This is a genomic window from Pseudomonas sp. W2Oct36 (assembly GCF_041060465.1).
In the GTDB taxonomy this organism is placed as follows: Bacteria; Pseudomonadota; Gammaproteobacteria; order Pseudomonadales; family Pseudomonadaceae; genus Aquipseudomonas; species Aquipseudomonas graminis_B.
In genome coordinates, this window is record NZ_JAUERW010000014.1 from 57,672 (window position 1) to 115,342 (window position 57,671).

Below are 57,671 nucleotides of genomic sequence, written 5' to 3' on the forward strand. Positions count from 1 at the left end.
TCCATGCTGCTGATGGCCCTTGTGGGTCATCATCATCGCCACCAATGGCCCGGCAACCGGCCTCCTGATAGTGCTGACGCCGATTGTGTCGCGACCGCTAAGCTGCGGCGCATCACAGGCGTTTGCCGAGCCCTCCATTAATAAGTACAAAAAGGACGATCCCATGAGCATGACGTTTTCCGGCCAGATTGCGTTGGTCACCGGCGCCGCTGCAGGCATTGGCCGAGCGACCGCGCTGGCGTTCGCCGAACACGGCCTGAAAGTGCTTGTGGTGGATCTGGACAGCGCGGGCGGCGAGGGCACGGCCCAGTTGATTCGGCAGGCGGGAGGCGAAGCGCTGTTTCTGCCGTGTGACGTGACCAAGGACGCTCAGGTGCAGCAGATGATGGCCCAGGCCGTGGACGCTTACGGCCGTGTCGATTACGCCTTCAACAACGCCGGCATCGAAATCGAGAAGGGCCGCCTCGCCGAAGGCAGTGAAGCCGAGTTCGACGCGATCATGGGCGTCAACGTCAAAGGCGTCTGGCTGTGCATGAAACACCAGTTGCCGCTGATGCTGGCCCAGGGCGGCGGGGCGATCGTCAACACCGCATCGGTCGCCGGACTGGGCGCGGCGCCGAAGATGAGCATCTACAGCGCGTCCAAGCACGCGGTGATCGGCCTGACCAAATCGGCGGCCATCGAATACGCCAAGAAACACATCCGGGTCAACGCCGTGTGCCCGGCGGTGATCGACACCGACATGTTCCGCCGCGCCCACGAAGCCGACCCGCGCAAGGCCGAATTCGCCGCGACCATGCTCCCGGTCGGCCGCATCGGCAAAGTCGAAGAAATCGCCGCCGCCGTGCTCTACCTGTGCAGCGACGGCGCCGCGTTCACCACCGGTCACTCGCTGGCAGTGGACGGGGGCGTCACGGCGTTCTGATCGATCAGACCCTTTCAGCAAAAAAGCACACTGGCGCTCCCTGCGAGGTATTCAGCTAAGCTCCACGGGCTGTTCACCCTCAGGGAACGTCGATGGATCATTTGTGGTTCGCCTATCCGCTGATCAGCGCTGCTGTGCTGCTGGTCATCGACCTCACGCTCTGGCAATGGCTGCACCCGCGCTGGCTGCGGCGCAAGCTTGTGTGCCGCCTTGTGCTGTTCGTGCTGTTCAGCATGGCGCTGCTCGATGGCGGGCTCAGTCCGCTGTATGCGGTGCCCGCCGACTGGTCAGTTCCCCGGCATGTGCTGGCCACCATTCTGACCATCGCCTGGTGGCTGTTTGGCGCGCGGACCCTGACCGTGCTCGCGGTCGTGGTCATGGAGCCACGGATTGGTGGTAAGGGCCACCTGCTGCAAGACGTCATGGGGGCGATCATCTTTCTCGTCGCATCAGTGGCGGCGGCCGGCTACGTGCTCGACCTGCCGGTCAAAGGCCTGCTGGCCACCTCCGGCGCCGTGGCAATCATCTTCGGCCTCGCTGTGCAAAGCACCCTGGGTGATGTGTTCTCCGGCATCGTCCTCAACGCGACCAAGCCGTTTCGGGTGGACGACTGGATTCGCGTCGATGACATCGAAGGCAAGGTCATCGAAATCGATTGGCGCTCCACCCACCTGCTGACCGCCGAAGGCAGCATGGCCGTGATCCCCAACGCCATGGCCGCCAAGACCCGCATCGTCAACTTCAGCCGACCGGACCATTTCCACTCCGTCACCCTGTCCATCGAGCAGTCCATCCGTCTCCGCCCCAGCCTGGTGCTGGACTCCCTGGAGAAAGCGCTACTCGGCTGCCGCGAGTTACTGGCCCAGCCCGCGCCATCGGCAGTGGTGGTCAAATCCGGCCTGCGCATCGTCGAGTATGAAGTCACCGGCTACGTGAAGTCCCGGGACCGGCGTTCAGCAGTGCGCAATCAACTGTTCGACCTCATTCACCGGCAGCTCGCGTCCACCGAAACCCGCCAGGACCAGCAACGCCCCGCAACGCGACAGTCTGCCGTGCTCAACACCGTCAATGCGCTGCGCATGCTCAGCGACGCCGACCGCGCGCAACTGGAACAGCACATGCGCTTGGGCGCCTATCCGGCGAAAGACATCGTGCTTGCGGAGGGGGTGGTGCCTGATGCGCTGTTCATTATTGAGTCCGGGGTAGTGTCGGCTTCGCTGCAACGGCCGGATGGCTGGCTGGAAGTAGGGCGCATGGGGCCGGGTGAGCTGCTGGGTGAGACGGGTTTCCTGGACGCGACCCCGACGGTAGCGCGGTTCTGCGCGTACACCGACTGCATGATTTACCGGATCGACAAAGCGGATCTGGAGCCGTGGTTGGCGGAGCATCCGGAATTGATTGGGGCGTTGGCTGGGCTGGCGAAGTTTCGGGCGAAGGCGCGGGCGGCGATGTTGGAGGCTAAGCCGCTGGTGGCTGATGCCAATGGGTTTCTGGGTTGGTTGCGCAAGAATGTCAGGCGGTTTGAGGTGACGCGGGGGCAGGGGGCTGATGATAAAAAGCGCTGACAAAGACCAGCCGTATTTGGCTCTTCGTCCATCACTGCCAGCAGGAGCTGTCCTTGGAAGTCCGTTCACCGTAACTTTTCGTTTGCTTGAAATTCATTAGCATCCTGTTCTTCCTGTTTTCACAGTCGCGTGAAAAACTACGCGCTGTTTGCGCTGAATGTTTGTCATTTTTGATTGAACCACGGATGGACATCATGGATACCCAGCAAGAAAACACCCTCGAACAATCACTCAGGATGGCGGCGGATGAACCGGCCCATCGACCTGACTTTTTCACGACGCTGTTGAATTCCACCGTCTACGTGCTTGGCACTGCCGGGACCGGCAAAGGTCATGTCATGCTCGAAGCGGGTAGCGACATCAGCATCGCGAATTGGCACAAAGCTGACGGCTCCCCGGTCATCCCGTTTTTCTCTTCATTGCAAACACTCCAGGCATCCATAGAGAGCGAAGAGTCCTACGTAGAGATCCCGGCAAGATCGCTGCTTGAAATCACACTGGGCGCGCCGCTTTTCCTCAATCCAAAGTCTCCTTACGGTAAAGAGTTCTTGCCGGAGGAAGTGCGCCATTTGCTCTCCGACGGGATCGGCCAGAAGCCGGCGCAGCGCACGGTCGAAAAAAACACGAACGTACTGCTCGGACAGCCGTCGCAATACCCGTCAAGGATGGTCAATTCGCTCACGCAGTTACTCGCCAAACATCGCAACGTAAAACGTGCATTTCTGGCGTTGATGCATGACGCATCGATTGATCAAAAGCCTCATTTGATCATTGGTATTGAAGCGGACGGAGACATTGAACGGGTCATGCGCGAAGCCGGTAGTGTTGCCGGAGATACCGCTCCGGATGGCGAACCCGTTGACCTCTATCGCGTGACCGAAGGGGGGGAAGGCCTTAGCGACTACTTCCTCAAGGAAACCACGCCTTTCTACGAAAGGAAGTCGGCAGGGTGGCTGCGGTCATTGCTTGGCTTTGGTAAAGCGTGAAAGAGATCGAACCAAGACAATGTCACAGTCTTTTCTACCAGATGTGAGATCCGAATCAGTTCGCCAAATCGAATGTAGCGGCCTGTCGTTTTCGACCACACAAATTTACCAGCGCGTTCTTGCTACAAAGCGCTCAACTTGAGGTTTAACCTTGGGACTGTTCTCCAAAATATTCGGAAAGCCATCCGGACCTGTTCTCTACACTCTGTTTTCGGTTCGCCCCTCAAGCGATCTGGGCGCGTGGGCCGCCAGCTTTCCGAACCACACAGAGGTTTTGGGTTACTCAAGCCTCGGCCATTTCTTTCTTCGCAACCCTCACGACTCAGAGTACCTCGTGCTGCACCCTTTCAAGTGCGCGGCAAAGTCGTACGGAAGCCACCCGTCAGTCGAAGACTTTGAAGCGGAGGTACTGAAAGAGCCGGGGTTCGAGCTGTATGTGTTGGATTCGGACCACGTTGCCGATCTATTCCGACATCTGGGCCCCCTTGCCGAAGATCAGGTCTACATCCCGCAGCCGTATCCGTTCCTCGGCGGCAGCGAAGCCCTAGAGACGTACGAAAAGGGGGATGCCTGGGTCTTTATGAACATAGTGGCCCAAATGCACGACCTCGACGGCGGCGCCTGAACGGCCGCCCATTGACGCCGAACGACGGTGGAATCACGTACGGCAGGGCATCCCATCCTGTGTGACTGGTCGGAAGACGCCTTGTGAGCTAGATAGGTCTGCACTCCATCAAGGAAGACACATGAGCCAAGTCGACATTCAACTGGTCACCCATCTGCCCACACAGATTCGGGCGCTAGAGAAAGAGGCGGTGCGCGAGGGCTTCAGGTTCCTTACCCGCCTGATTGACGAATGGAACTCAGGAGCAAACCGCTTCGATGCCCCCGGCGAATGTCTTATGGCTGCGTATCGAAACCAGCAGCTGATAGGTATCGGAGGCCTTTCAGTTGATCCCTATACCCAAGACAACATGGCGAGGCTGAGACGGGTCTATGTCAGCGCCTCATCGAGAGGGCATCACGTTGGAAGAATGCTGGTAACGGCGCTTGTTGCAGATGCCGCTATGCGCTTTCAGAGCGTGTGCCTTTTCACGGATACCGCTGAAGGCGACGCATTTTATCTACGGTGTGGCTTCATGCGGATAGATCATGACCATGCCACCCACGTAATGTGCTTAAGCAACAGCTAACTCAGACGAGCAAAAAGGTGACGGGTTGTTTTTTCAAGCAAAATAAATCAGTCCCCTTATCTCCAGTCCCCTTATCTCGTCCTGCACTTCCGTACAGCTGGGCCCCGCAGACAGTTATCATTCTTTCTCAGGTACGAACATTTCGGCTCTAGACAAAACTTGGGGATTTTGGCATATCTCCGCAAGCGCTTTCAGCGAATCCCCGGAAACTTGAAAGTAAATATTCTCCACCTCATTCTGGTCATCAAGAAATATGGACATACCAATATTGTCGCCTACGTATCTTTTGATCCCTGAGTACATCTCAACAAAGTTGAGCCTGAATGCTGCGATCAGGTGTTCTGAAACCTCCTTGGATAGCCGCTCAGGGCTCTCAAACTCCCAACCATCCTCGCCTAAATTTCTACCTGCGCCGACAGGAATCAAAAAGGCTGCCGTATATTTTTTTATCGTCATATCTACTGAAAGCTCGCTTTCTGGTCACGCAAGGGCGCTTCTGGTTCCAAACTGCGCAGCTCCCACGACTCTGACTTAAACTGAAAAACTGTACGGTTCAAGGGGACCACGTTGGAACAGAAAAGCAAAATGCTCTACCGCGTTTGCTTTCTCTAAATGATCCAGGGCTAGGGATCCACCCGGTGTGAGCGCGCTCTGCCTCGCATAAAGATCGCATCACGATTCCTGCAACTAACGCCTGTCGAAGCCAATATCTGAATCTAACTCAGTCTTAAAACCAAAAATCAAACCGACCTCTAGAAGTTTTATTGCTGCTTTTCCAGATGATTTAAAAGGAAACACTTCAAGCATGGAAACGACGTTTTTCATATGCCAGGCCATACTCTCCCGCGTCATTAACCCACCCAGACAATTGATCGGTTTGCTCCTGATAAAATAAGGATTCGGGAGGGAAGAACGAAGCCACCTTCGGCTGAGATCCGAGCTCTGCAAGGACGAAGCTGAGGTTGTTTTCAATGAGTTGGTAATGTGTATTCATAGCATAGGTTCTTTAAGTGTCAGCCGGGCGTCCGGTCACTGCCCTTTCTATCGCCTTATCATAAGCCTCTCTTATGCCAACACCTACGTGACTCGGAGAATCTGTCATGTAGTCGCGCATATTCACGATGCATAGCGCTCATGAAGGTAATCGTCAATGTATTCTGCTAAAGGCTTACCCGTCCCTAATTCGAACAACTCACCGCTATTCCGGTCAATCAGAAATGGGCTATTTCCCGCTAACTGATCAGACGAGTCGCCAGTTCGTAAATACTCAGCTGATTGATAGCAAAAGAACCACCCCTCCGCGAACTCACCCTCATACGTAATCTGCAAAGGTATCTCTGAATCCTCAAGATACTCTTTCGCCTTATTCAGAGCATATTCATAGTCGAACATCAATTGGTCCTCAATAACTGCAACGTATCAAAATTTAGTAGATTTGCGGACTTTCCGGTCTGCCCATCCAAATACCGGACAGCACCACGCTGATTGACAACGTTAAAAACATGCCCCGGCTGCCCTGGGCCGTACGAGCCGAAAACGATCCCTCTCGCCCCATCCCCGGCTTCAACCATTTGCTGAGAAATCTTCTCAGGCGTTGTCGCCAAGCCAAACTTGCCCCCGAACTGCCTCTCCAAGACACTAATCGGCACTCCTTTGGTTGATTTGATTGGCAACGCTGATGCAGGAGCCCCCGATAAGGTTGCATCAGTAGCAATCGAACAGTTAACACAATTATGGGTTCGTCCTGGCTCTGGATAGCCTGGGTTCACCTTTTTTATTGATCCGGCCTTCTCTTCTATCTCACTCGCCGTCTTCTGAACCGGGCGCGTCTGTGGCAACTCCAACTGGTGTTGTGGTCCCATCCCGCCTTTGAGCGGCTCAGCCTTCTGCAGATCGGGCCTACTCTTCAACGCATCCTCATGCTTGAGCATCCACTGCCCAATGTTTGCGCCTTTGGGACTGGCTCCCATCTCCTGAGCTAACCTGCCTGCGTTCCCGCGAGCACGCGTCAGGTATTCAACGATGGCACCTAGCAGCAGAACGACGACCTCTACATGGCCGAGTGCGATGTTATGGGCAGCACTGCTCACAGCAAAGGGGTCATCCTGGCTGAAGGGGGTCAGTCCTTCTTCGCCTCGGGGGCCTTCCCATGCAGCTTGAATCCCGGTCAGGTAATACCCGCCAACGCGAGGTAGGCCTTCGACGAAGAATTCTGCAACGGACTGCAGGCCAAGTATTGTCAATATCCAACTGCTGACCTGCATACCCAGTGCAGCTCCAGCAGTACCCATCGGGATAGCACCCGCACCGCCGAAAAATGCGCCCACGCCTGCGCCAATGGCGCCGCCTGTCAGGGTGCTGCCCGCGACGATCATTGCCATCTGCGTGACGACATCAATCAGATCATTGAGGATGAAAGAGATGTCGAGGTCAGCAAAACGTCGTCTCAATAGATCGCCCGCCTGCCATTCAGCTTGATAAAACGCAGTCCTGACGCTTTCGACACGGCGGATATTCAGGCTAAGGGACGGGGCAGGTTCGCCCCAATGATTTCTAAACTGAGCACCACCTTGGTAGCCCATTTCCTGCCTTATCCGGTCTTCGATCTGATGCCACGAAGGCACGATATGCCAAAAGAACATTCAACGTCTCCCTGACAATTCCCAGCTTGGGACGCCGCTCGCTTTTTATCATGGTTAAGCGAGTGCAAGAAATTTGGAAACTGAGTATTTCATGACCCAAACGGCCGCCCTAGGTCCCGCCTTCCCGCGATCACGTAGGACGCTTCTGAACTTAAGCAATATCGTCCGCCCCTCAAGCCGCGCTTTGCGGCGGAGTGTGGTAGACCGATCCGGTATCTGAGGAACCCGACGTCGCAGTGTGATAGCTGGATGCGTCGTCAACCGAGCAGTCATCTGCCCGCACCGAGGGTTGAGCCTGGAGCGGGGCAGGTGCCGCCGAAGACGCCGACCCAGGCCGCGCCGCCTCGCTGGAGGTCCGGCGCTGATCGTGGGTTGCGCTTGCTCGCCCTTGAGGCTTGTTCGAACACTGCCCGCCGGAGACTTGGTAGGGCGGGCGCAGTGTTCTCGGCATTTGTGATCCGGTTGCCGGTGAGGCTGTTTCACTGAAGAGAGTTCCAGTCAGAAGGGACCGTTAGGCGTTGACCGCAGCGCCTTGACCGGCTTCCGGCGCGGCGATACCACCGGTCAGTGTGATGACATTGGCGGCGCCGGGAGGGGGTAAAGGTGGCTTTGGCGGTTCTCGATACCGCCCGGAGCGGATCGTTCGCCAAGTTGCGGCTGGCGTCGGCCAGACGTCCCGCTCCATTGGCGGGAGGCGTACCGACGGTTTTCGCGTCCCCCAATGCCCTCAACGCGTCGAGCGATTGGGTTTCCTGACTCAGGTCCTGTTTGGGGTCGGCATTTCTACGTCCCAACAGCAGCGCGGGGCCACTGGTGCCTTGCTCGGTGCGCCAATTGTGGGTGAGGTACCCAGTACCGGTACCGGCGGCGAGACCACCTGCAATCGCAAGGGCTGTGTCCACAATGGCCTCGGCCTTCGGATTGATCGCCGCCACCACCGGGCCTACCGCCGTCCTGATGCCATTCCGGATCGTGAACGTCTGCGCCTCTTTGGCGTTCTGGATGGCCAGGTTCGCGGTGGTATCGATAGTCGCCAGCGCGGCATTCAACGACTCATGCAGTTTGTCTGCGGGCGCATGCAGGAAGTACGCGTCTTCTCGAAGTTTCTTAATGGAAGCGCCGCCGACCTGATCCACCGCTGATGCCGCCGCGAGTGAAATCGTCCCCAGGACCGCCGCTTTTGCCACCGGGTTTGGTATGTTCGCCCCGATTCCCGTGATCACGGGAATGGCCGCCTGGAGCGACGACGCCACCGCAAAAGGCACGCCGCTAGCTGTACCTGACACCATTGAAGCGTTGCGGTCCATTTTCTCGACTTTTTCCATCAACGTTCCAAGATCTTGGAACGAGATGTTCTCCTCCATCAGCTTGTTGACTCGGCTCTCTATGATTTGATCGATTTCTTCCCGGTGCCCCGATTCCTCATCCAGACGATCTTTGTAGGCCTGGAGCTGACTGCTCACGTCGGTCGTGAGCAAAAGCTTCATTTCACGGGCTTGGATCTGCGCCGCTGCGCTGACCTCACCGGATTGAGGATGACCCTGCCCCACGGAAGCGTGGCCGGTGACGGATGTTGAGTTTGACCGTTGCTGAAGTTCGATGGGGGGTGAGGAAACGGGGGGTTGCTGGCCAGACACGCGCATGGTGAGGTCCTCTCTGGTTCTAGGGATGCAGCCGGATATCGCTGCTATGAAGGGTGGTTTTCCAGAGGGTGTGTGGCTGAGCGGACTATTCCGTTTCCTGTTCAACCGGCGATATTTGACGGCTGTGTTTCAGGGTGATGACGCTTCCAGGTCGACGAAAGTGCGTACGAAGGGATTCAGGTGCAGCGTCATTGATACCCGGGCGCGTTTCCGGAAGGTATTCATGACACCAGGGAGATTACAAGCGGGTCATGCACATTAAGCTGGATTCCGTGATTGATCGTCTTGCTCGCGAACGCACCAGTAAGCGTGCATAACCTTGCGGTTTGCAGTATGGCGCGCCAGAAACACCCGGCAACCCAACTGATGCGGCAACTTAATAACTCTCCCCAACAATGGCGTTTCGTGGTGACGGGTGAAAGGCGTCCTGCACCAAGACTAACTATTGAAGTGACACAGAGACAAGATCTGGATAGGATTCAGCTGAGGAGACTAAAGTTTCTGGAGCAAACACAGCTCATGGACGTATGATGCTGAATTTTTTCAAGCAGCTTAGGGAAGAAAATTTGTGGCGAAAGTTCAAGAAAAAATAATTACAAAATTTTCTGATTACATAAAACATCTTGAAACGCTTCAAGAGGGACTAGATTCCCAGTTATGGTACAGAGGGTCAAATAATAAGAGCCATAATTTAGTCCCCGGACTCTATCGCCACAAGAAGCGCACGGCAATGGAGGATCTAAGTAAGCTTGAAAAAGAGCTAATATCTCGGTTTAAGCAAAGAAGTATGCCCTTTACAGACAGAGTGTTCGATGACCAATGGGAACTTTTATTTTACATGCAGCACTATCGTATCCCTACAAGACTTTTAGACTGGACTGAAAACCCCTTTGTTGCGTTTTATTTTGCCATCGGTAATTCTGCCTACATCACAAACGAAGAAAAAGAGTTGGTCTTTCAAAATGATGCGACAGTCTGGGTTTTGAATCCCGTCGTATGGAATAGGCATGCCTTAACCCATCAATCATACGAGGGAGGGGTTCTTCTCACAATTGATGAGGAAATGAAAGGCTATCATCCGTCAGCTGCGATTTCTAAGATGAACAATCAACCGGTAGCTTTGTATGGCATCCATAACAGCCCCCGAATTGTTGCTCAGCGTGGCGTTTTTACTGTATCAGGCCAAATAACTGATGGGATGGACTTGTTGTACAATACGTCCAGATTCCCCAAAAACTCGTTAACCAAAATAGTCATACCAAAAGAAAATATCAAAGAATTACGACTGGCTCTTTTTTCCTATGGCATAACAGAGTCTGTGGTATATCCAGACCTTGATGGCCTTGCACTAGAAATCAAAAGATTCTACGAGTTTGAGGTATAGCATGTCTAATCTTGAAGATAATTTTTCCATACGCACAATGGACGCAAAGCCCCTAACTTGGTGGAGGACAAGGCGCAGTAAAATTGATATGGAGCCTTCATATCAGCGGAGGGGTAGACTTTGGTCTCAAACCGACAAGGCTTATTTGATTGACTCAATATTAAATGGCTTTGATATACCGAAACTTTACATGGCAGATTTCACCGTTGGTGAAAATTCGAAGCTCAATAAAAATAAGCTGACCTATGCCATTATTGATGGCAAGCAACGATTTGAAGCAATCTTTGATTTTTTCGACAATGCTGTCGTTCTCAATGATGATTTTATCTACAAGGCCGACCCTATGCTAAGGCTAGGTGGCCTGAGCTATAAAGATCTGGTGGCAAACCATTACGAGGTTGCAGAAATTTTCGACACCTTTAATTTAACAATCATGGGTGTCCACGCGACAACAGAAGCCCCTATTAATGAATTATTTGTTCGTTTAAATCGAAACAAGCCCTTGACTGGCGCAGAAATCAGAAATGCAATGTCAGGCCCTGCACCCCACGTAATTCGAAGTATCAGGGACCACGATTTCTTTACAAGCAACATTGCCTTTTCATTTACAAGAGGTGCAGACTTAAACGCCGCTGCGAAATTATTACGTTTTGAATTCATTGGCAGGCCCGTTGATACAAAGAAGAAGGTGCTCGACGATTTCGTCCTTAGCCTTGAAGGGCAGGACCAGAAAGATCTACTTGAGCTAGCAGCAAGGAGAGTTAATGATAATCTTGACACTATGTCTGAAATATTTCTTCCAAGGGACAAGCTATTGTCTAGTGGCGGTTTACTCCCCGTTTACTACTGGTTCTGCCGAGAACAGGATGACTCCAGTCACCACTTGATTCGGGAGTTTCTCGTACAGTTTGAAGAAGAGCGTAAGTTCAACAGAGCGTCGTTCTCTGATACAAATACAAACAAGCCAGGCACTATAAATCAAGACTACGTGGCGTTTGATAACTTCAACAGAAGCACAAACGATTTGAATAGCCACATTGGGCGATTTGAAATACTTAGGAAATTATTTGCTGAGTGGCTAGCTAAGTCGGCAAAAAAGCCAACCCGAAAAATATTCAGACGGACTTTCATCTGAGCTTAACTGCAGGTCCACGCCTAACGGGGATGACGTATGTCGCATCCCCGTTAGCTAAAGTGAGCCTGAATGCCGAAAAAATCTTGAAAGAAAGATCAGGAAATTGCTTTGCTGTGTGCGCTTTGAACGTCGCAAGTACCGCTTTCTCAAGCTTCTGCTTTACGCCCATACCTATCCTCCGCAAAGGTCGGCTTTGGGGTCGGATTTTACAGCTCGTCATAGGCAGCAAGCTACCCAAGTAAACCCTTGGGATGCGGTGAAATAATTGAGCGGCCCAACGCCGCGTTTCTGAATGCAGCAACGTCCGGCACTGCAATTCTCCTGACTAGCATTCATCAAAGCTGAACCGCTAAAATCCCGCATCCTCCGCAACCCATCAAAGCCAAACAATGTACATTTGCGCCCATAAAGCGCGCTATCAGCTGCGCCGGGCTGGAAAGACCAGACCGGTTTGAAAGGGAATTGGGGTCATGGATAAAAAATCGCTTTCCGAGCGGGACATCTGCAGCAAGTACATCGCGCCAGCTATTCAGCAGGCTGGCTGGGACATGCACAAGCAGGTTCGTGAGGAGGTCAGCTTTACAAAGGGTCGTATCATCGTCCGAGGCAAGCTGCACAGTCGTGGTGAGGCCCGCCGAGCCGACTTCATCCTTTACCACCAGCCCAACCTGCCACTTGCCGTGATTGAGGCGAAGGACAACAAGCACTCCGTAGGCTCCGGCATGCAACAAGCCTTAGGCTATGCGGAAGCGCTGGATGTGCCATTCGTATTCTCCAGCAATGGCGATGGTTTTCTGTTTCATGACCGTAGCGGCACCGGCAGCCAGTTGGAAACCCAGCTGAGTCTCGATCAGTTCCCCAGTCCTGAGGAGCTATGGCGGCGCTACTGCCAGTGGAAAGGGCTGGACGGACAAGCTCAGCACAAGATCGAAGCCCCTTATTACGATGACGGCTCCGGTCGTATGCCGCGTTACTACCAAATGAATGCCATCAACCGCACGGTTGAGGCGGTGGCATGCGGGCAAGATCGTGTGCTTCTGGTGATGGCGACCGGCACGGGGAAGACCTACACTGCCTTCCAGATCATCTGGCGGTTGTGGAAGTCCAAGCAGAAGAAACGCATCCTCTTTCTCGCCGACCGCAACATCCTGGTCGACCAGACGAAGAACAACGACTTCAAACCCTTTGGCCAGGCGATGACCAAGATCGCCAAACGCCAGATCGACACCTCCTACGAGATCTATCTGTCGCTCTATCAGGCTGTCACGGGCAACGAAGAAGAGATGAACATTTACAAGCAGTTCTCTCGCGATTTCTTCGACCTGATAGTGATAGACGAATGCCACCGTGGCAGTGCTGCTGAGGATTCTGCCTGGCGCGAAATTCTCGCCTACTTCGCCAACGCCACCCATGTCGGCCTTACCGCCACGCCAAAGGAAACCAAAGAGGTGTCCAGCATCACCTACTTTGGTGAGCCGGTTTACAGTTACACACTCAAACAGGGCATTGAGGACGGCTTTCTTGCCCCCTACAAAGTAGTGCGCATCGACTTCGATAAAGACTTGCAAGGTTGGCGGCCACCCAAGGGGATGCTCGACAAAAATGGTGAATTGATCGAAGACCGCATCTACAACCTCAAGGATATGGATCGCAGTCTGATTATCGAGGCGCGCACTCAACTGGTGGCTCAGAAGGTCACCGACTTCCTCAAAGCCACTGACCCGTACCAGAAAACAATCGTTTTCTGCGACGACATCGACCACGCCGAGCGCATGCGCCAAGCGCTAAGTAACCTCAATCCTTTGCGGGTTGCTGAGAGCCGCAAATACGTGATGCGGATTACCGGTGACGACAAAGAAGGCAAGGCCGAGCTAGACAATTTCATCAACCCGGAAGAGCGTTACCCAGTCATAGCCACCACCAGCAAGCTTATGACTACTGGGGTAGATGCGCAGACCTGCAAGCTGATCGTGCTCGATCAGCACATCAAGTCGATGACTGAGTTTAAACAGATCATCGGTCGCGGCACACGTATCAACGAGGACTTCGGCAAGTACTGGTTCACAATCATGGACTTCAAGAAGGCGACCGAACTGTTTGCCGACCCCGACTTCGACGGCGAACCGGTCGTTATCTACAACCCTGAGGGTGACGCCTCGCCCGTTCCTCCAGACAGCCCTTTGGAAGGTGAAGATGGCATTGTCGATGGGGGCGACTGGCTACCTGAAGAAGGGGCCGAGGGTGATACCTCATCCGATAAAAGGCGCATCAGATACGTTATCGACAACTTGCCTGTGTACGTCATTGCCGAACGGGTGCAGTACTACGGCCCGGATGGCCGGCTGATCACCGAGTCATTGCACGACTACACCCGTGCTTGCGTAAAAAAACAATTTGCCTCGCTGGATGACTTCCTGCGGCGCTGGAGTGATTCCGAGCAAAAGAAAGTGATTATCGAGGAGATGGCTGTTCAGGGCGTCATGTGGGAGGCGTTGGCGGAGGAGGTGGAAAAGAAGCAAGGCCTAGCACTCGATCCGTTCGACCTGATCTGCCACGTCGCCTTCGATCAGCCCGCCCTCACACGTCGCGAGCGCGCCGAGCAGGTGAAAAAGCGCAATTACTTCGCCAAGTATTCCGGCTCTGCTCGCTTGGTTTTGGAGGCTCTGCTGGATAAATACGCCGACACGGGCGTTGAGCACATCGAGGACATCAAGATTCTACAGCTTGATCCCTTCAGTCAGATCGGCGCGCCCATCGAACTGGTCAAAGCCTTCGGCGGAAAGGCCGGATACACCAAGGCTATTCACGAGCTGGAAGACGAGCTCTACGCCGGCTGAAAAAACCATTACGACGGTATGTCAGGACAGGAAATCGACCTGTCCTGTAGAATTTCGCCCCCACTGCGGCACGCGTTGAGAGAATTTCATGTCCATCAGCTCCACCATCAAGTCCATTCAGGACATCATGCGTAAAGACGTAGGCGTCGACGGCGACGCTCAGCGTATCGGCCAGTTGGTCTGGCTGCTGTTCCTGAAGATCTTCGATGACCGCGAGCTGGAATGGGAGCTGATGGACGATAACTACCGCTCACCCATTCCCGAAAGCTGCCGCTGGCGAACTTGGGCCGCCGACCCGGAAGGCATGACCGGTGACGCGCTCAAGGACTTCATCGACAATAACCTGTTCCCCCAGTTGCAGAATCTGCACGAGTACAGCAACACGCCGTCGGCCTATGTGGTGCGCAGTGTTTTTAAAGACGCCTACAACTACATGAAATCCGGCCAATTGCTGCGTCAGGTGATCAACAAAGTTCAGCAAGGCGTGGACTTCAACAAGGCCCAAGAGCGCCATGAGTTCGGCAATCTTTATGAGCAACTGCTACGTGACCTGCAGAACGCCGGCAATGCGGGCGAGTTTTACACCCCGCGACCTGTCACCGAGTTCATGGTGCGCATGGTTGATCCTAAGTTGGACGAGAAAGTCATGGACCCGGCATGCGGCACGGGCGGCTTTCTTACCTGCGCCATCGAGCACAAGCGCAGTCGCTACGTAAAAACCGCCGAAGACGAGCGCACCCTCCAGGCGAGCATCTTCGGGGTTGAGAAAAAGCCGTTGCCGCACCTGTTGGCAACCACCAACATGATCCTGCACGGCATTGAAGTGCCCAGTCAGATCACGCATGACAACACGCTGGGTAAACCCCTGATCAGTTGGGCACCGAGCGAGCGCGTGCACTGCATCGTCGCCAACCCGCCGTTCGGAGGTATGGAAGAAGACGGTATCGAAACCAACTTCCCCGCAGCCTTCCGTACTCGCGAAACTGCCGACCTGTTTCTGGTGCTGATCATGCATCTGCTCAAGGACGGAGGTCGCGCCGCAGTGGTGCTGCCTGACGGTTTCCTGTTTGGCGAAGGCATCAAGAGTCGTATCAAAGAAAAACTACTGACCGAATGCAATCTGCATACCATCGTTCGTCTGCCCAACGGCGTGTTCAACCCCTACACCGGTATCAAGACCAACCTGCTGTTCTTCACCAAAGGCACACCCACGGAAAAGGTGTGGTTCTACGAACATCAGTACCCAGCCGGGGTGAAGAACTACTCGAAAACCCGGCCCATGCGTCTCGAAGAATTTGCCGTGGAACAGGACTGGTGGGGCAGCGAAGCCGATGGCTTTGCCGCACGGGTAGAAAACGAATTCGCTTGGAAGGTTAACGTTGAAGACCTGCAAGCGCGCAACTGGAACTTGGACTGCAAAAATCCACATATCGCAGAGGGGATCAGCCTCGACCCGGATGAGCTGCTGCGTGACTACGCTGCACTGCAAGGCGAGATCAGCGATCTGCGCGACCAGCTTAAAGCGGTGCTGTCCGAAGCTCTGGAGAGGCAGGTATGACGGCGTTGCTCACCGATAATCTGCCGCTGCTGGCCGGTGCGACCAATGGCGTTAAAAAACTGCGTGAGCTGATTTTGGAATTGGCGGTGCGCGGCAAGTTGGTGCCGCAGGACTTAAGTGACGGGCAAGCGAGCGATTGGCTAGGGCGTATCGAATTAGAAAGAAATCGGCTTTTTAAAGCCGGACTGCTCAAAAAATCAAAGCGAACGCTAGATGCCGGGTTGGATAAATCAGTTAGCGGAGTTCCAAGATCATGGTGCTGGGTAACGCTCTCAGAAATTACGCTGCATATGGACTCTGGCTGGAGTCCAGCTTGCGAGCCAAATCCGTCACAAAGCGCTGAAGTTTGGGGAGTGCTGAAAACTACTGCTGTTCAGGTAATGCAGTTTCTCGAAGAGGAAAACAAAGAGCTGCCTGCTCACTTTGAGCCTAGGCCTAATGCTGAGGTGAGAGCTGGAGATATTCTTTTTACTCGTGCAGGGCCGACCAACCGGGTAGGTATTTCTTGCCTTGTAGAAACTACAAGACCACGCCTCATGATTTCGGACAAAATCATCCGTTTTCATCCAATTGAAGCTGGAACATATGGCCGTTATATAGCGCTATGCTTAAATGCGGGGAGCACAGCTAGATACTTGGAGATAGCCAAATCCGGTATGGCAGCTAGCCAGGTAAATATCTCGCAGGAAAAACTGAAACTAGCGCCTATCCCTTTAGCTCCGCTACCTGAACAACACCGTATCGTTGCCAAAGTTGATGAGCTGATGGGCCTATGCGACCATCTGGAAACCCAGCAAACTGGGGCCGAAGGCGCGCAAGCCCAACTGGTGCAAGCGCTGCTCGACAGCCTGACACAAGCGACTGACGCCACCGACTTCGCTGCCAGCTGGCAACGCCTAGCCGAACACTTCCACACCCTGTTCAACACCGAACCCAGCATCGACGCCCTCAAACAAACCGTGCAGCAGCTAGCAGTGATGGGCAAGCTAGTGCCGCAGAACCCCAACGATGAGCCGGCCATCGAGCTCGTACGACGTATCAGGATTGAAAAGCAGCGCCATCTGGAAAAACTGAAGGCTCGTAAGCAAAAGAGTCTGGCTACCGAGTCGTTGCTTGAATCGCCCTATGAAATACCTACTGGCTGGGAGTGGCAAAGCATTGATGATGTTTTGCATGTGACTGGCGGCGTCACCCTAGGGCGGAAACTTAGCGGCCGCAAGCTGGTATCCGTACCCTATCTGCGGGTGGCGAATGTTCAGCGTGGGCACCTGCAAATGGATCAGATTAAGGAGATCGAGGTTCCAAAAGACGAAATCGAAAAGTACCTGCTACGAAACGGTGACCTGCTAATTACTGAAGGTGGTGATTGGGATAAGGTCGGAAGGACCGCGATTTGGCGTGATGAACTGCCCGAGTGCCTTCACCAGAATCACGTCTTCCGGGCCCGTGCAGTGATTGCAGACTGGGAGCCACGATGGGCAGAGATGTACCTGAACTCCACCTCAGCAAGGGAGTATTTCGCGGGCTCGTCAAAGCAAACTACAAACCTAGCCTCAATCAATATGACCCAACTTCGGGCATGTGCATTTCCCTTGCCGCCGCTTGTTGAACAACGTCGCATCGTCGCCAAGGTCCATCAACTCGTGACACTTTGCGACGAACTAAAAACCCGCCTAATTCAGGCAAGTCAGCTCAATGAACTGCTGTCTAGCACACTGGTCCAGCGCTCTCTTGCGGGTGATGGCCAGAAGGCTCCCATTGTTTCAGATCAAAAAACCGCACGCACCCTGCTCGCCGCTGAAGTCACTCACAGGCTTCACGCCCAACGTACCTTTGGCCAACGCAAACTGCAGAAGGTGGTTTACCTGGCTGAGCATGCAGCCAGGCTCGCGACCATTCGGGCCACTTACTTACGCAACGTGGCCGGCCCACACGACCGCCAACTGATGAACCAAGTCGAAACGGAGATGAAAAGTCACCAGTGGTATGAACGCATTGAGCGCAAGACATTAGGCCATGCGTATCGCCCGCTTTCCCAAGCGGGGCAACATCGCCAGGCTTACAACCGCACTTGGTCAGCCGAAGAGCAGGCGAATATTGAGCAAGTCATTGAGCTAATGCGTGACTGGGATACGGATCGCTGCGAAATGACCGTGACCCTCTACGCTGCCTGGAACGATTTCATCATCGAAGGCCGACCGGTAACCGATGAAGTCATTGTGGATGAGGTCATGCACCGATGGAACGAAGCTAAGCTGCGCTTCAGCAGAGGCGAGTGGATGGTCGTGCTTACTGAGATGAAACAGCACGGCCTGTTAACGCCTACTGGCTTTGGCAAACGCACGAGCGGCGGCACGCTGACCCTGCCTGGTTTCGAGTAAGCCATTGCCTCTCTTAAGGCTACGCCATGGCTCCGATGAACGTGGCCCACACGTTCATCGGAGCCATGGATGCTTATGGAATCCAGATGCGCAGCTGCTAGCTGTCTCTGGGAATAGGGTTTTGGACAATGACAAGAAGACTGTGATGCAGCAAAGCTGCGTACCCCGAATTTTCAATACACGCTGCGACAGCCTTGATCCACCAAAACCCACTACATCACGCACCCACCAATTCGCAACCACTTCGCCCGCCGATCCTACACATCAGATCGGCATCCCCCACTGGCTTCGCTCCCCCCACTGCTCTACATTGCACCATCACCAAACACCCGCCGAGCCTCCAAAAATGCCTGCCTCCCGCACAACCCTCCACCCCCAAGTCCTTCGCGCTGGCGACGCCGTAGCGCTGGTATCCCCAGCCGGCCCGGTCGCCGAAGCCCGGGTGGAAGCAGCCGTGCGGGAACTCACGGCCTGGGGATTACGCCCTCGCGTCTACCCCCACGCTCTGGACAACATCGGGTTCCTGGCAGGCACCGACGCCAATCGCATCTCCGATTTAAACGACGCCCTGGCCGACCCCGAAATCCGCGCCGTGCTCTGCAACCGGGGCGGCTACGGCGTTCAACGCATCCTCGGCCAACTCGACTACGACGCCGTCCGCCGCGACCCGAAACTGGTCGTCGGTTTCTCGGACATCACCGCCTTGCACGCCGCACTCTGGACCCGCACAGGCCTCGCCACAGTTCACGGCCCAATCGCCGCGCAGCTGGAAAAAGGCGGCATCTTCGCCAGCACGCTCAAGCACGCATTGATGAGCACCGAGCCTTCCATCATTCATGCCGACCCGGCTGAACCCACTTTCACCGTGCGTACGTCGGGGACGGTGGAGGGCGTCTTGCTTGGCGGTAACTTGAGCATGCTTAGCACCTGCATCGGTACGCCGTTCATGCCGGATCTGGAAGGCGCGATCCTGCTGCTCGAAGACGTTGGCGAGCTGGCGTATCGGGTTGACCGCAATATCACTCACCTACTCAATTGCGGGATTCTGCAACGGCTCGGCGGCATCGCGTTGGGTCAGTTCAGCGAGCCGGGTCACGGCAATAATCCGATCCGGCCGCCCGATGTCTTGATCGAGCGTCTGGGTGATCTGGGCATTCCGGTGCTGGGCGGTCTGTCCATCGGCCATGGCGACCCCAATTTGGCGGTGGCGTTGGGCAGTCGCGCGGTGCTGGACACCGAGGCGGGCACGCTGACGGTGGCTCCGGCCACGCGCTAGTACGACGATGACCGTTCTGGAAGCGACTTCGATCTAGCTATTTGCCATCATTCTGCCGTCAAGACCTTGTTTTGCGCTGTGGGCATTGCGAATCTTCACGGATATTGATTGGCCGTGCGCGGGTGGCCTTGCCATGTGCGCCCTCAAGCTGTGGAGCGGAAACTGATGATGTCGGCCGTGAAGACGCGTTTCGCCAATCTGGGGATGGCCAAGAAGCTGGGCATCGGGTTCGTGCTGGTGCTGCTGTTGACGGCGCTGGTCGCGGCCATCGGGGTCTGGTCGTTGCGGTCCATCAGCGCGCATTTCGACAGCCTGAAGGCGATGACGGCACTCAACGGCGACGCGAATCGCGTGCGGTTGCTGGAGCAGGATTACGCCTTGCACGGCGATCCGAAGGTGGTCGATCAGGTTCACACCGGGCTCGATGGCTTGAATGCCCAGGCGGAGCAGCTCAAGGCGGGCGCGCCGATCAACGCGCAGGTGATGGGCGAGGTGCAGCAAGCGCTGGCGGCCTATCGTGCGTCGTTCGACGAGTTCGTCAGTATCAGTCAGAGCAAGGACCTGGCGCTGGAAATGGCCAGTTGGTCGGTGTCCAGCGTCGCCAATAACCTGGACGTGTTGCAGGCGGGGCTGGCCGACGACGGTGCCTACACGCTGAAGGATTCCCAGGGCCAGCAGGGCGCGGAATTCATTGAGCAGGCCGGTCAGGTCAGCCAGGTGTCGAAACTGATGATGCAGGCCATGGATGAAGCCCGGGTGCGCCTCGACAAGAGCCGCAAGACGGGCTCGGGCGAGGAGGTCAAGACCGGCAAGATCGAGCAGGCGGTGCAGGCCCAGGAACTGGCCGAGCAGCTCAAGGGCGTGATCAAGGACGCCGGTTACCTCACGGTGCTGACCGAAGTGGGCGGGCACATCAGCAATTTCAGCGACAAGCTCAACGAATACACCGGGCTGCTGGAGTCGGAAGCGAAGGTCTCGCAACAACTGGCGAGCAACGCCAAAGCCGTGGTGCAGCAGGTCAATCAGGCCTATGACGCGGAAGGGCAGTCGATGCAGAGGGAGTTGCAGGCCAACGCGATGATGATCATCGGCTCGTCCTTGTTGGCGCTGCTGGTCGGGCTGATCGCGGCGTTGGTGATAACGCGCCTGATCGTCGCGCCGCTGCGCAGCGTGATTGCCACGGCTCAGCGGATTGCGGCCGGGGACCTGAGCCGCACCGTGAACGTCACCCGCAAAGATGAAATCGGCCAGTTGATGCAAGCAATGCAGCAGATGGGCGCGGGCTTAAGCACCATCGTCAGCGGCCTGCAGGCGGGCATCGAGCAGTTGGCGACGTCCGCCCATTCCCTGTCGGCGGTGACCGAGCAGACCAATCTGGAAGTCAGCAGCCAGAAGGAAGAGACCGAGCAGGTGGCGACGGCGATGAACCAGATGACCGCCACCGTTCACGACGTCGCACGTAATGCGGAGGAAGCGGCGCTCGCGGCGCAGACTGCCGACACCAAGGTCGATACCGGCCAGGCCGTGGTGCGCCAGAGCATGCAGCGGATTGAACAGTTGGCGTCGTCTTCCCGTTCCGCCAGCGATTCGATCGAGAACCTCAGCGCGGAAATCCACAACATCGGCACAGTGCTCGGCGTGATCAAAAGCGTCGCCGAGCAAACCAACCTGCTGGCACTGAACGCTGCGATCGAAGCGGCGCGGGCGGGGGAGCAGGGCAGGGGTTTTGCGGTGGTGGCCGATGAAGTTCGCGCGTTGGCCAAGCGCACGCAGCAGTCCACGGAAGAAATCGAGCGGCTGGTTACCCGCCTGCAAAGCGGCGCCCAGGCGTCAGTGGCGCAGATTCAGAGCAGTGGCGAGCTGGTCAAACTGGCGGTGAGCGATGCGCTGCAGACCGAGAGCGCGCTGGGCAGCATTGCCGCGGCCGTGTCGATGATCCAGCAGATGAACCAGCAGATTGCCGCCGCGGCGGAGGAGCAGAGTTCGGTGGCGGAAGAGATCAACCGCAGCGTCACCAGCATCCGAGCCAGTGCCGATCACTCCGCGCTGGCGATGCAGGGCAACGCGGCGTCAAGCATCGAACTGGCATCACTGGGGTTGGAGCTGAAAGGCATGGTCGGGCACTTCAAACTGTGAATCCGGCGGCCCGTTCTTTGGGCCGCGCGGCATCATCCTCAGGCCTTGCGGCCGTTCAATATCACCAGCGTCAACACCCCCGCGACGATCCCCCAAAACGCCGAACCGATGGAAAACAGCGTCAGCCCCGACGCGGTGACCATGAAGGTGATCAGCGCGGCTTCGCGTTCCTTGGGCTCGTTCATCGCCACGGTCAGACCGTTGATGATCGAGCCGAACAGCGCCAATGCGGCAATCGACAACACCAGTTCCTTGGGAAATGCCGCGAACAATGCCGCCAGCGTCGCGCCGAATACCCCCGCGATGGCGTAGAAAATCCCGCACCAGATTGCTGCCGTGTAGCGCTTGTCACGGTCTTCGTGGGCGTGGGGGCCGGTGCAGATGGCGGCGCTGATGGCCGCGAGGTTGATGCCGTGGGCGCCAAACGGCGCAGTGATCAGCGAGAGTATGCCGGTGGCCGTGATCAGGGGCGAGGCGGGGACCTGATAACCGTCTGCGCGCAGCACTGCGACGCCCGGCATGTTCTGCGAGGTCATGGCGACGACGAACAGCGGGATGCCGATGCTGACGGTCGCAGCGATGGAGAACGAAGGCGTGGTCCACACCGGCATCGCCACTTCGAGGGCGAAGCCGCTGAAGTTCAGCAGACCCAGCATGCCGGACAACGCCACACCGACCAGCAAGGTCACCAGCACGGCGTAGCGCGGCGAGTAGCGCTTGACGATCAGGTAGGTGAAGAACATGCCCAGCACCAGGCCGGTGCGGTGTTGCGCGGCGACGAAGATTTCGCTGCCGATCTTGAACAAAATGCCCGCCAGCAGGGCCGCCGCCAGTGACGTCGGCAGACGCTTGACCAGCCGCTCGAAGCTGCCGGTGACCCCGCAGATGATCACCAATACCGCGCAGGTGATGAACGCGCCGATCGCTTCGGGGTAGGCGACGCCGCCCAGGCTGGTGATCAGCAATGCCGCGCCCGGCGTCGACCATGCCACGGTAATCGGCGAGCGATAGCGCAGCGACAGGCCGATGCTGCACACCGCCATGCCCATGAACAATGCCCAGATCCACGAGGAAATCTGCGCCGAGGTCAGCCCGGCGGCCTGACCGGCCTGAAACATCAGCACCAGCGAACTGGTGACACCGGTCATCATGGCGATGAAGCCGGCAACGATGGCGGAGGGCGAAGAGTCGGTCAGCGGTCGCAATGGCGCGAGGGGCACGTCAGTCATGCGGGTCTATCCTTGGCGCAACGGTTGAACAGAGCAGCCAGCCTATACGCAGTGGTCATGCCCCGTTGCAATACAGCCATCGGCGCAATGGTCGGCACAGTTTCGGCAGTGCCCTGTAACGCGCCCGATCAGCCGCGGGTCATCGTGTTGCCAAGCGCCTGGTTCACCGCCATCCAGCCGTCCACCGCTTCACGCCCGGCTTCGGCGAACACCCGTTGCAGCAGCTTGACCTGCTCGCGGCGCAACGACTCTTCAAACGTGCGGCCCTCGGTGGTCAGTTGCAGCAGGCGCTTACGTTTGTCGTCCTCGGGCGCCACGCTGAGCACCAGCTCCATCTCGATCAACTGCCGCAGCGGCGTGTTCAGTGCCTGCTTGCTCACCCCCAGTTTGCCGAGCAGTTCCTTGACGCTCAGGCCCGGATAGCGGGCGATGAAAAACACAATGCGCTGGTGCACCCGACTCAGGCCACGGCGGTCGAGCATTTCATCGGCTTTGGCAGTGAACGCCTGGTAGCCGAAGAAAAACGCTTCCATGGCAATTTGCTGGGTCGATGAATTTTTAAGGTCAAGCATATTGACGTATCCGTGCGCGGCATCGTAATTTCGGTCAAGCAGTTTGACGTATTCCCCTTTCTTTCCGCCAGCGGTGATCCGATGCCATTTTCCGAACGCGTTACCCGTTTGAAGAGTTCACTGATTCGCGAAATCCTCGCCGCCGCCCAGCGCCCGGAGATGATGTCGTTCGCGGGCGGATTGCCGGCCGAAGCCATGTTGCCGAACAGTGAATGGTCTGACATGCCGCGCAGCATCGGCCAGTACGGCATGAGCGAAGGCGAGCCGCAGCTGCGTGAGGCGCTGGCCGCCCAGGCCCGGGCGTTGGGCATCGACTGCGACGCGAGTCAGGTGATGATCGTCAGCGGTTCCCAGCAGACGCTGGACCTGGCCGCCAAGCTGTACATCGACAAGGGCACCGAAATCCTCCTCGAAGCGCCGACCTATCTGGCCGCGCTGCAGATCTTCCAGCTGTTCGGCGCCGACTGCCTGACCGTCCCGTTGCTCGCCGAAGGCCCGGACCTTGCAGCGCTGCGCCAGCGACTGGAGCAGCACTCGCCCTCGTTCGCCTACCTGATTCCCACGTTCCAGAATCCGTCGGCGGTGCGTTACAGCGAAACCGCGCGGGATGCGGTGGCGGCGTTGCTCGACGAATTCGGCGTCACCCTGATCGAAGATGAGCCTTACCGCGAGCTGACGTTCGACGGCGGCAGCGCGCGGCCCATCGTCAGCCGCCTGAAAACAGCCAGCTGGATCTACACCGGCACCGTGTCGAAAACCCTGATGCCGGGCTTGCGCGTCGGCTACCTGATCGCCACGCCTGACTTGTTTCCGCATCTGCTCAAGCTCAAGCAATCGGCGGATCTGCACACCAATCGCGTGGGGCAATGGCAGGCGTTGCAGTGGATCGGCAGCGAGCACTACGAACAGCATCTGCTGGAGCTGCGCAGCTTCTACCGGACCCGTCGCGATGCATTCGAAGCCGCGCTGCAGCAGCACTTCGCGGATCTCGCTGAGTGGAACAGCCCTCAAGGTGGACTGTTCTTCTGGCTGACCCTCAAACACAAGCTCGACACCCGCACCTTGCTCGACAGCGCCCTGGCGCAGAACGTGGCGTTCATGCCGGGCGAGCCGTTCTTTGCCGACCCGGACGCCAACCCGGGGTATCTGCGGCTGAACTTCAGTCACATCGACCCCGAGCGCCTGGACGAAGGTTTGAAGCGGCTGGCCGACGTCATTCGGCAAACACAGCTTTCACAGGCGGCCTGATACATAACGCACACGCACGACCGGCAAGACTGACGGCACACGATTGAGGGGAGAGGGTTGATGTACAAGGTTTACGGCGATTACAACTCGGGCAACTGCTACAAGATCAAGCTGATGCTCAACCTGCTCGGCGCGGAATACGAGTGGGTGCCGGTGGACATTCTCAAGGGCGAGACCGAAACCGAGGCGTTTCTGGCGAAGAACCCGAACGGCAAGATTCCGGTCCTTGAGCTTGAAGACGGCACCTGCCTGTGGGAGTCCAACGCGATTCTCAACTTCCTCGCCGAAGGCACGCCTTACCTGCTGACCGAACCGCGGCTGCGCACGCAAATGCTGCAGTGGCAATTCTTCGAGCAGTACAGCCACGAGCCAACCCTGGCGGTGGCGCGCTTCATTCAGTTCTATCTGGGGATGCCAGAGGAGCGGATGGAGGAATACCACTCGCTGCACCGGCGCGGTAACAAGGCCCTGAAAGTCATGGAGCAGCAGTTGCTGCGCACGCCGTTCCTGGTGGGCGACAGTTTCTCCATCGCCGACATCGCGCTGTACGCTTACACCCATGTTGCCGATCAGGGCGGCTTCGATCTGGCGCAGTTCCCGGCGATTCAAGGGTGGCTCGCCCGGGTCAAGCAGCAACCGGGTTATGTCGGCATGCTGGACTGAGGTTTGGCGCTGTTCACTAAAAGGAGATGAGACATGCAGTACAGGATGATTGCAGTGGGAATGATGATGGCGTTGGGCATCGGCTGCTCGGCCCAGGCTCAGGACTGCGACGCCAACCAGGCGTCGATGAACCAGTGCGCGAGCCAGGAGTACAAGGCGCTGGACGCGGAATTGAACACCCAATACAACGCGCAGATGGGCTACCTGAAGACGCCGGCGCGCAAGAAGGCGCTGCAGGATGCGCAGAAGAAGTGGATCGCGTTTCGTGACGCCGATTGCCAGTATCAGGCCGGCAAGCGGGAAGACGGCGGGAGCATGTGGCCGCTGGTTCAGGCGCAATGCCTGTCAGCGCAGACCAAAGTGCGGGTTGAGCAATTGAAGGCGTATACGGCGTGTCGCCAGGAAGGTTGTCCGAAGTAAGGGCGTAAGAGGCCAGGACATTCGCTAAATCTCCAGCGGTTGAAACGGCCCTTTCCCGGCTAAAGCCGGTCCTACTCAGCGCATGGGGTGTGTCAGTGGGACCGGCTTTAGCCGGGAAGAGGCCAGTCATTACACTGGATCCCCATCGGCAGACATGCCACCTTCGCGAGCAAGCTCGCTCCCACAGGTTTTGCGGAATGGCTGAGAGGGTGAGTCGATCGCCGATCACGTTGGAGCGGCGTTGACGCATCGGCTATGTAAGCAGCATCGTCAAACTGCGGAGAATCGCTTCTCCAGGTAATCAACGATCACCTTCGATTCATACATCCACACCGTCTGACCTTCTTCCTCGATCCGCAGGCAAGGCACTTTGATCCGGCCGCCGCCACTCAGCAATGCCTGGCGATCCGGCTCGTTGTTCTTCGCGTCACGAAGGGCCACGGGCACGTTCAAACGGCGCAGCGCCCGGCGGGTTTTCACGCAGAACGGGCAGGCGTGGAACTGATACAGCGTCAACGCTTTCGCCGACGCATCGACGGCAGCCTGCGCTTCGGGAGAACGCTTCTTTTTGCTCGGCCGGGTCAGAAAATCGCCCGCGATCACGAGCTGTCCGAGCCCGACTCTCACTGCTTTCATCAACACGCTAAAACCTCACTCGGCGGCACGAACCGCCAGACAGCCGCAGCCTGATGCTGCGGCCTTCAGGACGCCGGGATCATTTGATCAGGCTGAGAAACTCGGTGCGGGTCGCGGCGTTTTCGCGGAATTCACCCAGCATCACCGACGTGATCATCGACGAATTCTGCTTTTCGACGCCGCGCATCATCATGCACATGTGCTTGGCTTCAATGACCACCGCCACACCCAGAGCGCCGGTGACCTGCTGAATGGCTTCGGCGATCTGGCGGCTGAGGTTTTCCTGGATCTGCAGACGACGGGCGTACATGTCGACGATGCGCGCGACCTTCGACAGGCCCAGCACTTTGCCGCTCGGGATATAGGCGACGTGGGCCTTGCCGATGAAGGGCAGCAGATGGTGTTCGCAGAGCGAATACAGCTCGATGTCCTTGACGACCACCATTTCGCTGTTGTCGGAGCTGAACAGCGCACCGTTGGTGACTTCTTCGAGGGTTTGCTCATAGCCGCGGCAAAGGTACTGCATGGCTTTGGCTGCGCGTTTCGGGGTGTCGCGCAGGCCTTCGCGGGAGACGTCTTCGCCGAGTTGACCGAGGATGGCGGTGTAGTTCTGTTCCAGAGTCACAGGGGTGTGTTCCGTGTGGGTTCAAAAAACGCAGGGTTGCAGGCCTGCAAAGGCGCACATAGTAGCGTAGCTGGACGCGCAGGGGTACGGCAGGCGGCCCGGACCCCTGCGGCATGGCGCCGCCGGGGCAGTGTCAGCTGACCTTTACCCAACCTTTACCGAGGGGATATGTCGGAATATGTCGGCGTGATGTCTGACGTAACGGGTGACAGATGCCCGGATGAAGAGAGTGCTCATGATGGTTAGCCGAATCGCGAAAATCGCACTGGTGATTGCCCTGGCGTCGTCGGTTTCGGGGTGTTTTTTCGGACCGGGTTGGGGCCGCCACGGCGGTGGCTGGCACGAACACCGTTATTACGACGGCGGCCCCTACGATGGCGGGCGGGGCGGTTATGGGCCCGGACCTGGACCTGGGCCGGGTTACTACCGCCGCTGATTGTCACTGATCATTTGAACGCGTAAAGCAAAGGCTGCGACGGGATTGCCCATGCCTCGCGGCCTTTTTTGTCGGCAGCTGCTTCGTACCTGTTTCGATACCTGATCGCTACCAAACCACGACGCGGATTCACGGGCGTGCGCTGTCAGAAGCAGCAGGTGATGAATGCCTGAGATCAAGCCCGTTTTGAGAGAGAAAACGAAATGTTGAGTCGTATAGCGAAAGTCGCGATGGTCATCGCGGTGATGTCAGCCATGTCCGGATGCTGGCCATTCTGGGGCCCGGGCGGGGGAGGCCACGGTGGTCACGGAGGCGGTGGCGGCGGCGGTCACTATGAAGGTGGCGGCCCGGGTGGTGGCGGCGGTGGCGGCGGTCCTGGTCCAGGTCCGCGCTGATCGGATAAACGGCCAATGAGCGGTGGGAGCGGGCGGGTTGGCGCTCCCACAGGGACTGGTCAGCAAGTCCCCGCGTTACTCGTCACGCCCTTCCATCATGGTGCGCTTGAGGATCACGTACACCGCACCGGCGCCGCCATGCTTGGCGATGCACGATGCGAATCCCAATACCTGCTGATGCTGGCGCAACCACGTGTTGACGTGGCTCTTGATCATCGGCCGCTTGCCGTCCAGCCGCACGGCCTTGCCGTGGGTAATGCGCACGCAACGCACTTCAAGCTTGGCCGCCTCGGCCAGGAATTCCCACATCGTCTCGCGCGCCATTTCGACGCTCATGCCGTGCAGGTCCAGGCTGCCTTCGAAGCTGATCTGCCCAAGCTTGAGCTTGCGCATCTGGCCTTCCTGCACCCCGTCACGGGCCCAGTACAACGTGTCTTCTGGGCCGACATCGATCACGAATTGGTCTGACAGGCCATCAACGGTAATCGTCGCATCGGAACGCACGGTGGCCGCCTGACGAAGCTTGGCCAGGTTCTTACGGTCGGTTTTGGGTTTTCCTACGTCCGCATGTTCAGTCTTGATGGGCTTTACGCCGCGAATCTCACTTCTGAACAGGGAAAAATCGTCGTCTTGCATGGTGGTCTCCGCGAAGGGGGCCAGTTTAACCGCGTCACGCCATAATCGGCGCGACTATCGATGATTTAGACTCTCGATGATTAAACGGCAGCGGATGACGCGAAGGTCAGTCGTGTTTCTTCATCAGATGGGGAGACATGTTGAGTTCACCGGCACGACGACGGCGGCGGCGACTGCGGCGCCAGAACCAGATACCGACGTACAGCATCAGCAAACCGACAATCACCGTCACCACGGCGCCCGCGGGACTGGCGTTGAGTTCGCCCAGCGCAACAGGGTTGCCGATCAGACTGGCAATGCCGGCCATGGCCAACAGCACGCCAGCGGTGGCCAGAACGGCCGAAATCGCAGCGATTATGCGCATCCGCCAGCTGCCCTGGCCCTTGGGGCGCAGGCGACGGGCATCAAAACCATCGGACATTTTCATTCCGATTTCCTCTATGAGTATCGGCGCTCTGACCAGCGCAGTGTGGGGGTGGTTCCCGCCTGGCCAGGTTTCAGGGGCATCACGCATTGATTACGGATAGGCGGTCAGGTGAACAGGATTACCCTGCCTGACGACTGCATTTGTACGCCTTTTCTTCAGGAACTGCCGGAAAATGATCCGCGCGAGGGGCCTGCGCAGTCAGCTCGGTTGCAACAGCTCCTGTCGAGGGAGGAATCAGATCAGGTCTTTGGTCAGCGCCAGTTTGGCGAAGTTGTCGTTCATGATTGCCATCTCCGCCTGCTGCACCAGCTCGGCTTTGATGACACCGCTCGGGGTCGGCAGGTCGCGGGTGGCGCAGGCGTCTTCAACCAGCGTGCAGCGAAACCCGTAATCCTTGGCCGCGCGCACGGTGGTGCTGACGCTGGAGTGGCTCATGAAACCGCAGACCACCAGGTCCAGACGGCCACGGCTTTCCAGCAAGCTGTGCAGGGTGGTGCGGTCGTCGGTGGAGACCGTGCCATTCAGCGCGTTGGGCAGGCGTTTTTCGATGATGACTTCATCACCCTGTGGCTGCAGTTCGGGGACAAATTGCCCGCGCTCGCCCTGGGGATCGAACATGCCGCCGACGGTGCCGAGATGGCGCACGTGAATGATCGGCGACTTCGCAGCACGGGCTGCGGCGACCAGTTTGACGATGTTGTTGATGGCGTCCTGAACGCCGGTCAGGGCCAGGGGGCCGCTGAGGTATTCCTTCTGCGCATCGATGATGATCAGCGTGGCATTACTCAATGTCGCCGCTGCGTATTCACGGCCACTGAGTTGAAACATGGTCTTTGGACCAGTGTTTGAAACAGACATCGGGGGGCTCCTTCGAGTGGGGCTTTTGCCACATTGTCCACTGGCAGAGCGATTCTGTGAATCGCCGTGCGCACAGACCTCGCTATTTTGCCGGGCTTCAAGCCGTCGAGCAGGTCGCGGTTGCTGTCATAGTGCCTGCAAAACGAGGCAAAGACTGCGGAAAATTTTGCGCGGGGCCGTCGCGCCCGGTGCGGGATCGTTTGTTGCGTGGATGGCTGATAGAATCGCCCGTCGTTTTTTCAAGGAGTCTGCCGTGATCACTTCCCGCCTGCGCACCCTGCGCGATCATATCCGTTGGGCTGTCAGCCGATTCCACGGGGAAGACCTGTTTTTCGGTCATGGCACCGACAACGCGTGGGACGAAGCTCGCCAGCTGGTGCTCGGCGCCCTACACCTGCCGTGGGAAATTGCCGACAGTTACCTGGATTGCAACCTGGAAGACGAAGAGCTGGTGGCGGTTCAACACTTGATCAAGCGACGCATCGAAGAGCGCGTGCCCACGGCGTATCTGCTGGGTGAAGCGTGGTTCTGCGGGATGTCATTTATCGTGGATGAGCGCGTGCTGATTCCGCGCTCGCCCATCGGTGAACTGATCGAGCAGCGGTTCGCACCGTGGCTGGCCAGCGATCCGGCCCGCATTCTCGACCTTTGCACCGGCTCCGGCTGCATTGGCATCGCCTGCGCCGACGTGTTCCCCGACGCTGAAGTGGTGTTGGCCGATCTGTCGTTCGAGGCGCTGGAAGTGGCGAATCAGAACATCGAGCGCCATGGCGTTGATCAGCGCGTGTACACCGTGCAGGGCGATGGTTTCGACGGCCTGCCGGGCCAGCGTTTTGACCTGATCGTGTCCAACCCGCCGTACGTCGATGCCGAAGATTTCGCCGACATGCCCGACGAATACCAGCACGAACCCGAGCTGGCGCTGGCCTGCGGTGACGACGGCTTGAACCTGGTGCGGCGCATGCTGGCCCAGGCAGCGGACCACCTGGAGGAAAAGGGCTTGTTGATCGTGGAAGTTGGCAACAGCCAGGTTCACGTCGAAGCGCTGTACCCGGAAGTGGATTTCGCCTGGCTGGAATTCGAGCGCGGCGGCCACGGCGTGTTCATGCTGACAGCCGAGCAGTGCCGCAATCATCAAGACCTCTTCGCGGCGCGGATCTAGTCAGGCCATCCGCGGGCCTCTTCCCGGCTAACGCCGGTCCTACTGACCGCGTGCAGCTGTAGGACCGGCTTCAGCGGGGAAGGCGTCGGTTGGGACGCCACACATCTGATGGCGAGCACACAGGCCTCTTCCCGGCTAAAGCCGGTCCCACGAGGACACGGCATCCATCCAGATTCACCGCGCATGCTGGATGTAGGACCGGCTTCAGCCGGGAAGGCGTCGGTCGTCACGCCGCAAATCTGATGGCGAGCACACGGGCCTCTTCCCGGCTAAAGCCGGTCCCACGAGGACATCGCATCCATCCAGATTCACCGCGCATGCTGGATGTAGGACCGGCTTCCGCCGGGAAGGCGTCGGTTGTCACGCCACACATCTGATGGCGAGCACACTGGCCTCTTCCCGGCTAAAGCCGGTCCCACGAGGACACCGCATCCATCCAGATTCACCGTGTATCCTGGATGTAGGACCGGCTTCAGCCGGGAAGGCGTCGGTTGTCACGCCGCAAATCTGAGGGCGAGCACACGGGCCTCTTCCCGGCTAAAGCCGGTCCCACGAGGACACCGCATCCATCCAGATTCACCGCGTATGCTGGATGTAGGACCGGCTTCAGCCGGGAAGGCGTCGGTTGTCACGCCACAAATCTGATGGCGAGCACACGGGCCTCTTCCCGGCTAGAGCCGGTCCCACGAGGACACCGCATTCATCCAGATTCACCGCGCATGCTGGATGTAGGACCGGCTTCAGCCGGGAAGGCGTCGGTTGTGACGCCGCAAATCTGATGGCGAGCACACGGGCCTCTTCCCGGCTAAAGCCGGTCCCACGAGGACACCGCATCCATCCAGATTCACCGTGTATCCTGGATTTAGGACCGGCTTCAGCCGGGAAGGCGTCGGTTGTCACGCCACACAGCTGATGGCGAGCACACGGGCCTCTTCCCGGCTAAAGCCGGTCCCACGAGGACACGGCATCCATCCAGATTCACCGCGCATGCTGATGTAGGACCGGCTTCAGCCGGTAAGGCGTCGGTCGTCACGCCACACAGCTGATGGCGAGCACACAGGCCTGGCTTAACGCCGGGTCACCGGTGCGTTGCAATCCAGATCAGGAGGCCGGCCTGAAACACGGCAAAGGTCACCAGGCAGGCGATGGTGAAGCGCAAGCCGGCGTCGTCCCGGCGGTATTTGTTGACCTTGTCTTCGGTCTTCTTGATCGTAACGTCCTGTTCCTGAATCCTCTGTTCGGCCTGTTGCAGCATGTGCGCGGCGTCGAGGATCTGCACGATCTGGATTTTGTCGGCGTTCCAGGTGTTATTCAGGTTGCCGACCTTGGCGTCCTTGATGGTGCCTTTCAGGTGCTGCGCATCGGCGTAGACGACTTCGAAACCCTGGGTTTTGAGGAAGTGATCACGACGCAGGCGCGTGTCCTCGTTGAGCGCATCCTTGTTGGCCAGCGCAACGCCTTCGATCTTGTACGCGGCGCAACGTTTCTGCGCCCAGGTGATGCCCTGAGCCAGCATGAAGCGCCCCAGACCGCGGTTCCACGGGTCGATCTGCAAACCGGATTCCGGGCCGACGCGGACGCTGCGATTGGCGTGGTCTACCCAGATATCCAGTCGATTCTGCTCTTTACGGACCTTCTGCCCCGGCAGCTGATAACTCATGCGCAGCAGGCTGAATTCCTTGTTGTGGCGCTCGGCCTTGCCGAACTCGACGAACCGCAGCGGGCGTGCGCCGGTGGCGCGGTCGGTGGGCAGAGGCGCCAGACGCAGCATCGAGAAGTGCTCGGCGTGGACTTCTTCCCACAGCACAGGCGCGGCGACTTCGCCTTCTTTGGCATCGGCCGGATCGACCGCGTCGGTTTGCATGGTTGCTTCTGTCATCACGGCGATCCTGTTATCGACATTGCCTGGCACATGGCACCGGCACACGATGCCAGCAGACTGCTATCGGCCGTTTCTGACGAAGCTGAAGGGATCCTGCGTCGAGCTCGAATCGAAGAGCACCGACCTCAGGCGGCCGGTATCGAGTCGAGGAATTTCAGGATGCGATCGGTGACTTCGCTGGCCAGCGGCAGCTGTGGATCCTTGTAGGACGCCAACTGCCGCTTGATGTCCATCGGCACGATGCGCAGCACGTGGTTCATGCCGTCGATGATCGCCAGTTGCGAGTCGGGTTTGGCCTTGTGCAGCAGCTCGGCATCGCCCACGCCCACTTGCATGTCGTTGCGCCCCTGAATGATCAGCGTCGGGATCTTCAATTGCCCGAACGCCGCCGTCGGATTCTGCCGGAACAATGAAATCAGATAAGGCTGCACGCTCGGGCGGAACACCACCTGAAGGGGTTCGGGCACGTCGTTGTCGGTCTTGCCGGCTTTGATCTCTTCGATCAGTTGCTCACTGCGCGCCAGCAGCGGAGGAGGGAGGCGATCCTGCAATTGCTCGCGAACCACTTGATCCACCGGGCGACCGGTGCCGGCTACGGAGATCAACGCCACGGCGCCTGCGCGTTCCGCCGCCAGGGTGGCGACCAGCGCGCCCTCGCTGTGGCCCATCAGAATCAGAGGGCCCAAGCGCGAGTCGGTCTTGAGCTTGGCGGCCCAGGCGACCGCGTCGTCGACGTACTTTTCGATGCTCAGGTCGCGCTCGTCCGGGGTGGCAGGGCGACTGGCCGCGACGCCGCGCTTGTCGTAACGCACGCTGGCGATGTTGTGCTTGGCGAGGATCAGCGCGAGACGCTTCATGCTGTCGTTGCGCCCACCGTCAGAGTTGTTGCCGTCACGGTCGGTCGGCCCCGAACCGGCGATGATCAACACCACTGGCACGGGTTTGGTCGATTTGGGCAGCAACAGCGTGCCGAACAGCTCGCCGGTCCCGGTGTCCAGGCTGATGGGGCGCTGCAGCACGACGGGCGTTCCGGCGTGGGCGATGGACGACAGCAGGGTCAGGCTCAAGATGATCGCTCGCAGCGGCCAGAAGCCGCGAATCAGGGGTAGTGCGCTTAGCATTGCAGGACCGTCATCAATAAAGTGTCAATTGGACGCGGGCAAATGAATAAGGTTCGAGGATGAACTGCGCCATAAGCCTGCGTATACTGGCGCGCTTGAGTTTTTGAACGTCCTCGGAGCCTCCCGCATGTCCGGCAATACCTACGGCAAGCTGTTCACTGTCACCACTGCCGGCGAAAGCCACGGTCCGGCACTGGTTGCCATCGTTGACGGCTGCCCGCCGGGCATCGAGCTGTCGCTGGAAGACCTGCAGCGTGACCTCGACCGCCGCAAGCCGGGGACCAGCCGCCACACCACCCAGCGTCAGGAGCCCGACGAGGTCGAAATCCTCTCCGGCGTCTTCGAAGGCAAGACCACCGGCGCGTCCATCGGCCTGCTGATCCGCAACACCGATCAGAAGTCCAAGGACTATTCAGCGATCAAGGACCTGTTCCGGCCCGCCCACGCCGATTACACCTACCACCATAAATACGGCCTCCGCGACTACCGTGGCGGCGGTCGCAGCTCGGCGCGGGAGACCGCCATGCGCGTCGCCGCCGGGGCCATCGCCAAGAAGTTTCTCGCCACCCAGGGCATTACCGTTCGCGGCTACATGAGCCAGCTCGGCCCGATCGAAATCCCGTTCAAGACCTGGGATTCGGTGGAAGACAACGCGTTCTTCAGCCCCGACCCGAGCAAGGTGCCGGAGCTGGAAGCCTACATGGATCAGCTGCGTCGCGATCAGGATTCGGTGGGCGCGAAGATCACGGTTGTGGCCGAAGGCGTGATGCCCGGCCTGGGCGAGCCGATTTTCGACCGTCTCGACGCCGAACTGGCCCACGCGCTGATGAGCATCAACGCGGTCAAGGGCGTCGAGATCGGCGCCGGCTTTGCCTGCGTTGCCCAGCGCGGTACCGAGCACCGCGATGAAATGAGCCCCGAGGGTTTTCTGTCGAATAACGCGGGCGGCATCCTCGGCGGGATTTCGTCTGGCCAGCCGATCATTGCGCACCTGGCGCTGAAGGCGACGTCCAGCATCACCACGCCGGGGCACTCGATCGACGTCGATGGCAACTCCGTTGAAGTCATCACCAAAGGCCGCCACGACCCGTGCGTCGGCATCCGCGCCACGCCCATTGCCGAAGCGATGATGGCCATCGTGCTGGTCGACCACTTGCTGCGCCACCGCGGGCAAAACGCTGACGTGCGTGTCACGACGCCGATTCTGGGTCAGCTGTAATGCCTGAGCCGCGCGTTTCCGCCGCGGTCATCTGAGCGTGGCGGCGCTTCCTTACTGGCGCCTTGCCAGCTTCTATCTCTTCTACTTCGCCCTGCTTGGGGCCACGGCGCCTTACATGGCGCTGTATTTCAGCCACCTGGGTTTTTCTGCTGCGCGCATCGGCGAATTGGTAGCGATTCCGATGCTGATGCGCTGCGTCGCGCCCAATGTCTGGGGCTGGCTCGGCGATCACACCGGGCGACGCCTGGCCATCGTGCGCTTTGGCGCCCTCTGCGGGCTGGCCTGTTTCAGCCTGATTCTCGTCGACACGTCCTACGCCTGGCTGGCGATGGTCATGGCGCTTTATGCGTTTTTCTGGCACGCGGTGCTGCCGCAGTTCGAAGTCATCACGCTGACGCATTTGCAGGGCCAGACTTCTCGCTACAGCCAGATCCGGCTGTGGGGATCGATCGGCTTCATCCTCTCGGTGGTCGTGCTGGGCCGGATGCTCGAGTGGTTCAGCCTGGATTACTACCCGCAACTCTTGCTGGTCATTCTGATCGGCATTGTCGCCAGCAGTTGGTGGGTGCCGAATGCACAACCGGTGGTCTCGGGCGCGCGGGTCGCAGGCGAGGGGTTTCTCAGGCAGTTGATGAGGCCGGGCGTGCTGGCGTTTTACGTCAGCGTCGCCCTGATACAACTGAGCCACGGGCCGTATAACACTTTTCTTACGCTGCACTTGGAACACCTCGGTTACACCCGCGGCATCATTGGCCTGCTGTGGGCGCTGGGGGTGATTGCCGAAGTGTTGATGTTCATGCTGATGAGCCGTGTGCTGCAGCGATTCAGTGTCCGCCAGGTGCTGATGACCAGCTTCGTGATCGCCGCCTTGCGCTGGCTTTTACTGGGTAATCTGGCCGATCATCTGGCGATTCTGATCGTCGCCCAACTGATGCACGCGGCCACCTTCGGCAGTTTTCATGCCTCGGCCGTGCACTACGTGCAACGCAGCTTCGGCCCGCGCCAGCAGGGTCAGGGTCAGGCGCTGTACGCCGCCCTTTCCGGCACCGGCGGGGCGATGGGCGCTTTGTATGCCGGGTACAGCTGGAATGCGCTGGGCGCCAGTTGGACCTTTGCCATTGCGAGTCTGGCGGCCGTGGCCGCTGCTGTTCTGACCGCCACATGTATGAAAGAGGAGCGCGTATGAGTCGCGAAGCACTGGCGCGGGAAATCATCGAAGCGGGGCAGTTTTTGTACGCCCGGGGCTGGTCGCCCGCCACCAGCAGCAATTATTCCGTGCGCCTGTCGCCGACCGAAGCGCTGCTGACCGTCTCCGGCAAGCACAAGGGCCAGTTGGGCATGGACGACGTGCTGGCCACCGACCTTGCCGGCAACAGCCTGGAGCCCGGCAAAAAGCCGTCGGCTGAAACCCTGCTGCACACGCAGCTTTATAGCTGCAAGCCGGCGGTGGGCGCGGTACTGCACACCCATTCGGTCAACGCCACCGTGCTGTCCCGGCTCACGGCCGGTGATCATCTGGTGTTCGAGGACTACGAGCTGCAAAAGGCCTTCAGCGGCGTTTCCACCCACGAATCAAAAGTGCTGGTACCGATTTTCGACAACGATCAGGACATCGCCCGGCTCGCCGACAAGGTCCAGCCCTGGCTGGATCAACACCCTGACTGCGCCGGTTACCTGATTCGCGGTCATGGTTTGTACACCTGGGGCGCGAAAATGAGCGATGCCTTGCGCCAGATCGAAGCCTTCGAATTCTTGTTCGAATGCGAGCTCAAGACGCTGTCCGTGCTCAACCGCTGATCCCTGACGTACGCAACGATCAACGCACCGCAGCGTTCCCACTGCCTGAATCAACGTGTCGGATCGGCCCCAGAGCCGACCGATGCGGACCGAACCGAGGAAGCCCCGAAATGAGCAGTCTGTCCGTTTATCACGTGTCATCCCCCGAGCTGCCCAACAAGGTCCTGACGCACCTGGAAGACATTGCCTCGACCCTGGCCGAGCACGGTGTGGCGTTCGACCGCTGGCAGGCGGCAGCGCCCATCACCCCGGGCGCCAGCCAGGAGGAGGTCGTCGCGGCCTACCGCACCCAGATTGACAGGCTGATGACCGAGCGCGGTTACGTGACCGTCGACGTGATCAGCCTCAACAGCGATCACCCGCAGAAGGCCGAACTGCGCGCCAAGTTCCTCGAGGAGCACCAGCATGGCGAAGATGAGGTGCGTTTCTTCGTTGCCGGCCGTGGGCTGTTTACCCTGCACATCGACGACTTTGTCTACGCCGTGCTGTGCGAAAAAAACGACCTGATCTCGGTGCCGGCCGGCACCCGCCATTGGTTCGACATGGGCGAGAATCCGCATTTCGTCGCCATCCGCCTGTTCAATAACCCGGAGGGCTGGGTGGCCAAATTCACCGGCGAAAGCATCGCCGGCCAGTTCCCGCGTCTGGAAGACTGATTACCCATGACCATTAAAGCGATCCTGACCGACATCGAAGGCACCACCAGCGCGGTGAGCTTCGTCTTCGACGTGCTCTTTCCGTATGCCAAACAGCATCTGCCCGCGTTCGTTCGCGAGCATGCCGCCGACCCCGAGGTGGCCGCGCAGTTGCAGGCCGTGCGCAACGACAGTGCCGAACCCGATGCGAGCGTCGATCGGGTGATCGAGATCCTGCTGCAATGGATCGCCGAAGATCGCAAAGCCACGCCGCTGAAAGCCTTGCAAGGCATGGTCTGGCAGCAGGGTTATCAGGCCGGCCAGCTCAAAGGGCATGTCTACGCGGACGCCGTGGAGGCGCTGAAACGCTGGCATCAGGCGGGGTACGCGCTTTACGTCTACTCCTCGGGCTCGATCCAGGCGCAGAAGCTGATCTTTGGTTGCTCCGAGGCGGGCGATCTGTCCGGACTGTTCAGCGGCTACTTTGACACCACCTCCGGGCCCAAGCGGGAGGAGGCGTCCTATCGATCGATTGCGTCGAGCATCGGTCAGCCGGCGGACGCCATTCTGTTTCTGTCTGACATCGTGGAAGAGCTCGATGCGGCGCAAGGGGCCGGCATGGTCACCTGCGCACTGGTGCGCGATGGCGGAGAACTGGATGGGCACATCAACGTCAGCAGTTTTACGGGGATAGAGCCCTGCGCTTTCTGACGATTCAAGCGTGCTGAAAACCGACGGCCGATGTCTTTGACATTGGCCGTTTTTGTATCCAAATGCGGAAAAATGTAAGTTGGTTTTTGTTCGTTTGTGGGAAGTTGCTTGTTTTACGGTCAGGCATGCCTGTTTGTTTTTGACGCTGTGTTTAACCCTCCTCGACTGTGTAACCCTTCGCCTGCCGGACCCTGACAGCTTTTGAGTGCGCCTCGTGCGGTCGTGTTGACGACAGCACCTGACGCCGTTTTCAGCTGCCATGCATAAAAAATCCAAGGGGCATCAGGGCCGCGCATTTGATGGTTTTAAACGGGAGGGGAACATGAAAAACGCGCAGACTGGGACGCTGAGTCCGTTGATACAACAAATGGTCACCAGCATCACTGAACAGGATGGCGATGCGGCCATCGCCAACGCACTTGACTGGCTGAGAGCTGAATGCCGCAGCGAACGGGCCATGCTCTATCAGTACCGAAACGGCGTGCTCCTCAGTTGCATCACGTCGAACGTCGACAGCTACTGGAAGGACCTTTATTGCCAGGGACGCCTGATGATCGAGGACCCGGTCATCCGCTGCTACCGACACACCATGGGCTTTCTGAATTGGGAGGAGGCCTTCAAGACCTACCCGCCATCACCCGCCTACATGGCGGCGGTGGAGGATTGCGACCTGCTGCCGGCCTTCTCCTACGGCTACAGCAGCCAGACGCGGGCCAATCAGGGTGTCATCACCATTTGCACGCTTAACGGCATGGAGCGCCCGCTGACCCACAACGATCGTTACCTGCTGACGAGTCTGGTGCCGATGCTTCATGTGGCGGGGAAAGGGCGTCAACTGCAGACCCGGGCGCTGTCGCCCAAAGAGCTGGAAATTCTCAAGTGGGCGCGGGAAGGCAAGACGGCGTGGGAGATCGGGCTGATAAAGGAAGTCTCGGAAGCAACCGTCAAACATCACTTCAAGAGCATCTACGCCAAGCTCGGGGTGACCAATCGTGCGCAGGCGGTGGGCGAGGCGTTGTGCCGAGGGATTATTCAATAGGCCCGCTCTGACAGACAGCGCCGCAATGACTGTCATTGCGTGAAGGAGTGACCGGAAAAAAGCTCAAAAAAAACCGCGATAGCATCAACTATCGCGGGAATCTATAAGGGATGCTTCGATGAGAGTGAAACGTGCTGCTGCCGGAACGCAATGTTCCGGCCTAATACTTATCGGGTGTGATAAGTAGGCAAATCAAAACGGTGCTGGCTTTGCAACATCGAGATGGCGGGCAGCTCGCTGGCTTGTGCGGCCAGGTCGCGACGAATCGCGCTGATCACCCATTCCAGTTGCACTGGGGTGTGCAGTTGAGCGTAGGACACGCAGCGACGGATGTTGGTGCCTTGATCGTTACGCAGAGTCAACAGAACCCCGCCGTCCGGACGAGGTTGAGTGGTGACTTCGAAATCGGAAAATACGGATGCGAATTTTTCTTGGATGAAAGTCATGTCTAGAGGCTCCATTGCTCATGGGATAACAAGCTTGGAATGACTAGTGCAGTGACTGTGCCAGTTTTTGAGGTTAAATAAATATCAATGAAATCAGCGGGTTACGGTTTTTTAAAAAATGCTGTCTCGTGCAATTTGCATGAACGCCTCTCGTGCATCCTGCAATTTACCGGAGTTGGGAGTGAGTGTTGGGTGAAGCGGGGAGGGGTGCACGCATTGCGTGACATGACTGAGACAGCGGTATAGGGGATTTATTTCACGTTGTTGCGAAATTTTCTCGGTGAGCGTTCAAGCGCCACTATCACCCCCGTTGAAACCGATGGTTGGGCGCCGATCATTGGCGCTAGCAGGATTGGCGTCATGTGTGACGGCGCTCTCTGCGCAGCGCGCCTGGAGTTGTTGCTGTAAGTGGAACTACACGCTTTGTCCATGGCTCATAGATTGCCTGGCCCGTAGATCGCCGCATCCCTTGATTCATACCGCGCAATGCATTGCGCTACTGGAGTTACCTATGTCCGAAGCCCCCAACACGACCGGTTCTGCCACGAGAATGACAGACGAAGAAGCACTGGAATTTGCCGAGCAGGTATTCGACCGGGCCCGTGCTGGCGACGCCCCGATGCTCGACCGGCTGCTGGAAAACGGCTTGACCCCCAATCTTCGCAACCACAAAGGCGACACGCTGTTGATGCTGGCCAGCTATCACGGTCATCAAGACGCCGTGCGAGTGCTGCTCAAGCACAAGGCTGACCCTGAACTGCGCAACGACAACGGCCAGAGCCCCATCGCCGGCGCTGCTTTCAAAGGCGATCTGGAAACCGTGAAGATCCTCGTGGAAGCCGGCGCAGAGGTTGAAGGCGCTTCCGCCGACGGCCGCACGGCATTGATGATGGCGGCGATGTTCAACCGTACCGCGATCGTCGATTACCTGATCTCCAAGGGTGCCAACCCTCATATTCAGGATGCCAAGGGCGTCACTCCGCTGATGGCCGCGCAGACCATGGGTGCGACCGAGACCGCCGAGCAGCTCACCCGTCTGGGGGCGTAAGCGATAGAGGCGCGCCGCATTTCCAGCTATTCTGCGCGCCTGTTTTCCAGCCATCGGACGATCTGCCATGAAAGCTTCACTCATCGAATTCATCAGCAAGATCAGCTCCGGCTGCATGAGCGATGAAGAAATCGAAAAAATCGCCGATGAGGCCACCCAGGCCTACGGCGATCCCGATGCGTTCCTGACCGCCAACCCTGACATCAATTTCGACGACACCTTCCCGATCCCGCTGGGGGAGTGGGTGGTGATCGGCAGCCTTCCCGACACCGTGTTGTTTCAGGCCGATACCTATCCCGACCTGCTCACCGAGATCATGGCGTCGTTCGGCCCGAACGTGATGTTCAACATCAAGCCCAAACAGCTGACCAAGTCCGAACCCCTGGCCGCGCTTAACCGTATCCAGATTCAGCTGTCCAGCATGAACAAGGACATGGGCGGGTACGTGTTGATGGACGTCAGCGAGCCGCTGGACCACGTGCTGCAAACGGTGCTGGTCTACGGCGCCGACGTTGAGAGAGTCATGGCACTCGGCGTTGAACTCGGCCTGTTGATCGAGCCCGCGCTGGAGGCGCTCAAGGCGCAGATTTGATCGCCGTCGACGCGTTTTGCTGCGCAGACAAATATCCCTGCCGACCAACGGAACCCTCGTTGCAGGCCACTACTCTCAAGTGGGCAAGCCTTCAATAAGGAGCAACACCATGGGTTCTACTTTCAACGGTCTGATCGGCCTGATCATTCTGGCGCTGGATATCTGGGCCATCATCAACGTGCTGAAAAGCGGCGCGGAAACTGGGAAGAAAATTCTCTGGATTTTGTTGATCGTCATCCTGCCGGTGCTGGGCCTGATCATCTGGGCAATCGCTGGTCCGCGCGGCAACGTGCGCATCTAGTAGCGTGCCTACCTAGCATCGCAGCAGAAGCGCAGCCAAGCTTCAGAACACATAACGCCCGACTGGCCTGGCCAGTCGGGCGTTTTGGTTTTCGGTGCAGTGTTGGGGAGATGGCAGCATGCGCGTTGTATGGAATGGAGTTGTGAGTGAGACTGGGGCGTTACTCAGTGACCTCCACGTCATTCCGCAGGAGGTGAAAACATCGGGCGCGGCGGGCTCGTCCTGTTGTTCTTGTTCATATGGACGATCTACCCAAACCAAGCTGGTTGAACAATTGAATCTTATTTTCTCACCAATAAATTAACTTTCGTGGGCTGTCGACGAACTCAATCTCCGCATAGCCTTCAACCGCTGCATCAAACTCTTTAAAGAAGAAGTCAAGGTTGCGTGAGAACACGAAAAAGGCGTCACTGCCGTGCTCTCCGGATCCGACTGGCACTATCACATAGTGACAAGTCTCTTGCAGGGCGTCATATAGCTCTTTGCCCCGAATTCGGAGATGAGTGCTCTCCAAAATACTTGACAGCTTAGCGGGGGCGGGTTTTTCGGCATGTCTATGCCTGATGAGAACCTCATATTTTCTGAGATTCTTATCGTACTCTCTATGCTCTTCAAGCAGTTTTTCAAAACCGTCATTTTTTGCTCTGAATAGCAGATAAGGCATGCGTCCTGAACGCTCACGAGAGGGTGGGTTAATGGTCATCTTATGGGTCTCAACCCAAAAGCATTTTGAGACAAGGGCATCGATAGCTGCGCCTCCGTGAGGCGTTCTGTCAAATCCCACCCCGCCATCCAGGCTGACGGCCATGATTAATGCAAAGTGATCTTGTTTATTTGCAGGCAGCTCAGCTATGGGGTCGTTAGCATGGTGTTTGAATTCACTAAATTCTGACTTGTAGCATAATATTCGATAGGTTTTCATGTTGCTTTTTGATACTCCTCGCATACAAAGCCGGCACGGCGTAACCGTCATTAATCTAAAAAACGCCCAACTCAGAGCCATGATATGAACTTAGCTGAACAGCAGTTAGCTAAGGGGCCGTATCTCTGAGCTATTCCGTGACTGCAGATGCTACGTGCAGGCCTGAATGTTGAGACCTAATCCATTTACGCATTAGTTTTTTTATTTCATCCAGCAAAGCCACTTTTCCCACCAGGACGAGCTCACAGCCCATGTCTTTGTCTTGATACGTCACTAATGGAACGGCATCTTCGTCAAGCACTATTCTGAGAATTTTACCGGTTACTTCGTTTCGTGCTGAGAATATAGGGTTGCCTTCCCTGAAAGGCGTGCCATCTGAAAAAGCCGTGTTGTAAAAAGGCGCCTTGAAATTTTTTGATTCAACCCCTCTCGCGTCACACTCAAGAAAAAAGAGGTCCCATAGATATCGCTCAAGTCGGATATAACTCTGCTCATCATTCAAATAGTCATCAAACATTCACTTACTCCCTAAACGCCTTGCCAGGAGAGTAAAGGGGTCCGTCCCCTTTGACTCGACAACTTTCTCCAAACCAAGCGGGTGGATCCAACCGGTTGGACTCGGTAGGTAGTGGCAAAGATTTAGGCCGCCGCTTCACCCAATCGGGTCCTTGCTGCTAAACCGCCCGACTAAAGGATCATAGTACCGATGCCGGTTGGAGTGCAACGCGCTTCGTGTTCCTGGTACCGGCCCTGAATAGTTTAAGGGTCCGCCCCCTTTACCCCTTTTCTACTGTCGGAGGATGCTTAAGACGAAAGGCTTTATATAACGGTACTTCATTATCCTGATCTCCATCCTCTAAGCATCTGTGTTGTTTGGTGCCAACTGCAGTTCTCAGCAATTCGTACAGATTCGGGGATCGAAAGCCTACTTCGAGCCAGAGTGAATTGGACTCCTCTAGTGTTAGTCTCGCATCATAAGCCGCTTCACTTTTCACACTCAGTTCTTTTAAGTAAACACACTCGCCAGTCGCACCAATGTATGCCGTACTGGATTTCACCAAGTCAAGGACATTGCGAGCTGAAAGCGAGTCCGCGAATACTAATCTGAATTCATAGCTCATAATCCGTGTGGCCTCCCCCGGACGATAGGTAAATCTTTAGGATTACGAATACCAATATGGTACTTATTTGGATCGGTTGTTATCCTCCCCTGATCGTCAAGCTGGTTTTCAGATGGGTCCTCCTTGTGTATGTGCGCATTGTTACCTGACTTGTAGGGGCAAGGGTTCTGGTTCCCGTATTTATGGACCCGCACCTCGGATCCGTCCATATGAGTCCACATTTCATTCACACCGTTATCCTTTGTTTTTGAGAATCCGGCGCTTTCCAGCATTACTCCTGCTCTGACAACGCTCCGACCTTTCATTCTTGGTAGATCTGAGGAAGCTGAAAGTCCCAGCGGGTCGATCCAACCCGTGGGGTTTGGCACGTAGTGGTAGAGGTTTAGCCCGCCGTTGTAGCCAATCGGATCCTTGCTGATAAACCGACCGACCGTTGGATCATAGTACCGATGCCGGTTGTAGTGCAGGGCGGTTTCGTGGTTGTGGTACTGGCCTTGGAATCGGATGGGGTTGGTCAGGCCGATCTGTTGGGCGAATTCAGAGCGCTGTTCTTTCGCTTCGCCCCACGCTTTGTATTGGGCCCTCCAGGCGGTGTTGCCGTTTTGGTCGGTGATTTCCTCCGGCGTGCCGAGGTGGTCGCACTGGTACCAGGCGAGTGCGTCGATTGGCAATGCGACCGGTTTGTAGTTCCAGAGCGGATCTTCTTTGAAGTTGTAGCGACCTTCGTACGTCGGTTGGCTTACGAAGCGTATGGTTTCGTGGCGGATGGCCTGGGCCACGGGCACAAAGGTGCCGGGTTCGTGAATGTAGTGGACGGTTCGGCCGAGGGCCCCGGCGTAGGGCGGGGGGCTGCTTTCCCACGCGAGGTTGTCGCCATCCCAGCCTTACAAGGTGAAGCCGCAGCCGAGTTCGCGCTCTTTTCGCGCGTGTTCGTTTTCGTTCCAGCCGGTGCCGGCTTCTGGGCGCGGGCGGTAGTGGGCTTTTGAGAGTTTGTAGAGGCGCCGTCCGAGTGGGTCGTAGCCGAAGTCGACGGTGAGACGCGGATCTCGGAAGTGCACCAGACGATCGAATAGATCCCAGTGAAGCTCGCTGCGCAGGCCATTGGTCCAGCGTTCGGTCTGGTTGCCGCGTTCGTCGTATTCGTAGTGGTTGCCGGCGTAGTCGCGCAGCAGGTTGTCGACGAGTTTGTTTTGAGTCGGCTTGAGGTCTAGTGGGCGGAGGACGGGCGCGGCGGTTTCGTTGAGCAGGTTGCTCGCGGGATCGAAGGCGAAGGTTTCCACGCCCAATCGACTGGTGGCGCTGAGCAGGCGGCTGACCGGGTCGTATTTATAAGCAAGAGGTCCACGACGGCTGTCGTTGATATCGGTGATTTGGCCGGCGGCGTCGTACTGGTAGGCGCGTTTGATCAGGACGGATTTATCGTCGCTACGTCCGCACAACTGTTCCTGCAAGCGTCCCGCCGGGTCCCATTGCTGGGTTTGCAGGAGTTGGTTGCCCTGGTGGCGGGCGACTTCGCGATGCAGGTCGTCACGCTCGTAACTGAGGAGTTCGTGCTCATCGAGCTTGAGGCCCAGCAGATGGCCGCTGCCATAAGTCAGCCAGCTGACGCGATGGCCGTCGGGACGCGTGGTCGCGACGCGGTTATTGAGCGCGTCGTACTCGTTCTGCCACACGGCAACCAGTGGTTTATCCAGATTTGAGTAATGCTGGTGCTCGCGCAGCAGATTCCCAGCCGGATCGTGAAACCATTGCAGCTTGCTGATGGCGTTGGTCGCCATGACCAGATGGCCGTTGCCATCGTAGGCAAAGGTTTCGCTTTGGGATTTCTCTCCCAGCGTGGCCCGGCGTTCGGTCAGGCGGCCCATGGGGTCGAAGGTCAAGGCAATGGAGCGCTGGCCGTTGATGGTCTGAGCGAGCCGCCCCGTGTCGGGGTCGTACTGATAGCGAGTCGAGCGATTGTCGAAGCCGCGTTCTTCCAGCAGCCTCCCGACCGGGTCGTAGTGAAAATGCGCGCTGCGTTCGTTTTCGTTTTCCAGCGCGATTAACCGGCCGAGCTTGTCCCAGCGGTAGCGCAGGGTTTGTTCGGCGGCATCGACGCGTTCAGCGATAAAGCCGGCAGCGTTATAGCGCCAGGTGGTGCAGCGTTCGAGACCATCAGAATGAGCCAGCAAACGACCTTCGGCATCGCGGCTAAAACGTTCTTCGGTTTTGTCCGGATGCTTGATCAACACCAACTGGCCGGCTTTGTACTCATACGTCGTGCTGTAGCCAGCGGGGTCGGTAAAGCGAACCATCTGGCCGCGTTCGTTGTACTCCCAGCTACTCACCTTGCCCGAGCAGTCGGCGTACTTAACGAGCTGACCCGCGTCGTTGTAGGCCAACGATTTGGTATTCCCGTAGGCATCCTTTATCGCCGTTGGAAGCCCGAACGAGTTGTAGGCGTATTCGGTAACGTTCTCTAGCGGGTCGATCGCCTCGATCAGATTTCCACGAAGGTCGTAGTCCCGCTTCCACAGTCCACCCTCGCCATCGCTGATCTTGATCAGATGGCTTTTATCGTCGTAGGCGTAGTTCATCACGCTGTGATCAGCGCGAGTGTGCTCCGTCAGATTGCTTAGCTTGTCGTAGCGATAACGATCGGTGCTGCCGTCGGTGTGGACGTGGCGAATGATGTTTTTCGCAGCATCACGGAAGAACCATTCCGAACGCCCGTCCGCATGGCAAATGCGATAGGTGTAACCGAGGCTGTCGTAGTAATGCCGGGTTTCGTGGCCAAGGGCGTCAGTGACGTAGGTCAGGCGGATATTTTCATCCCACGCCAACCGAGTATCAAAACTGCCGTCATCCGCCCATTCGCGAATGGCTTTCGCATCAGGACCGGAACCTTGCCATTGCAGGTTCAAACCGCGATTGGTGCGGTCGGTATAGCGGGTAATCAGGTGGTGTTCGTACTGGTAACGCCAGGCAGCGCCGTTCTCATCCTGGGCCAGAACAAGGTCACCAAAATCGTCGTACTCATACGCACACAGTTGGCGTTTAACCTCGCCATCACGAACTTCCCAAAGCCCCGTCAACCGTCCCTGATCATCAATCAAAGTACCAAGTCGCAGATGCACTTTGTTTAGATCTTTTTCCGAGTAAGTGACCAGCTCTGAGAGCACCAACTGCCCATCATGACGATGTTCGTGATGCAGCATGACCCCAGCGCCGTTGGGCAGCATCTTGTTGATCAGAACAAAGCGCTTGCCCCGCCGAATATAGGTCTCTCGGTGTTCAAGCCCCCGCATCAGCAACAGCCGATCCTTGCTAAGGCGAATGACGGTCAGATTTTCGATGGCGTTGAAGTGGAACAGCTTGACCTTGGGCAGAGGAAAATCATGGCTGCGGCCATCGGCGTCATGAAACACCAAACCATCGCCGACGAGATCAAAGCGCGTGGTAAACGGCGTAATCCACCGTGCACCGATTACGTCATGATCGAAGGCATCCAGACTGGAGCAATAGGTCCGCGTCCACTCAATCGGAAACGGCCCTGGCAGGCTGAAATCGGTAAGACTGACCGACTCCGAACCCATCGCAAAACTGATGCTGTTCCCCGTCGACGCACAGGAGCAGGCGCATGGACAGGCACAGTTGCACTTCTTCCGCGTGTTGGGCCGACCCTTAGCCGGCTTCTCATGCTGAACGATTTCAAGCTTGCCTTCACTGCCCCGGCGCTTGGCTTGATTAACTACCCCCGGTTTGATGTTGAAGGCTTGCCCGTGCCCATTGCGCGCACGCCAACTGACGCCCCCCCCATCCAAGGTAACCAGCAGCGCAGCGATGGAATGCTGCCCTCCGGGATCCCCCAACCCCGTGATTTGCGTCCGAAGCTGAGGAGCCAGAACACGCAATAAATCAGCCTGCCTGATCACCTCTTTTTTAACCGCTTCAGGCACAAGATATTCAGCAGCGCCATTCACTGCACCTTTGCCTGCAGCAACGCATACTTCCGCAGCCGCCGCAAAAATATTCCCAATCGCCGCTTTAGGGTCGTAAGCCCAGAGATCCCCAGCGTCATGGACCAACTGCTCTGCTTCAAGCAGATCAGCCTTGGTGTTCAGGTCCGGATTGACCAACTTCTCCAGGCCATCAGCGATCTGAAAAAGCACGCCTTCGCCCAGCTTCCCCGCATCCTCGAGAATCCCGGGGAGCTTGCCCTGCGCCTGGCTCACAAAGTCATCAAGGGTCCCGACGATGGTTGCATTCAGATGCCCGATCAGAACCTCGATCAGCGCATCTCCCAACACCATCTTGCCGGCCTGACGCATCTCCTGGCGCACCAGAAATAGCATCGGCCGCAAGGTCATCCGCGCTGCCGCCATGCTCGGCGGAATGGGCACCATCCCGATCAGGTTGATGCCCAAACTCACCCAATCCAGCGGATCGCGCTTCTCATTGGTCGCCAGCCGAACGATGTCATTCAGCGCATCGACCAGCGCCATGATGTTGCCCACCACCGGCAGCCCGCCGGCCACGGTCTTGATCCGCTCAAGCGTGACAACCCCGCCACTGATCTTCTGCAGCCATGCATCGACATTGGCCGCACCAAGACCAACGTCTTCAACCTGAATAAGGTCAAGCGGAACAACCGCCACTTGCGGTTCGTGGTTCTCACCACCAACGGGCAGATTTAAGGGGGGCGCCAAGGATGCTCTCCGTGCTCAAAAACCATCCGAAAAGGCGTGAATGCCAATCCGGGGGCCACGGAGATATCAAGTGTTATGCCAGCAAGAATTTATCCAAACAAAATCAATAACCTAAGAAATAAATCAGCAGGTTTTAGCGAACCTAAAACCCGAAATCCCAGAAAAAGTGCGCAAGAAGTTGCGCATCCCTGCGCAACTTCCTGCGCACTTGCCTACAGACCGCAAATGACGCGGCCTGCAGAGCATTAACCATCCGACTTGCAACAAACAGGTGCGCAACTTCTTGCGCATAACGGCAATGAGGCATCACGACGCTGAGCGCGACTACGACATTCGACCTGTCATGCGCCGCGACGTAGAATGCGCGCCTTCTTGTGGGCGGCGTGCCGTCCTGTCATCAGTAGTTATCGGGGACTCCATCCATGAGCGATTATCAAGAAACGTTGTACGAAGGCTATGGCCAGCGCTTTCGCATGGAAAAAATGCTGCATGAAGTGCGCACCGAGCATCAGCATCTGGTGATCTTCCAGAACCCGCGCATGGGTCGCGTCATGGCGCTGGACGGCGTGATTCAGACCACTGAAGCCGACGAGTTCATTTATCACGAGATGCTCACCCACGTGCCGATTTTGGCCCACGGCCGCGCCAAACGCGTCCTGATCATCGGCGGTGGCGACGGCGGCATGCTGCGCGAAGTCGCCAAGCACGCGACGGTCGAGCACATCACCATGGTCGAGATCGACGGCACCGTGGTCGAGATGTGCAAGGAATACCTGCCGAATCACTCCAAAGGCGCTTTCGATGATTCGCGTCTGAACCTGGTCATCGACGACGGCATGCGCTTCGTTGCCAACACCGAGGAAAAATTCGACGTCATCATTTCCGATTCAACCGACCCGATCGGGCCGGGCGAAGTGCTGTTCTCGGAGAATTTCTATCAGGCCTGCCATCGCTGCCTCAACGAAGGCGGCATTCTGGTCACGCAGAATGGCACGCCATTCATGCAGTTGAGCGAAGTGCAGACCACGGCAGGGCGCATGAATGGACTGTTCGCCGACTGGCATTTCTATCAGGCAGCGGTGCCCACCTACATTGGCGGCGCGATGACCTTTGCCTGGGGCTCTACGGATTCCCAGCACCGCAAGATTTCGCTGGACACTTTGCATCAGCGGTTCGCCGGCAGCGGCATCGTCACCCGTTACTACAACCCTGAGGTCCACATCGGCGCCTTCGCATTGCCGCAGTACGTGCTTCAGGCGATCAGCAAGCCAAGCAACGCCTGACCCCGCTGCAAGGTTACGTAAACCTGACATCCATGGGCTGATGTCAGGTAAACGTAACTTCTCCTTGATCGCCCTGCATGTCACGTATACATTCCATTTATCGTTGAATGTTATGCAGGCGTGACAAATGGACGCGACGTTGTTGCTTGAGCGGCTGGGCAGCCAGATCGAAGAAATGCGTAGGTCCCGCGGGCTGACTCAGGTTCAGTTGGCCTACCAGTCGGGCATGACACGGCAAAAGCTTGCCGAAGTCGAAAAGGGCAGCCCGACCGTGGCGGTGAATTTCTACGCCAAGGTCCTGGCCGCGTTGAATGCCGAGATAAAAGTCGTCTCCGCCCGACGTCCGACGTTTGAAGAGCTGCGCGAGGTGTTCCAGTGAAACCCCTGGATCGTGTACGCATTTTTACCCCGGAGGGTGAGAGTGGTGAGCTGTCGGCATCGGCGTCCGGCGACTACCTGTTTCGCTACGGCCTGGACGCCAGCCCGGCGTCGCAGATCAGCCTGACCATGGGGGTTCGCGATGCGGCCTACGTATCGCGCAGCCTGCACCCGGTCTTCCAGATGAACCTCCCCGAAGGCTTCGTGCTGGAACAGCTGCGCAATCGCCTCGCTAAAACCACACCCATCAACCCGATGCTGCTCATGGCATTGACCGGCAGCGGTTCGCCGGTCGGCCGCGTGGCGGTGGCGTCTCCCATGATCGACGAGTTGCTGGGTGGCGCGGGCCCCGTCCCAGGCAGAAGCCTGGGGCAGATACTCAGTTGGGACGGGACGCAGGATCTGTTTGCCGAACTGGTCGATCAGTACATTTTGCGCACCGGGATTTCAGGTGTTCAGCCCAAAGTCATCGTGCCCGACTCGGATTTCGTGACGGACCCGAAAGCCACGCTGTTGATGCCGGAGCTGATCGTCAAGTCGGGGAGGGCGGATTTCCCCGGGCTGGCCGTCAACGAATTCGTGTGCATGGACGCTGCGCGCAGAGCCGGCATGCCGGTGCCGGAATTTCATCTGTCGGATAACCGCCAGCTGTTCGTCATGCGCCGCTTTGATCGTGATGCTGAGCAGCGGGCCATCGGCTTCGAGGACATGGCTGTGCTGATGGGCCGGGGCACCGAGCAGAAATACGACTCCAGCTACGAAAACATCGCCAAGGCCATTCGCCTGTTTTGCGCGCCTGAGCATGTGGGTGAATCGCTGGATCAATTCTTCGACATCGTCGCGCTCAGCTGCATGGTCGGCAACGGCGACGCCCATCTGAAGAACTTCGGGGTGTTGTATCGCGACCCGCTGGGGGCGGACGCGCAACTGGCGCCGGCCTACGACATCGTCAACACCACTGCGTACATAAAAGACGACGCGCTTGCCCTGCGTCTGGATGGCTCAAAGAGCCTGTTCGGATCGCGGCTCGGCATTCTGAGCCTGGCGTCGACCTGTGACATCCGCAAACCGAACGTGCGCATTGCGCGACTGATCGCGGCCGTGCAGGCGTCCCTGCAGGAAAACGCCTCGCTCCGCCCCCACGCGCCCCTTGTCTTTGAAGCCATCGAGCACGCCGTCGAGCGCTATGCCCAGACGTTCAAGGTTTGATCCTGATTCGAGGCTTTGTAAGAAAATATGTGAGGGGGAACTAATCAACGGAATTTTCACCGTTTCTTCGGGAAGATTCGCGCCGTTCCGAGACTGCTCCCTGATTGTGATAACCGTTTGTGCCGATCCGTCATGAAGAATGCGCGGCATCGGTGGTAAACCGCGGAGGTTCACGTAATATTTGGCCCCCGCAGCCCGGACCGGCATTTCGATGGGGTCGGGCGCACAGCTTTTTGAACTTAAACCTGAATCCAACGGATCCCACAACCCATGGCCAAAACGGACGCCCCGGCGCGCGCGCCGCAACCTACCGTCAAATCGCACCTGGCCTATACGCTCCTGAGCGGCCTGGTGCTGATGGTTCTGTACACCCTTCTGCGCGTAGCGCTGCTGGTCTATAACCGCGAAGGCATCGGTGCGACGCCAGCTTCGACCTTCGTCGAGGCGTTCGCCAATGGCCTGCGGTTCGATTTGCGTCTGGTCGTGTACATCCTGATTCCCCTTCTGCTGTCCCTGTTCAGCGCGCGCATGATGGCGGCCCGTGGGGTCTTCCGCTTCTGGCTGACGCTGGTCGCGAGCCTGACCGCGTTCTTCGGCCTGATGGAGATGGATTTCTACCGTGAATTCCACCAGCGCCTGAATGGCCTGGTGTTCCAGTACGTCAAAGAAGACCCGAAAACCGTCCTGAGCATGATCTGGTACGGCTATCCGGTGGTTCGCTATCTGCTGGCGTGGGCGCTGGTCACCTGGCTGCTGAGCCTGGTCTTCAAAGGCGTCGATCGCCTGACCCGGCCCCGTGGCGGGTTCAACGTTGCCAGCGCTGACAACCGTGCGGTGGCGCCGCTGTACAAGCGCGCCGTGGTGTTCCTGCTGTGCCTGGTGGTGGCCGTCATCGCCGCTCGCGGCACCCTGCGCCAGGGCCCGCCACTGCGTTGGGGCGATGCGTACACGACTGACTCCAACTTCGCCAACACCCTCGGGCTAAACGGCACGCTGACGCTGATCGCGGCGGCCAAGAGCCGGATGTCCGAAGACCGCGACAACATCTGGAAGGCGACCCTGCCTCAGGCCGAAGCCCAGCAGGTCGTTCGTGACATGCTGCTGACCGCCAACGACAAGCTGATCGATCCAGAAAAAGCCGCTGTGCGTCGCGATTTCACGCCGCCGCCGGCCAACACGCTGCCGATCAAGAACGTCGTCGTGATCCTGATGGAAAGCTTCGCCGGCCATTCGGTGGGTGCGCTGGGCGACGAGTCGAACATCACGCCTTACTTCGACAAACTGTCCCAGGAAGGTCTGCTGTTTGATCGCTTCTTCTCCAACGGCACACACACCCACCAGGGCATGTTTGCGACCATGGCCTGCTTCCCGAACCTGCCGGGCTTCGAGTACCTGATGCAGACGCCGGAAGGCAGCCACAAACTGTCCGGTCTGCCGCAGCTGCTCAGCGCGCGCAAGTACGACGACGTGTATGTCTACAACGGGGACTTCGCCTGGGACAACCAGTCGGGCTTCTTCAGCAACCAGGGCATGACCAACTTCATTGGCCGCAATGACTTCGTCAATCCGGTGTTCTCGGACCCGACCTGGGGCGTTTCCGACCAGGACATGTTCGACCGTGGCGCCGAGGAACTGAAAGCCCGCGAAGCCAAGGGCAAGCCGTTCTATGCGTTGCTGCAGACCCTGTCCAACCACACGCCGTACGCACTGCCGGCAAACCTGCCGGTCGAGCGTGTGACCGGCCATGGCACGCTGGATGAACACCTCACCGCCATGCGTTATTCGGATTGGGCGCTGGGTCAGTTCTTCGAGAAGGCCAAGAAAGAGCCGTACTACAAGGACACGCTGTTTGTGGTCGTCGGTGACCACGGCTTCGGCAACAACGAGCAGATCACCGAGATGGACCTGGGCCGCTTCAACGTGCCGATGCTGATGATCGCCCCGGGCCTGCAGGACAAGTTCGGCAAGCGCAGCAGCATCGTCGGCACGCAGATCGACATCGTCCCGACCATCATGGGCCGCCTGGGTGGCGACACCGTGCACCAGTGCTGGGGCCGCGACCTGCTCAATCTGCCAGCGGGAGACGAGGGCTTTGGTGTGATCAAGCCATCGGGCAGCGAGCAGACGGTTGCGCTGGTCACTGGCAACCGGATCCTGATCGAACCCAAGGAAATGGAGCCGAAGGTGTACAGCTACGAGTTGGGCACCAAGCCCCACGCCGAGCTGATGCCGAACGCGCCGGACGTCACCGAGTTGCGCAAGAAGCTCGACAGCTTCCTGCAGACCGCGACCAAGAGCCTGCTGGACAACACGGCAGGGGTCAAAGACGCCAAGCCGCAATGACCGCAGCCTGATGAAGAACGCCCCGACACCGGGGCGTTTTTTTTGCCTGCGGATCGTTGGCATCACGCTGCTAACGTCAGCCGGGCGCTGACGATTCGGGTTGAACGTCGTTGCGCTGCAAGGGTCAAGATCACTAGGCCGTTGTCCGGCCCTTACTGAGGAGACATTGATGAAAGTGTGGACTATTTCGTTTCTGGACAAAGACGGTGTGCAGCAAACCCTCGATCTTGAATCCGATCACCGTCCCAGTGATGAAGAGGCTGCGCAGCGAATCCGTCCGATCCTGTTTCCGGTCGCCAGTGATCTTGATCTGATCGACCTCGACGGTCGCACCGCCGAGCCCACCGTGAAGACACTCAAAGAGCAGAACGCGGTACAGATCATCTCCATCGTCGAAGCCCCCTAAAAAGCCTGGATTCCCCGTCACCCTGCCAATTGGCAACGCACTATCAATGCGCGTACTCTGCCAGTGAGGTCGGTGAAGCATCTACCCGAGTCAGCTCGCGTACGTATGCCCGTTTTGTAAAACGCACCGGCCTTGTCAGCGACATGCTTGAGTCCCGGGCGGCAGATGACCTGCCGCTACACGCCTCGCCACCGGGGAGTGTTTCGGGATAGTTGAAACTCTATCTATCGTTGCATAGGAGGACGTTTCATGAGCACAGCCTATCAAGAAGACGTCAGCAGCCATGTTTTGCGCTGCATGAAAGAAGGCGGTTTCGACTTCGCACGCATTCACCCCATCGAGTTCTATGCCACCTTTCCGGATGAGGACCGGGCGCGTCAGGCAGCGGAAAAATTTCGTGGCGAGTCAGTCAATGTTCAGCTCAATGCTCTGGAAGACGGTGCGTGGCACCTGGAACTGAGCAAGTTGATGTACGCGACCTACGACGGGATAGGCGACTTCGAGCAGGATTTCCAGACCGCGATTTTCGGTCTGGACGGGGAGGTTGAAGGCTGGGGCGTCAAGCAGGAGCTCAAGCGCCTTCATTGATCGGGCTTCATTGACAGTCAGGCCCGAAAACAGGGCATGCACGGTTGAACGCCGTCTCTCGGCTCCACGGCAAATCAGTGAGGCGGGAGAGGCACCGAGCCGAATCGCAGGCAAAAAAAAGCCGCTCTCATCGGAGCGGCGGAAAGGGAATATCGGGTGGCGTTGCCAATCAGGTTTTGAGCCAATCGCCTTGTGGAATCCGGCGGGTTGATCTGCGGTATGGGGCGATTATGCTCAGGGCGCGTAACGCGCGGAAATGAACTGTGGCTATGCCTGCGATAGATTTTCAAACGGAACGACGCTTCGCCATGAAGCGCCGGGGAACGGGTTAGGGCGCATCGTGCACAGGAATGGTGCGGACGCTCCGGCTGTTTAATTCAACCCATTGATATTAAAGCGTTTATGCCGATGGCACGGGCCTTGCGAAGGCTCTGGTGTCCATGGTGACAAGGAGTACGGCATGATCCGCACCTTTTATGACGAGATGTACGATGCGGGCGGCATAGTTCGTCCGCATTATCGGGAATTCGCCCGCTGGTTGGGCGAAGCGCCGCCTGAGTTGCTCGCTCAGCGCCGGCGTGAGGCCGATCTTTTGTTTCATCGCGCCGGGATCACGTTCACGCTGTACGGCGACGAGCAGGGCACCGAGCGGCTCATCCCTTTCGACACGATTCCGCGCAGCATCCCGGCCAGCGAGTGGCGGGTGGTAGAGCGCGGCTGCATACAGCGCGTCAAGGCGCTGAACATGTTTCTCGCTGACCTCTATCACGATCAGCGCATCATCAAGGCCGGGATCATTCCCGCCGAACAGGTCCTCGCCAACGAGCAATACCAGTTGGCGATGCAGGGCCTGAATCTTCATCGTGACCTGTATTCGCACATCTCAGGCGTCGATCTGGTGCGTGATGGCGACGGCACGTATTACGTGCTCGAAGACAACCTGCGCACGCCCAGCGGCGTGAGCTACATGCTCGAAGACCGCAAGATGATGATGCGGCTGTTCCCCGAGCTGTTCGCCGCGCAACGCATCGCGCCGATCGATCACTACCCGAACCTGCTGCTGGACACCCTGAAAAGCTCCAGCCCGCTGGATAATCCGAGCGTCGTGGTGCTGACGCCCGGGCGCTTTAACAGCGCGTTTTTCGAGCACGCGTTTCTGGCTCGGGAAATGGGCGTCGAACTGGTGGAGGGCGCTGACCTTTTCGTGCGCGATGACCGCGTGTTCATGCGAACCACCGACGGCCCGAAAGCGGTCGACGTGATTTACCGCAGGCTCGACGACGCGTTCCTCGATCCGCTGGCATTCAACCCGGATTCAATGCTCGGCGTGCCGGGCCTGCTGTCCGCGTACCGTTCGGGCAATGTGGTGCTGGCCAATGCCATCGGCACCGGCGTGGCGGACGACAAGTCGGTTTACCCCTTTGTGACCGACATGATCCGTTTCTACCTCGACGAAGAGCCGATCCTGAAGAACGTGCCGACCTGGCAGTGCCGCAAGCCCGAAGAGCTGTCCCACGTGCTCGCCAATCTGGGCGATCTGGTGGTCAAGGAAACCCAGGGCTCCGGCGGTTACGGCATGCTCGTGGGCCCCGCCGCCACCGCCGCGGAAATCGAGTCGTTCCGGGCGCGGCTCAAAGCCAAGCCCCACGCGTATATCGCGCAACCGACCTTGTGTTTGTCGACCTGTCCGACCTTCGTCGAGAACGGCATCGCCCCGCGCCACATCGACCTTCGCCCGTTCGTCCTGGCTGGCCGTGAAACCCGTGTAGTGCCCGGTGGTCTCACGCGCGTTGCCTTGCGCGAAGGGTCGCTGGTGGTGAACTCGTCGCAGGGTGGCGGAACCAAGGACACCTGGGTGGTCGAGGATTAAGGATGCCTGCCAATGCTAAGTAGAACTGCCTCGGATTTATATTGGATGTCGCGGTACCTGGAGCGGGCCGAAAACCTCGCGCGGATGCTCGACGTCAGTTACTCGCTGTCGCTGATGCCACAGGACGGACGCGGGGATGGCCTCAATGAAATCGCCATGCCACTGCTGATCACCGGAACCCTGGACGATTACCTGGAGCGCCACGGCGACCTGCATGCCGAGCGCTTGCTGCACTTTTTCGCGCTGGACGCCGAAAACCCGGCCAGCATCTTCAGCTGTCTGGGCGCGGCGCGGGCCAGTGCCCATGCGGTACGCGGGCGTATTACTGCGGACATGTGGGAAAACATCAACGCGACGTACCTGGAAATTCGCGGCATCGCCGAGCAGGGTTTGAGCCGCTACGGCATGAGCCGTTTCTGCGAGTGGGTCAAGGAGCGTTCGCACCTGTTCCGCGGCGCGACCTACGGCACCATCATGCGCAACGACGCCTTCCGGTTCATCCGTCTGGGGACGTTCATCGAGCGCGCCGACAACACCCTGCGCATGCTCGATGCGCGTTATGAAATGCTCGAATTGCGCGGCCCGTCCGCCAACGCGGCGGCAGACAGTTCCGCCGCCGGCTACTACCAATGGAGTGCGCTGTTGCGCGCCTTGTCGTCATTCGAGGCGTACACGGAAGTCTATCGCGACGCACCGGGTGCTCGTCAGGTCGCTGAATTGCTGCTGTTGCGTGCGGATATTCCGCGCTCATTGCGTGCGTGTCTGGAGGAGCTGGACATCATTCTCGCCAGTCTGCCCGGGGCCAATGGCCGTCCCGCCCAGCGTCTGGCCGCCGAGCTGGACGCTCGCCTGCGCTACACCGGCATCGACGAGATTCTCGATGAAGGCCTGCATGAGTGGTTGAACGAATTCATTCCACTTCTGGCCCAACTGGGTAGCGTCATTCACACTTCTTACCTGGAGGCTGCATGAGACTCTCAATTAGCCACGAGACCACTTATCACTACGACGATCAGGTCCGCGCCAGCATCCAGTATTTGCGTCTGACCCCCCACGACAGCGAGCGTCAGCAAGTGCTGAGCTGGCAGTTGGCGTTGCCCCGTC

At 58.0% G+C, this 57,671-nt stretch carries 54 protein-coding genes and 1 pseudogene (1 of these 55 only partly in view); 35 read left to right on the top strand and 20 right to left on the bottom strand.

The window, feature by feature from the left end; all coding sequences use genetic code 11:
• The first annotated feature begins 163 nt into the window (after positions 1-163).
• The 5 genes from QWI18_RS17930 (at position 164) to QWI18_RS17950 (ending at position 4,669) form a co-directional block, all read left to right on the top strand.
• Positions 164-925 (top strand): SDR family oxidoreductase, encoded by a 762-nt coding sequence (locus tag QWI18_RS17930; protein ID WP_369319429.1) that lies wholly within the window; start codon positions 164-166, stop codon positions 923-925.
• Between the two features lie 92 nt (positions 926-1,017).
• A complete protein-coding gene (locus tag QWI18_RS17935) occupies positions 1,018-2,490 on the top strand; it encodes a mechanosensitive ion channel domain-containing protein (protein ID WP_369319430.1) in 1,473 nt (490 codons plus the stop codon).
• 194 nt (positions 2,491-2,684) lie between these two features.
• Positions 2,685-3,476, top strand: a complete 792-nt coding sequence (gene sseB, locus QWI18_RS17940; protein ID WP_369319431.1) for an enhanced serine sensitivity protein SseB — start codon at positions 2,685-2,687, stop codon at positions 3,474-3,476.
• Between the two features lie 151 nt (positions 3,477-3,627).
• Positions 3,628-4,101, top strand: a complete 474-nt coding sequence (locus QWI18_RS17945; protein WP_369319432.1) for a T6SS immunity protein Tdi1 domain-containing protein — start codon at positions 3,628-3,630, stop codon at positions 4,099-4,101.
• Between the two features lie 121 nt (positions 4,102-4,222).
• Positions 4,223-4,669 (top strand): GNAT family N-acetyltransferase, encoded by a 447-nt coding sequence (locus QWI18_RS17950; RefSeq protein WP_369319433.1) that lies wholly within the window; start codon positions 4,223-4,225, stop codon positions 4,667-4,669.
• A 117-nt stretch (positions 4,670-4,786) separates the two neighbouring features.
• On the opposite strand, the gene QWI18_RS17955 is transcribed toward QWI18_RS17950, so the two are convergent.
• The 5 genes from QWI18_RS17955 to QWI18_RS17975 all read right to left on the bottom strand — a co-directional run bounded on the left by QWI18_RS17955 (position 4,787) and on the right by QWI18_RS17975 (position 8,954).
• Positions 4,787-5,125: a hypothetical protein gene (locus tag QWI18_RS17955; protein ID WP_369319434.1), complete on the bottom strand. Its 339-nt coding sequence runs from the start codon at positions 5,123-5,125 to the stop codon at positions 4,787-4,789.
• A gap of 343 nt (positions 5,126-5,468) precedes the next feature.
• A complete protein-coding gene (locus tag QWI18_RS17960) occupies positions 5,469-5,663 on the bottom strand; it encodes a hypothetical protein (protein WP_369319435.1) in 195 nt (64 codons plus the stop codon).
• Positions 5,664-5,785: 122 nt separating this feature from the next.
• On the bottom strand, positions 5,786-6,061 hold the full coding sequence (locus tag QWI18_RS17965; RefSeq protein ID WP_369319436.1) for a YrhB domain-containing protein: 276 nt from the start codon (positions 6,059-6,061) through the stop codon (positions 5,786-5,788).
• Positions 6,061-7,311 (bottom strand): DUF6861 domain-containing protein, encoded by a 1,251-nt coding sequence (locus QWI18_RS17970; RefSeq protein WP_369319437.1) that lies wholly within the window; start codon positions 7,309-7,311, stop codon positions 6,061-6,063. Before QWI18_RS17970 ends, QWI18_RS17965 begins: the two co-directional genes overlap by 1 nt.
• Before the next feature lie 479 nt (positions 7,312-7,790).
• Entirely contained in the window at positions 7,791-8,954 is a 1,164-nt protein-coding gene (locus QWI18_RS17975; RefSeq protein ID WP_369319438.1) for a hypothetical protein, read from the bottom strand.
• A gap of 568 nt (positions 8,955-9,522) precedes the next feature.
• Here QWI18_RS17975 and QWI18_RS17980 point away from each other — a divergent pair.
• From QWI18_RS17980 to QWI18_RS18010, 7 genes are all read left to right on the top strand, one after another.
• On the top strand, positions 9,523-10,338 hold the full coding sequence (locus tag QWI18_RS17980; RefSeq protein ID WP_369319439.1) for an FRG domain-containing protein: 816 nt from the start codon (positions 9,523-9,525) through the stop codon (positions 10,336-10,338).
• 1 nt (position 10,339) lies between these two features.
• A complete protein-coding gene (locus QWI18_RS17985) occupies positions 10,340-11,473 on the top strand; it encodes a DUF262 domain-containing protein (protein ID WP_369319440.1) in 1,134 nt (377 codons plus the stop codon).
• A 470-nt stretch (positions 11,474-11,943) separates the two neighbouring features.
• On the top strand, positions 11,944-14,310 hold the full coding sequence (gene hsdR / locus QWI18_RS17990) for an EcoAI/FtnUII family type I restriction enzme subunit R (RefSeq protein WP_369319441.1): 2,367 nt from the start codon (positions 11,944-11,946) through the stop codon (positions 14,308-14,310).
• An 88-nt stretch (positions 14,311-14,398) separates the two neighbouring features.
• Positions 14,399-15,868, top strand: a complete 1,470-nt coding sequence (locus QWI18_RS17995) for an N-6 DNA methylase (protein WP_369319442.1) — start codon at positions 14,399-14,401, stop codon at positions 15,866-15,868.
• A complete protein-coding gene (locus tag QWI18_RS18000) occupies positions 15,865-18,249 on the top strand; it encodes a restriction endonuclease subunit S (RefSeq protein WP_369319443.1) in 2,385 nt (794 codons plus the stop codon). The genes QWI18_RS17995 and QWI18_RS18000 overlap by 4 nt, the downstream gene beginning before the upstream one ends.
• Before the next feature lie 346 nt (positions 18,250-18,595).
• Entirely contained in the window at positions 18,596-19,525 is a 930-nt protein-coding gene (locus tag QWI18_RS18005) for an LD-carboxypeptidase (RefSeq protein WP_369319444.1), read from the top strand.
• Between the two features lie 165 nt (positions 19,526-19,690).
• Entirely contained in the window at positions 19,691-21,661 is a 1,971-nt protein-coding gene (locus QWI18_RS18010) for a methyl-accepting chemotaxis protein (protein WP_369319445.1), read from the top strand.
• A gap of 38 nt (positions 21,662-21,699) precedes the next feature.
• On the opposite strand, the gene QWI18_RS18015 is transcribed toward QWI18_RS18010, so the two are convergent.
• Together QWI18_RS18015 and QWI18_RS18020 are read right to left on the bottom strand one after the other, a co-directional pair.
• Entirely contained in the window at positions 21,700-22,890 is a 1,191-nt protein-coding gene (locus QWI18_RS18015) for a benzoate/H(+) symporter BenE family transporter (RefSeq protein ID WP_369319446.1), read from the bottom strand.
• 128 nt (positions 22,891-23,018) lie between these two features.
• The gene (locus QWI18_RS18020; protein WP_192134429.1) at positions 23,019-23,462 is read right to left on the bottom strand and encodes a MarR family transcriptional regulator; all 444 of its coding nucleotides are present in this window, start codon (positions 23,460-23,462) and stop codon (positions 23,019-23,021) included.
• 81 nt (positions 23,463-23,543) lie between these two features.
• Between QWI18_RS18020 and QWI18_RS18025 the strand changes: the two genes are divergently transcribed.
• From QWI18_RS18025 to QWI18_RS18035, 3 genes are read left to right on the top strand one after another with little or no spacing between them, the layout of a single operon-like run.
• Entirely contained in the window at positions 23,544-24,710 is a 1,167-nt protein-coding gene (locus tag QWI18_RS18025) for a PLP-dependent aminotransferase family protein (RefSeq protein ID WP_369319447.1), read from the top strand.
• A 60-nt stretch (positions 24,711-24,770) separates the two neighbouring features.
• Positions 24,771-25,373: a glutathione S-transferase family protein gene (locus tag QWI18_RS18030; protein ID WP_192134425.1), complete on the top strand. Its 603-nt coding sequence runs from the start codon at positions 24,771-24,773 to the stop codon at positions 25,371-25,373.
• 33 nt (positions 25,374-25,406) lie between these two features.
• Positions 25,407-25,793, top strand: a complete 387-nt coding sequence (locus tag QWI18_RS18035; RefSeq protein ID WP_369319448.1) for a lysozyme inhibitor LprI family protein — start codon at positions 25,407-25,409, stop codon at positions 25,791-25,793.
• A gap of 270 nt (positions 25,794-26,063) precedes the next feature.
• On the opposite strand, the gene QWI18_RS18040 is transcribed toward QWI18_RS18035, so the two are convergent.
• Positions 26,064-26,429 (bottom strand): glutathione S-transferase N-terminal domain-containing protein, encoded by a 366-nt coding sequence (locus QWI18_RS18040; protein ID WP_282373082.1) that lies wholly within the window; start codon positions 26,427-26,429, stop codon positions 26,064-26,066.
• Positions 26,430-26,508: 79 nt separating this feature from the next.
• Positions 26,509-27,054, bottom strand: a complete 546-nt coding sequence (gene folE, locus QWI18_RS18045) for a GTP cyclohydrolase I FolE (protein WP_065989346.1) — start codon at positions 27,052-27,054, stop codon at positions 26,509-26,511.
• A gap of 235 nt (positions 27,055-27,289) precedes the next feature.
• Between folE and QWI18_RS18050 the strand changes: the two genes are divergently transcribed.
• Entirely contained in the window at positions 27,290-27,490 is a 201-nt protein-coding gene (locus QWI18_RS18050) for a hypothetical protein (protein ID WP_244160372.1), read from the top strand.
• A 470-nt stretch (positions 27,491-27,960) separates the two neighbouring features.
• Here QWI18_RS18050 and QWI18_RS18055 read toward each other — a convergent pair whose 3' ends face one another.
• From QWI18_RS18055 to QWI18_RS18065, 3 genes are all read right to left on the bottom strand, one after another.
• The gene (locus QWI18_RS18055) at positions 27,961-28,521 is read right to left on the bottom strand and encodes a Smr/MutS family protein (protein WP_065989376.1); all 561 of its coding nucleotides are present in this window, start codon (positions 28,519-28,521) and stop codon (positions 27,961-27,963) included.
• 106 nt (positions 28,522-28,627) lie between these two features.
• Positions 28,628-28,948 carry a hypothetical protein gene (locus QWI18_RS18060; RefSeq protein ID WP_369319449.1) on the bottom strand — a complete coding sequence of 107 codons (321 nt, stop codon included), beginning with the start codon at positions 28,946-28,948 and terminating at the stop codon, positions 28,628-28,630.
• Positions 28,949-29,182: 234 nt separating this feature from the next.
• Positions 29,183-29,806 (bottom strand): cysteine hydrolase family protein, encoded by a 624-nt coding sequence (locus QWI18_RS18065; RefSeq protein WP_065989378.1) that lies wholly within the window; start codon positions 29,804-29,806, stop codon positions 29,183-29,185.
• A gap of 253 nt (positions 29,807-30,059) precedes the next feature.
• On the opposite strand from QWI18_RS18065, the gene prmB reads away from it, so the two are divergent.
• Positions 30,060-30,968: a 50S ribosomal protein L3 N(5)-glutamine methyltransferase gene (gene prmB / locus QWI18_RS18070; protein WP_065989379.1), complete on the top strand. Its 909-nt coding sequence runs from the start codon at positions 30,060-30,062 to the stop codon at positions 30,966-30,968.
• A 1,078-nt stretch (positions 30,969-32,046) separates the two neighbouring features.
• On the opposite strand, the gene QWI18_RS18075 is transcribed toward prmB, so the two are convergent.
• Both QWI18_RS18075 and QWI18_RS18080 read right to left on the bottom strand, forming a co-directional pair.
• The gene (locus QWI18_RS18075; RefSeq protein ID WP_369319450.1) at positions 32,047-32,847 is read right to left on the bottom strand and encodes a hypothetical protein; all 801 of its coding nucleotides are present in this window, start codon (positions 32,845-32,847) and stop codon (positions 32,047-32,049) included.
• Between the two features lie 128 nt (positions 32,848-32,975).
• A complete protein-coding gene (locus QWI18_RS18080) occupies positions 32,976-33,971 on the bottom strand; it encodes an alpha/beta hydrolase (protein ID WP_065989381.1) in 996 nt (331 codons plus the stop codon).
• Positions 33,972-34,098: 127 nt separating this feature from the next.
• On the opposite strand from QWI18_RS18080, the gene aroC reads away from it, so the two are divergent.
• From aroC to QWI18_RS18110, 6 genes are all read left to right on the top strand, one after another.
• Positions 34,099-35,190 (top strand): chorismate synthase, encoded by a 1,092-nt coding sequence (aroC, locus tag QWI18_RS18085; protein WP_065989382.1) that lies wholly within the window; start codon positions 34,099-34,101, stop codon positions 35,188-35,190.
• A gap of 31 nt (positions 35,191-35,221) precedes the next feature.
• Positions 35,222-36,376: an MFS transporter gene (locus QWI18_RS18090; protein ID WP_208600755.1), complete on the top strand. Its 1,155-nt coding sequence runs from the start codon at positions 35,222-35,224 to the stop codon at positions 36,374-36,376.
• Positions 36,373-36,987: a methylthioribulose 1-phosphate dehydratase gene (locus QWI18_RS18095; RefSeq protein WP_065989384.1), complete on the top strand. Its 615-nt coding sequence runs from the start codon at positions 36,373-36,375 to the stop codon at positions 36,985-36,987. The genes QWI18_RS18090 and QWI18_RS18095 overlap by 4 nt, the downstream gene beginning before the upstream one ends.
• Positions 36,988-37,097: 110 nt before the next feature.
• Positions 37,098-37,643: an acireductone dioxygenase gene (locus QWI18_RS18100; protein WP_065989385.1), complete on the top strand. Its 546-nt coding sequence runs from the start codon at positions 37,098-37,100 to the stop codon at positions 37,641-37,643.
• Between the two features lie 6 nt (positions 37,644-37,649).
• Entirely contained in the window at positions 37,650-38,333 is a 684-nt protein-coding gene (gene mtnC / locus QWI18_RS18105; protein ID WP_369319451.1) for an acireductone synthase, read from the top strand.
• Positions 38,334-38,655: 322 nt separating this feature from the next.
• Positions 38,656-39,372 (top strand): LuxR family transcriptional regulator, encoded by a 717-nt coding sequence (locus QWI18_RS18110; RefSeq protein ID WP_065989388.1) that lies wholly within the window; start codon positions 38,656-38,658, stop codon positions 39,370-39,372.
• 167 nt (positions 39,373-39,539) lie between these two features.
• Here QWI18_RS18110 and QWI18_RS18115 read toward each other — a convergent pair whose 3' ends face one another.
• Entirely contained in the window at positions 39,540-39,818 is a 279-nt protein-coding gene (locus tag QWI18_RS18115) for a DUF3509 domain-containing protein (protein ID WP_065989389.1), read from the bottom strand.
• Positions 39,819-40,329: 511 nt separating this feature from the next.
• On the opposite strand from QWI18_RS18115, the gene QWI18_RS18120 reads away from it, so the two are divergent.
• From QWI18_RS18120 to QWI18_RS18130, 3 genes are all read left to right on the top strand, one after another.
• Entirely contained in the window at positions 40,330-40,866 is a 537-nt protein-coding gene (locus tag QWI18_RS18120; RefSeq protein WP_065989390.1) for an ankyrin repeat domain-containing protein, read from the top strand.
• Between the two features lie 67 nt (positions 40,867-40,933).
• Positions 40,934-41,458: a hypothetical protein gene (locus QWI18_RS18125; protein WP_369319452.1), complete on the top strand. Its 525-nt coding sequence runs from the start codon at positions 40,934-40,936 to the stop codon at positions 41,456-41,458.
• Positions 41,459-41,567: 109 nt separating this feature from the next.
• Entirely contained in the window at positions 41,568-41,759 is a 192-nt protein-coding gene (locus QWI18_RS18130; RefSeq protein ID WP_037009073.1) for a PLDc N-terminal domain-containing protein, read from the top strand.
• Between the two features lie 289 nt (positions 41,760-42,048).
• On the opposite strand, the gene QWI18_RS18135 is transcribed toward QWI18_RS18130, so the two are convergent.
• The 5 genes and pseudogenes from QWI18_RS18135 to QWI18_RS18155 form a co-directional block, all read right to left on the bottom strand.
• Complete coding sequence (locus QWI18_RS18135; RefSeq protein ID WP_369319453.1) at positions 42,049-42,681, bottom strand: hypothetical protein; 633 nt, start codon at positions 42,679-42,681, stop codon at positions 42,049-42,051.
• A 130-nt stretch (positions 42,682-42,811) separates the two neighbouring features.
• A complete protein-coding gene (locus tag QWI18_RS18140) occupies positions 42,812-43,198 on the bottom strand; it encodes a hypothetical protein (RefSeq protein WP_369319454.1) in 387 nt (128 codons plus the stop codon).
• 135 nt (positions 43,199-43,333) lie between these two features.
• Positions 43,334-43,438, bottom strand: a pseudogene (locus QWI18_RS18145) (RHS repeat-associated core domain-containing protein); the annotation flags it as partial.
• A 360-nt stretch (positions 43,439-43,798) separates the two neighbouring features.
• A complete protein-coding gene (locus tag QWI18_RS18150) occupies positions 43,799-44,581 on the bottom strand; it encodes an RHS repeat domain-containing protein (RefSeq protein WP_369319455.1) in 783 nt (260 codons plus the stop codon).
• 105 nt (positions 44,582-44,686) lie between these two features.
• A complete protein-coding gene (locus tag QWI18_RS18155; RefSeq protein ID WP_369319456.1) occupies positions 44,687-48,286 on the bottom strand; it encodes a DUF6531 domain-containing protein in 3,600 nt (1,199 codons plus the stop codon).
• A gap of 626 nt (positions 48,287-48,912) precedes the next feature.
• Here QWI18_RS18155 and speE point away from each other — a divergent pair.
• The 9 genes from speE to QWI18_RS18200 all read left to right on the top strand — a co-directional run.
• Entirely contained in the window at positions 48,913-49,773 is an 861-nt protein-coding gene (gene speE / locus QWI18_RS18160) for a polyamine aminopropyltransferase (RefSeq protein WP_065989394.1), read from the top strand.
• A 127-nt stretch (positions 49,774-49,900) separates the two neighbouring features.
• The gene (locus tag QWI18_RS18165; RefSeq protein WP_192134406.1) at positions 49,901-50,152 is read left to right on the top strand and encodes a helix-turn-helix domain-containing protein; all 252 of its coding nucleotides are present in this window, start codon (positions 49,901-49,903) and stop codon (positions 50,150-50,152) included.
• Positions 50,149-51,360: a type II toxin-antitoxin system HipA family toxin gene (locus tag QWI18_RS18170; RefSeq protein WP_369319457.1), complete on the top strand. Its 1,212-nt coding sequence runs from the start codon at positions 50,149-50,151 to the stop codon at positions 51,358-51,360. Before QWI18_RS18165 ends, QWI18_RS18170 begins: the two co-directional genes overlap by 4 nt.
• A 270-nt stretch (positions 51,361-51,630) precedes the next feature.
• On the top strand, positions 51,631-53,703 hold the full coding sequence (locus tag QWI18_RS18175) for an LTA synthase family protein (protein WP_369319458.1): 2,073 nt from the start codon (positions 51,631-51,633) through the stop codon (positions 53,701-53,703).
• Between the two features lie 169 nt (positions 53,704-53,872).
• Positions 53,873-54,109 carry a hypothetical protein gene (locus QWI18_RS18180; protein ID WP_065989399.1) on the top strand — a complete coding sequence of 79 codons (237 nt, stop codon included), beginning with the start codon at positions 53,873-53,875 and terminating at the stop codon, positions 54,107-54,109.
• Positions 54,110-54,358: 249 nt separating this feature from the next.
• The gene (locus tag QWI18_RS18185; RefSeq protein ID WP_065989401.1) at positions 54,359-54,697 is read left to right on the top strand and encodes a ribonuclease E inhibitor RraB; all 339 of its coding nucleotides are present in this window, start codon (positions 54,359-54,361) and stop codon (positions 54,695-54,697) included.
• Between the two features lie 460 nt (positions 54,698-55,157).
• Positions 55,158-56,567, top strand: coding sequence for a circularly permuted type 2 ATP-grasp protein (locus QWI18_RS18190; RefSeq protein WP_065989403.1), 1,410 nt, complete (start codon positions 55,158-55,160; stop codon positions 56,565-56,567).
• 12 nt (positions 56,568-56,579) lie between these two features.
• Positions 56,580-57,539, top strand: coding sequence for an alpha-E domain-containing protein (locus QWI18_RS18195; protein ID WP_065989404.1), 960 nt, complete (start codon positions 56,580-56,582; stop codon positions 57,537-57,539).
• A protein-coding gene (locus QWI18_RS18200) for a transglutaminase family protein (RefSeq protein WP_065989410.1) crosses the window boundary here: on the top strand, positions 57,536-57,671 show its beginning. 716 nt of this gene lie beyond the right edge of the window; only the first 136 of its 852 coding nucleotides appear in the window; its start codon is at positions 57,536-57,538; the stop codon falls past the right edge of the window. The genes QWI18_RS18195 and QWI18_RS18200 overlap by 4 nt, the downstream gene beginning before the upstream one ends.

Excerpts from the sequence above, each read along its gene's own strand:
- QWI18_RS17930 (WP_369319429.1), top strand. The coding sequence starts at position 164 with ATGAGCATGACGTTTTCCGGCCAGATTGCGTTGGTCACCGGCGCCGCT.
- QWI18_RS17935 (WP_369319430.1), top strand. The coding sequence starts at position 1,018 with ATGGATCATTTGTGGTTCGCCTATCCGCTGATCAGCGCTGCTGTGCTG.
- sseB (WP_369319431.1), top strand. The coding sequence starts at position 2,685 with ATGGATACCCAGCAAGAAAACACCCTCGAACAATCACTCAGGATGGCG.
- QWI18_RS17950 (WP_369319433.1), top strand. The coding sequence starts at position 4,223 with ATGAGCCAAGTCGACATTCAACTGGTCACCCATCTGCCCACACAGATT.
- QWI18_RS17955 (WP_369319434.1), bottom strand. The coding sequence starts at position 5,125 with ATGACGATAAAAAAATATACGGCAGCCTTTTTGATTCCTGTCGGCGCA.
- QWI18_RS17960 (WP_369319435.1), bottom strand. The coding sequence starts at position 5,663 with ATGAATACACATTACCAACTCATTGAAAACAACCTCAGCTTCGTCCTT.
- QWI18_RS17965 (WP_369319436.1), bottom strand. The coding sequence starts at position 6,061 with ATGTTCGACTATGAATATGCTCTGAATAAGGCGAAAGAGTATCTTGAG.
- QWI18_RS17970 (WP_369319437.1), bottom strand. The coding sequence starts at position 7,311 with ATGTTCTTTTGGCATATCGTGCCTTCGTGGCATCAGATCGAAGACCGG.
- QWI18_RS17975 (WP_369319438.1), bottom strand. The coding sequence starts at position 8,954 with ATGCGCGTGTCTGGCCAGCAACCCCCCGTTTCCTCACCCCCCATCGAA.
- QWI18_RS17985 (WP_369319440.1), top strand. The coding sequence starts at position 10,340 with ATGTCTAATCTTGAAGATAATTTTTCCATACGCACAATGGACGCAAAG.
- hsdR (WP_369319441.1), top strand. The coding sequence starts at position 11,944 with ATGGATAAAAAATCGCTTTCCGAGCGGGACATCTGCAGCAAGTACATC.
- QWI18_RS17995 (WP_369319442.1), top strand. The coding sequence starts at position 14,399 with ATGTCCATCAGCTCCACCATCAAGTCCATTCAGGACATCATGCGTAAA.
- QWI18_RS18000 (WP_369319443.1), top strand. The coding sequence starts at position 15,865 with ATGACGGCGTTGCTCACCGATAATCTGCCGCTGCTGGCCGGTGCGACC.
- QWI18_RS18005 (WP_369319444.1), top strand. The coding sequence starts at position 18,596 with ATGCCTGCCTCCCGCACAACCCTCCACCCCCAAGTCCTTCGCGCTGGC.
- QWI18_RS18010 (WP_369319445.1), top strand. The coding sequence starts at position 19,691 with ATGATGTCGGCCGTGAAGACGCGTTTCGCCAATCTGGGGATGGCCAAG.
- QWI18_RS18015 (WP_369319446.1), bottom strand. The coding sequence starts at position 22,890 with ATGACTGACGTGCCCCTCGCGCCATTGCGACCGCTGACCGACTCTTCG.
- QWI18_RS18020 (WP_192134429.1), bottom strand. The coding sequence starts at position 23,462 with ATGCTTGACCTTAAAAATTCATCGACCCAGCAAATTGCCATGGAAGCG.
- QWI18_RS18025 (WP_369319447.1), top strand. The coding sequence starts at position 23,544 with ATGCCATTTTCCGAACGCGTTACCCGTTTGAAGAGTTCACTGATTCGC.
- QWI18_RS18030 (WP_192134425.1), top strand. The coding sequence starts at position 24,771 with ATGTACAAGGTTTACGGCGATTACAACTCGGGCAACTGCTACAAGATC.
- QWI18_RS18035 (WP_369319448.1), top strand. The coding sequence starts at position 25,407 with ATGCAGTACAGGATGATTGCAGTGGGAATGATGATGGCGTTGGGCATC.
- QWI18_RS18040 (WP_282373082.1), bottom strand. The coding sequence starts at position 26,429 with ATGAAAGCAGTGAGAGTCGGGCTCGGACAGCTCGTGATCGCGGGCGAT.
- QWI18_RS18050 (WP_244160372.1), top strand. The coding sequence starts at position 27,290 with ATGATGGTTAGCCGAATCGCGAAAATCGCACTGGTGATTGCCCTGGCG.
- QWI18_RS18055 (WP_065989376.1), bottom strand. The coding sequence starts at position 28,521 with ATGCAAGACGACGATTTTTCCCTGTTCAGAAGTGAGATTCGCGGCGTA.
- QWI18_RS18060 (WP_369319449.1), bottom strand. The coding sequence starts at position 28,948 with ATGAAAATGTCCGATGGTTTTGATGCCCGTCGCCTGCGCCCCAAGGGC.
- QWI18_RS18065 (WP_065989378.1), bottom strand. The coding sequence starts at position 29,806 with ATGTCTGTTTCAAACACTGGTCCAAAGACCATGTTTCAACTCAGTGGC.
- QWI18_RS18075 (WP_369319450.1), bottom strand. The coding sequence starts at position 32,847 with ATGACAGAAGCAACCATGCAAACCGACGCGGTCGATCCGGCCGATGCC.
- QWI18_RS18080 (WP_065989381.1), bottom strand. The coding sequence starts at position 33,971 with ATGCTAAGCGCACTACCCCTGATTCGCGGCTTCTGGCCGCTGCGAGCG.
- aroC (WP_065989382.1), top strand. The coding sequence starts at position 34,099 with ATGTCCGGCAATACCTACGGCAAGCTGTTCACTGTCACCACTGCCGGC.
- QWI18_RS18095 (WP_065989384.1), top strand. The coding sequence starts at position 36,373 with ATGAGTCGCGAAGCACTGGCGCGGGAAATCATCGAAGCGGGGCAGTTT.
- QWI18_RS18100 (WP_065989385.1), top strand. The coding sequence starts at position 37,098 with ATGAGCAGTCTGTCCGTTTATCACGTGTCATCCCCCGAGCTGCCCAAC.
- mtnC (WP_369319451.1), top strand. The coding sequence starts at position 37,650 with ATGACCATTAAAGCGATCCTGACCGACATCGAAGGCACCACCAGCGCG.
- QWI18_RS18110 (WP_065989388.1), top strand. The coding sequence starts at position 38,656 with ATGAAAAACGCGCAGACTGGGACGCTGAGTCCGTTGATACAACAAATG.
- QWI18_RS18115 (WP_065989389.1), bottom strand. The coding sequence starts at position 39,818 with ATGACTTTCATCCAAGAAAAATTCGCATCCGTATTTTCCGATTTCGAA.
- QWI18_RS18120 (WP_065989390.1), top strand. The coding sequence starts at position 40,330 with ATGTCCGAAGCCCCCAACACGACCGGTTCTGCCACGAGAATGACAGAC.
- QWI18_RS18125 (WP_369319452.1), top strand. The coding sequence starts at position 40,934 with ATGAAAGCTTCACTCATCGAATTCATCAGCAAGATCAGCTCCGGCTGC.
- QWI18_RS18130 (WP_037009073.1), top strand. The coding sequence starts at position 41,568 with ATGGGTTCTACTTTCAACGGTCTGATCGGCCTGATCATTCTGGCGCTG.
- QWI18_RS18135 (WP_369319453.1), bottom strand. The coding sequence starts at position 42,681 with ATGAAAACCTATCGAATATTATGCTACAAGTCAGAATTTAGTGAATTC.
- QWI18_RS18140 (WP_369319454.1), bottom strand. The coding sequence starts at position 43,198 with ATGTTTGATGACTATTTGAATGATGAGCAGAGTTATATCCGACTTGAG.
- QWI18_RS18155 (WP_369319456.1), bottom strand. The coding sequence starts at position 48,286 with ATGGCGCTGGTCGATGCGCTGAATGACATCGTTCGGCTGGCGACCAAT.
- speE (WP_065989394.1), top strand. The coding sequence starts at position 48,913 with ATGAGCGATTATCAAGAAACGTTGTACGAAGGCTATGGCCAGCGCTTT.
- QWI18_RS18165 (WP_192134406.1), top strand. The coding sequence starts at position 49,901 with ATGGACGCGACGTTGTTGCTTGAGCGGCTGGGCAGCCAGATCGAAGAA.
- QWI18_RS18175 (WP_369319458.1), top strand. The coding sequence starts at position 51,631 with ATGGCCAAAACGGACGCCCCGGCGCGCGCGCCGCAACCTACCGTCAAA.
- QWI18_RS18180 (WP_065989399.1), top strand. The coding sequence starts at position 53,873 with ATGAAAGTGTGGACTATTTCGTTTCTGGACAAAGACGGTGTGCAGCAA.
- QWI18_RS18185 (WP_065989401.1), top strand. The coding sequence starts at position 54,359 with ATGAGCACAGCCTATCAAGAAGACGTCAGCAGCCATGTTTTGCGCTGC.
- QWI18_RS18190 (WP_065989403.1), top strand. The coding sequence starts at position 55,158 with ATGATCCGCACCTTTTATGACGAGATGTACGATGCGGGCGGCATAGTT.
- QWI18_RS18195 (WP_065989404.1), top strand. The coding sequence starts at position 56,580 with ATGCTAAGTAGAACTGCCTCGGATTTATATTGGATGTCGCGGTACCTG.